47 protein-coding genes (2 of these 47 running past the window's edge) are annotated in these 57,671 nt (G+C 66.6%); 35 read left to right on the top strand and 12 right to left on the bottom strand.

What is annotated here, in order from left to right; genetic code table 11:
• Positions 1 to 80, bottom strand: partial view of a hypothetical protein gene (locus FMZ75_RS00725; RefSeq protein ID WP_244594577.1) — the 5' end (the start) only. Its footprint begins 430 nt before the window's first position; the window shows 80 of its 510 coding nt (coding positions 1–80); it begins with the start codon at positions 78 to 80; its stop codon lies off the left edge, out of view.
• A gap of 504 nt (positions 81 to 584) precedes the next feature.
• Between FMZ75_RS00725 and FMZ75_RS00720 the strand changes: the two genes are divergently transcribed.
• The 5 genes from FMZ75_RS00720 (at position 585) to FMZ75_RS00700 (ending at position 6,479) form a co-directional block, all read left to right on the top strand.
• Entirely contained in the window at positions 585 to 2,432 is a 1,848-nt protein-coding gene (locus FMZ75_RS00720; protein WP_246728699.1) for a bifunctional diguanylate cyclase/phosphodiesterase, read from the top strand.
• A 166-nt stretch (positions 2,433 to 2,598) separates the two neighbouring features.
• Positions 2,599 to 4,695 (top strand): sensor domain-containing diguanylate cyclase, encoded by a 2,097-nt coding sequence (locus FMZ75_RS00715; RefSeq protein WP_166140939.1) that lies wholly within the window; start codon positions 2,599 to 2,601, stop codon positions 4,693 to 4,695.
• 89 nt (positions 4,696 to 4,784) lie between these two features.
• Entirely contained in the window at positions 4,785 to 5,681 is an 897-nt protein-coding gene (locus tag FMZ75_RS00710) for a radical SAM protein (RefSeq protein WP_166140938.1), read from the top strand.
• A 99-nt stretch (positions 5,682 to 5,780) separates the two neighbouring features.
• Positions 5,781 to 5,975: a hypothetical protein gene (locus FMZ75_RS00705; RefSeq protein ID WP_166140937.1), complete on the top strand. Its 195-nt coding sequence runs from the start codon at positions 5,781 to 5,783 to the stop codon at positions 5,973 to 5,975.
• A 63-nt stretch (positions 5,976 to 6,038) separates the two neighbouring features.
• The gene (locus FMZ75_RS00700; RefSeq protein WP_142864519.1) at positions 6,039 to 6,479 is read left to right on the top strand and encodes a VOC family protein; all 441 of its coding nucleotides are present in this window, start codon (positions 6,039 to 6,041) and stop codon (positions 6,477 to 6,479) included.
• Positions 6,480 to 6,516: 37 nt separating this feature from the next.
• Here the strand turns inward: FMZ75_RS00700 and FMZ75_RS00695 are convergent, their stop codons facing one another.
• Positions 6,517 to 6,807 carry a hypothetical protein gene (locus FMZ75_RS00695; RefSeq protein WP_142864518.1) on the bottom strand — a complete coding sequence of 97 codons (291 nt, stop codon included), beginning with the start codon at positions 6,805 to 6,807 and terminating at the stop codon, positions 6,517 to 6,519.
• A gap of 391 nt (positions 6,808 to 7,198) precedes the next feature.
• On the opposite strand from FMZ75_RS00695, the gene FMZ75_RS00690 reads away from it, so the two are divergent.
• Both FMZ75_RS00690 and FMZ75_RS00685 read left to right on the top strand, forming a co-directional pair.
• The gene (locus tag FMZ75_RS00690) at positions 7,199 to 7,630 is read left to right on the top strand and encodes a hypothetical protein (RefSeq protein ID WP_246660005.1); all 432 of its coding nucleotides are present in this window, start codon (positions 7,199 to 7,201) and stop codon (positions 7,628 to 7,630) included.
• A gap of 92 nt (positions 7,631 to 7,722) precedes the next feature.
• The gene (locus FMZ75_RS00685) at positions 7,723 to 8,376 is read left to right on the top strand and encodes a DedA family protein (protein WP_142864517.1); all 654 of its coding nucleotides are present in this window, start codon (positions 7,723 to 7,725) and stop codon (positions 8,374 to 8,376) included.
• A 10-nt stretch (positions 8,377 to 8,386) separates the two neighbouring features.
• On the opposite strand, the gene FMZ75_RS00680 is transcribed toward FMZ75_RS00685, so the two are convergent.
• The 3 genes from FMZ75_RS00680 to FMZ75_RS00670 all read right to left on the bottom strand — a co-directional run bounded on the left by FMZ75_RS00680 (position 8,387) and on the right by FMZ75_RS00670 (position 10,205).
• A complete protein-coding gene (locus FMZ75_RS00680; protein WP_142864516.1) occupies positions 8,387 to 8,698 on the bottom strand; it encodes a DUF1640 domain-containing protein in 312 nt (103 codons plus the stop codon).
• A 63-nt stretch (positions 8,699 to 8,761) separates the two neighbouring features.
• Positions 8,762 to 9,661: a bifunctional helix-turn-helix domain-containing protein/methylated-DNA--[protein]-cysteine S-methyltransferase gene (locus tag FMZ75_RS00675; protein WP_246728698.1), complete on the bottom strand. Its 900-nt coding sequence runs from the start codon at positions 9,659 to 9,661 to the stop codon at positions 8,762 to 8,764.
• A gap of 46 nt (positions 9,662 to 9,707) precedes the next feature.
• Positions 9,708 to 10,205: a DUF2244 domain-containing protein gene (locus tag FMZ75_RS00670; RefSeq protein ID WP_166140935.1), complete on the bottom strand. Its 498-nt coding sequence runs from the start codon at positions 10,203 to 10,205 to the stop codon at positions 9,708 to 9,710.
• Positions 10,206 to 10,249: 44 nt separating this feature from the next.
• On the opposite strand from FMZ75_RS00670, the gene nth reads away from it, so the two are divergent.
• From nth to FMZ75_RS00650, 4 genes are all read left to right on the top strand, one after another.
• The gene (gene nth, locus FMZ75_RS00665) at positions 10,250 to 10,939 is read left to right on the top strand and encodes an endonuclease III (RefSeq protein WP_166140934.1); all 690 of its coding nucleotides are present in this window, start codon (positions 10,250 to 10,252) and stop codon (positions 10,937 to 10,939) included.
• 401 nt (positions 10,940 to 11,340) lie between these two features.
• On the top strand, positions 11,341 to 12,033 hold the full coding sequence (locus tag FMZ75_RS00660; protein ID WP_108916173.1) for a glutathione S-transferase family protein: 693 nt from the start codon (positions 11,341 to 11,343) through the stop codon (positions 12,031 to 12,033).
• On the top strand, positions 12,030 to 13,160 hold the full coding sequence (queG, locus tag FMZ75_RS00655) for a tRNA epoxyqueuosine(34) reductase QueG (RefSeq protein WP_166141020.1): 1,131 nt from the start codon (positions 12,030 to 12,032) through the stop codon (positions 13,158 to 13,160). The genes FMZ75_RS00660 and queG overlap by 4 nt, the downstream gene beginning before the upstream one ends.
• A 119-nt stretch (positions 13,161 to 13,279) precedes the next feature.
• A complete protein-coding gene (locus tag FMZ75_RS00650) occupies positions 13,280 to 14,527 on the top strand; it encodes a hypothetical protein (protein WP_166140933.1) in 1,248 nt (415 codons plus the stop codon).
• Between the two features lies 1 nt (position 14,528).
• Here FMZ75_RS00650 and FMZ75_RS00645 read toward each other — a convergent pair whose 3' ends face one another.
• The 3 genes from FMZ75_RS00645 to FMZ75_RS00635 form a co-directional block, all read right to left on the bottom strand.
• Positions 14,529 to 14,837 carry a hypothetical protein gene (locus tag FMZ75_RS00645; RefSeq protein ID WP_142864511.1) on the bottom strand — a complete coding sequence of 103 codons (309 nt, stop codon included), beginning with the start codon at positions 14,835 to 14,837 and terminating at the stop codon, positions 14,529 to 14,531.
• A gap of 150 nt (positions 14,838 to 14,987) precedes the next feature.
• Positions 14,988 to 15,314: a hypothetical protein gene (locus FMZ75_RS00640; protein ID WP_166140932.1), complete on the bottom strand. Its 327-nt coding sequence runs from the start codon at positions 15,312 to 15,314 to the stop codon at positions 14,988 to 14,990.
• Between the two features lie 154 nt (positions 15,315 to 15,468).
• On the bottom strand, positions 15,469 to 18,171 hold the full coding sequence (locus FMZ75_RS00635) for a sensor histidine kinase KdpD (RefSeq protein WP_142864509.1): 2,703 nt from the start codon (positions 18,169 to 18,171) through the stop codon (positions 15,469 to 15,471).
• 198 nt (positions 18,172 to 18,369) lie between these two features.
• Between FMZ75_RS00635 and FMZ75_RS00630 the strand changes: the two genes are divergently transcribed.
• From FMZ75_RS00630 to FMZ75_RS00590, 9 genes are all read left to right on the top strand, one after another.
• The gene (locus FMZ75_RS00630) at positions 18,370 to 18,564 is read left to right on the top strand and encodes a hypothetical protein (RefSeq protein ID WP_142864508.1); all 195 of its coding nucleotides are present in this window, start codon (positions 18,370 to 18,372) and stop codon (positions 18,562 to 18,564) included.
• Between the two features lie 119 nt (positions 18,565 to 18,683).
• The gene (kdpF, locus tag FMZ75_RS22080; RefSeq protein WP_108916053.1) at positions 18,684 to 18,770 is read left to right on the top strand and encodes a K(+)-transporting ATPase subunit F; all 87 of its coding nucleotides are present in this window, start codon (positions 18,684 to 18,686) and stop codon (positions 18,768 to 18,770) included.
• A 36-nt stretch (positions 18,771 to 18,806) separates the two neighbouring features.
• On the top strand, positions 18,807 to 20,516 hold the full coding sequence (kdpA, locus tag FMZ75_RS00620) for a potassium-transporting ATPase subunit KdpA (RefSeq protein WP_166140931.1): 1,710 nt from the start codon (positions 18,807 to 18,809) through the stop codon (positions 20,514 to 20,516).
• Between the two features lie 14 nt (positions 20,517 to 20,530).
• On the top strand, positions 20,531 to 22,639 hold the full coding sequence (kdpB, locus tag FMZ75_RS00615) for a potassium-transporting ATPase subunit KdpB (RefSeq protein ID WP_166140930.1): 2,109 nt from the start codon (positions 20,531 to 20,533) through the stop codon (positions 22,637 to 22,639).
• A 10-nt stretch (positions 22,640 to 22,649) separates the two neighbouring features.
• Complete coding sequence (gene kdpC / locus FMZ75_RS00610) at positions 22,650 to 23,267, top strand: potassium-transporting ATPase subunit KdpC (protein WP_166140929.1); 618 nt, start codon at positions 22,650 to 22,652, stop codon at positions 23,265 to 23,267.
• A gap of 65 nt (positions 23,268 to 23,332) precedes the next feature.
• Positions 23,333 to 24,607 carry a phosphoribosylamine--glycine ligase gene (purD, locus tag FMZ75_RS00605; RefSeq protein ID WP_166140928.1) on the top strand — a complete coding sequence of 425 codons (1,275 nt, stop codon included), beginning with the start codon at positions 23,333 to 23,335 and terminating at the stop codon, positions 24,605 to 24,607.
• Between the two features lie 28 nt (positions 24,608 to 24,635).
• Entirely contained in the window at positions 24,636 to 25,445 is an 810-nt protein-coding gene (locus FMZ75_RS00600; protein ID WP_108916058.1) for a class I SAM-dependent methyltransferase, read from the top strand.
• Positions 25,446 to 25,471: 26 nt separating this feature from the next.
• Positions 25,472 to 25,885, top strand: a complete 414-nt coding sequence (locus tag FMZ75_RS00595) for a hypothetical protein (RefSeq protein ID WP_142864503.1) — start codon at positions 25,472 to 25,474, stop codon at positions 25,883 to 25,885.
• Positions 25,886 to 25,958: 73 nt separating this feature from the next.
• Positions 25,959 to 28,253 (top strand): TonB-dependent receptor, encoded by a 2,295-nt coding sequence (locus tag FMZ75_RS00590; RefSeq protein WP_246728695.1) that lies wholly within the window; start codon positions 25,959 to 25,961, stop codon positions 28,251 to 28,253.
• A 57-nt stretch (positions 28,254 to 28,310) separates the two neighbouring features.
• Here the strand turns inward: FMZ75_RS00590 and FMZ75_RS00585 are convergent, their stop codons facing one another.
• On the bottom strand, positions 28,311 to 28,808 hold the full coding sequence (locus FMZ75_RS00585) for a PaaI family thioesterase (protein WP_142864502.1): 498 nt from the start codon (positions 28,806 to 28,808) through the stop codon (positions 28,311 to 28,313).
• 86 nt (positions 28,809 to 28,894) lie between these two features.
• Between FMZ75_RS00585 and FMZ75_RS00580 the strand changes: the two genes are divergently transcribed.
• The 6 genes from FMZ75_RS00580 (at position 28,895) to FMZ75_RS00555 (ending at position 36,020) form a co-directional block, all read left to right on the top strand.
• Positions 28,895 to 29,395: a helix-turn-helix domain-containing protein gene (locus tag FMZ75_RS00580; RefSeq protein ID WP_142864501.1), complete on the top strand. Its 501-nt coding sequence runs from the start codon at positions 28,895 to 28,897 to the stop codon at positions 29,393 to 29,395.
• Between the two features lie 282 nt (positions 29,396 to 29,677).
• Positions 29,678 to 30,673 carry a cell envelope integrity protein TolA gene (locus FMZ75_RS00575; RefSeq protein ID WP_142864499.1) on the top strand — a complete coding sequence of 332 codons (996 nt, stop codon included), beginning with the start codon at positions 29,678 to 29,680 and terminating at the stop codon, positions 30,671 to 30,673.
• A gap of 16 nt (positions 30,674 to 30,689) precedes the next feature.
• Positions 30,690 to 31,382, top strand: a complete 693-nt coding sequence (locus FMZ75_RS00570) for an ABC transporter ATP-binding protein (RefSeq protein WP_142864522.1) — start codon at positions 30,690 to 30,692, stop codon at positions 31,380 to 31,382.
• Positions 31,379 to 33,859, top strand: coding sequence for an FtsX-like permease family protein (locus tag FMZ75_RS00565; protein WP_166140927.1), 2,481 nt, complete (start codon positions 31,379 to 31,381; stop codon positions 33,857 to 33,859). Before FMZ75_RS00570 ends, FMZ75_RS00565 begins: the two co-directional genes overlap by 4 nt.
• A complete protein-coding gene (locus tag FMZ75_RS00560; protein ID WP_166140926.1) occupies positions 33,849 to 34,907 on the top strand; it encodes a lipocalin-like domain-containing protein in 1,059 nt (352 codons plus the stop codon). The genes FMZ75_RS00565 and FMZ75_RS00560 overlap by 11 nt, the downstream gene beginning before the upstream one ends.
• 132 nt (positions 34,908 to 35,039) lie before the next feature.
• Positions 35,040 to 36,020, top strand: a complete 981-nt coding sequence (locus FMZ75_RS00555; protein ID WP_166140925.1) for a hypothetical protein — start codon at positions 35,040 to 35,042, stop codon at positions 36,018 to 36,020.
• A 99-nt stretch (positions 36,021 to 36,119) separates the two neighbouring features.
• On the opposite strand, the gene FMZ75_RS00550 is transcribed toward FMZ75_RS00555, so the two are convergent.
• From FMZ75_RS00550 to FMZ75_RS00540, 3 genes are all read right to left on the bottom strand, one after another.
• Positions 36,120 to 38,210, bottom strand: coding sequence for a transglycosylase domain-containing protein (locus FMZ75_RS00550; protein WP_166141018.1), 2,091 nt, complete (start codon positions 38,208 to 38,210; stop codon positions 36,120 to 36,122).
• 248 nt (positions 38,211 to 38,458) lie between these two features.
• Entirely contained in the window at positions 38,459 to 44,338 is a 5,880-nt protein-coding gene (locus FMZ75_RS00545; protein ID WP_166140924.1) for an MG2 domain-containing protein, read from the bottom strand.
• 47 nt (positions 44,339 to 44,385) lie between these two features.
• Entirely contained in the window at positions 44,386 to 49,494 is a 5,109-nt protein-coding gene (locus FMZ75_RS00540) for a hypothetical protein (protein ID WP_166140923.1), read from the bottom strand.
• 316 nt (positions 49,495 to 49,810) lie between these two features.
• Between FMZ75_RS00540 and FMZ75_RS00535 the strand changes: the two genes are divergently transcribed.
• The 9 genes from FMZ75_RS00535 to FMZ75_RS00495 all read left to right on the top strand — a co-directional run.
• A complete protein-coding gene (locus tag FMZ75_RS00535) occupies positions 49,811 to 50,200 on the top strand; it encodes a hypothetical protein (protein WP_108916071.1) in 390 nt (129 codons plus the stop codon).
• Positions 50,201 to 50,446: 246 nt separating this feature from the next.
• Positions 50,447 to 50,917 (top strand): SH3 domain-containing protein, encoded by a 471-nt coding sequence (locus FMZ75_RS00530; protein WP_166140922.1) that lies wholly within the window; start codon positions 50,447 to 50,449, stop codon positions 50,915 to 50,917.
• Between the two features lie 348 nt (positions 50,918 to 51,265).
• Positions 51,266 to 52,924, top strand: a complete 1,659-nt coding sequence (ccoN, locus tag FMZ75_RS00525) for a cytochrome-c oxidase, cbb3-type subunit I (RefSeq protein ID WP_166140921.1) — start codon at positions 51,266 to 51,268, stop codon at positions 52,922 to 52,924.
• 12 nt (positions 52,925 to 52,936) lie between these two features.
• Positions 52,937 to 53,695 carry a cytochrome-c oxidase, cbb3-type subunit II gene (gene ccoO / locus FMZ75_RS00520; RefSeq protein WP_166140920.1) on the top strand — a complete coding sequence of 253 codons (759 nt, stop codon included), beginning with the start codon at positions 52,937 to 52,939 and terminating at the stop codon, positions 53,693 to 53,695.
• Positions 53,696 to 53,698: 3 nt separating this feature from the next.
• Positions 53,699 to 53,851 carry a cbb3-type cytochrome c oxidase subunit 3 gene (locus FMZ75_RS00515; protein ID WP_108916075.1) on the top strand — a complete coding sequence of 51 codons (153 nt, stop codon included), beginning with the start codon at positions 53,699 to 53,701 and terminating at the stop codon, positions 53,849 to 53,851.
• A 5-nt stretch (positions 53,852 to 53,856) separates the two neighbouring features.
• The gene (gene ccoP, locus FMZ75_RS00510; protein ID WP_166140919.1) at positions 53,857 to 54,744 is read left to right on the top strand and encodes a cytochrome-c oxidase, cbb3-type subunit III; all 888 of its coding nucleotides are present in this window, start codon (positions 53,857 to 53,859) and stop codon (positions 54,742 to 54,744) included.
• 11 nt (positions 54,745 to 54,755) lie between these two features.
• A complete protein-coding gene (gene ccoG / locus FMZ75_RS00505; protein WP_142861923.1) occupies positions 54,756 to 56,204 on the top strand; it encodes a cytochrome c oxidase accessory protein CcoG in 1,449 nt (482 codons plus the stop codon).
• A gap of 10 nt (positions 56,205 to 56,214) precedes the next feature.
• On the top strand, positions 56,215 to 56,721 hold the full coding sequence (locus FMZ75_RS00500) for a FixH family protein (RefSeq protein WP_166140918.1): 507 nt from the start codon (positions 56,215 to 56,217) through the stop codon (positions 56,719 to 56,721).
• Between the two features lie 9 nt (positions 56,722 to 56,730).
• Positions 56,731 to 57,671, top strand: the start of a protein-coding gene (locus tag FMZ75_RS00495) for a heavy metal translocating P-type ATPase (RefSeq protein WP_166140917.1). Its footprint extends 1,354 nt past the window's final position; only the first 941 of its 2,295 coding nucleotides appear in the window; it begins with the start codon at positions 56,731 to 56,733; the stop codon falls past the right edge of the window.

Genomic DNA, 57,671 nt, shown 5'->3' with positions numbered 1-57,671 from the left:
ATCTCCACCGCTCGCGCCGGAGCGGCGGCGAAGGGCGCCGAGATCAGGACAGCCAGAGCCAGTGAGGCGAATTTCGACATGTTTCTCTCCCATGCCGGCGGGTCATTGTCTCTCGTGACGGCGCGCCCATCTCCCAGAGGACCGCCGCCGCCCGCGGCTGCTCGAGATTGGGCCAATGACGCGGCCAAGGCAAGCCTCGTTGAGCCTCGTCCATTAGCCTCGCGATCGATGAGCCCTCGCGATTTCGAACGCCGCGCGGCCGACGGCTCGCCCTGCTGCGCTGTTTTTTCGCAGGCTCGACATTCGGAGCGCGAACGGAACAGGAAAGCATCTGCGATGCTCTTGATCCGGCGCTGATATATTGCGCTACAGCTCTGCGCTACACATCAGCGCTCGGACATGCGATAATGCTCTGGGGCTGAAGCGGATGCTCGGCGCGGCGGTCGACTCGGCGACGCCAGCGCGTTATTTTCAGTCTCCCTACCATTGTCGACCGCCAATTTTCCGGGAAGGTCGATTTCATATCTTATCGACACGGTCGAGATACGACAAAAAGAGAATATTTTCTTCCAAGGGCGAGGCAAATGCTCGAACTCGACTGTGACAACTGCTCGAACGCCACAATGCAAGGTCTGCGCGCGCTTCAGCATGATGTGCTCGAGCGGCTGGCGCGCGGCAGGCCGTTGCAAGAGACGATGAACGAGCTTTGTCGCCGCGCCGAGCAGCTCGTCCCCCCTGTCATCTGCTCGGTCCTCACCGTCGACCGCGAGGGCCGACTGCATCCGCTGGCGGGTCCGAGCCTGCCGGAGCATTATTCATTGGCGCTCGACGGCATGAGAATGGGGCCGGACGCCGGCTCCTGCGGCGTCGCCGCCTATTTCGGCGAGCCGATCGAAGCCACCGACATAGAGACCGACCCGCGCTGGGCCGATTTTCGCGCCTTGGCGCTTCCGCTCGGCCTGCGCGCCTGCTGGTCGTCGCCGATTCGCGCCTCCAATGATCGCGTCGTCGGCACTTTCGCTTTCTATTATCCGTCCTGCCGGGGCGCCAGCCCGCTCGACCGCACGATCGTCGAAACTTGCGTGCATCTTTGCGCGATCGCTCTGGAGCAGGAGGAGCGCAAGGAGCGCATCCGTCGGCTCGCCTATTTCGACGCCGTCACCGGAATCGCCAACCGCGCCGCCATGGAGCAGCTCGGCGAAAGCGCGATCGCCGCCGCCGTGGCCAATGGCTTCGGCGCCGCGATCCACTGCGTCGATCTCGACAATTTCAAGGAGATCAACGACACGCTGGGGCACAGAGCCGGCGATATTCTGCTCAAATCCGTCGGCGAGCGCATTGCCGCCATCGTGAAAAAAGGCGACATCGTCGCCCGCATCGGCGGCGACGAATTCGCGGTGGTCCAGTCGCACGCCGCCTCGCCCGCCGATGTCGGCGGCTTCGCCATGCGGCTGATGGAGGCGATGGCCGCCCCTTTCGACCTCGAGGAGGCGATGGCGACGGTCGGAGTCAGCGTCGGCATCGCCCGCGCGCCGGATGACGGCTTCGATCTGCGAACGCTGATGCGCAAGGCGGATTTCGCTCTATACGAGGCCAAATCCAGCGGCCGCGGCCATTTCCGCTTCTTCGATCCCGGCATCGAATCCCGCATCTCCGCCAATCGCCGAATTTGGCAGGATCTCAAGCAGGCCGTCGACGGCAGCGAGTTCGAGCTCCATTTCCAGCCGATCGTCGCGCTCGGCGTCGCCCGCGTCTGCGGCTATGAGGCTCTGCTGCGATGGCGGCATCCGCGCGACGGCCTGCGGACGCCGGAGGATTTCCTTCCCGTCGCCACCAAGGCCGGCCTCCTTTACGAGATCGGCGCCTGGATATTGAACGAGGCCTGCGCCAGCGCCGCCGCCCTGCCCCCGGATGCGCGCGTCAGCGTCAATGTGAGCGAAGTCCAATTGGAGAAGACCGGCTTCGCGCGCGACGTCGCCGCGGCGCTCGCCGGAGCCGACATGGACCCGAGCCGGCTGGAGATCGAGATCGCCGGCCCGCTGCGTCTCGACGACAATGCGGAAATTCTGAGCTGCCTGACCGCGATCCGACAACTCGGCGTCTCCATCGCGCTCGATGATTTCGGCGCCGGCGGCGCGACCCTCGCGCATCTTCGGGCGCTGCCGGTCGACCGCGTAAAGGTCGGCCGCTCGCTGACGCAGGCGGCCGCGACCGACCCGCGGGCGGCGACGATCGTCAAAGCCCTCGTCGTCCTCGCGCATGATCTCGGCGTAGCGACGACGGCGGAGGGCGTCGAGACCGACGCGCAGCTGCGCATGATGCGCCAGTTCGGCTGCGACGAGATTCAAGGCTTTGTCGTCAGCCCGGCGCAACCGCTCTCCGCCTTCCTCGAAGGCGCAGACAGCGCCCGTCCACCCTTGTCCCTCGCTTAGACTCGATCGGACGGCGCCCTTCGCTCCGCGCTCGAGGGCTGCGCTCGCCATCGGGAGCGCTAGATTCCCGGGCGATGAGGCTTTTTCCGCCGCCGGCGGAAAGCCGTCCGCGACAATTCGGGAAAAATCGCGTTTCCTCGGCCCGCGGCGCGTCGGAGATCCAACCATGTATCGCACTGGGCGCGATCTGCTTTCCGAGGAGCTGGAAATCGTCGACGCCGCGGCCCTCGACGCCGCGATCCGGGCCGATCAGGCGCAAATGCTCGCCGACGGAAGGTCCGTCCTCGTCTTCAATGCGGCGAACGCCGCAATCGTCGCTGGCGTTTTCCACGAATTCTACTCCCGCGCGCAGATTGCCGTCTGGCTGCTCGCCTTCGTCCTTTTGGTGGCGGCGCGCCTGATCCACGCCGGCCGCTATCGCGCCGACGCGGCTTCTCCGGAGGAGGTCGACCGCTTCCTCACGCTATGGACGCTCGGCTCGACGCTCACCGGCGGCTTGTGGGGCGCCGCCTCCTCGCTTTTGTGGCTGACGCCGGACACGAGCTATCACGCCTTCGTCGTCTTCGCCGCCGGCGGCATGGCGGCCGGCGCGGTCATCACCAACTCCGCCTATCTGCCGGCGATGCTCGGCTTCATCGCGGTGGATGTGCTTCCCGCCATCGTCGCGCTTTTCGCATGGCGGCAGCCGACCGCAATGGCGATGGGGGCGCTGCTCGCCGCCTTCACCGCCGTGCTGATCATCCTCGGCCTGCGCGCCAATGGCTGGCTGATATCGGTGTCGCGGCGCCGGCTCGTGCAGGAAGCGCTGTCGGCCGCGCTCCATCAGCGCAACGCTTTGCTCCACGCCGTCTCGACCGTGGCGACCGAGCTCGCCACAGCGGCCCCGAGCGCCGCCGCCATTCCCGACCTTCTCGAATCCGTCGGCGGAGCCATCGAGGCCGACCGCATTCTCGTCTTCGAATCCGGCTCGACGCCGACCGCGCCGCCGGCTCTGCTGCATTTCTGGCGGCGGTCCGAATCACCGATCGCGCTGGATGCGACATTCTTCGAGGCCGACGAGGCGCGCGGCGCGTTTTTGTCGGCTCCGCTGCTCGCCGCTCTGACGGAGCGCCGGCCGATGACCGCGGCGACGCGGACGCTCGAATCCGGCCCCGCCAAATCCTTTCTCGAGCAGGCCGGCGTGCGCTCGGTTCTGTTCGCGCCCATCGTCGTCGACGGCGCCGCCTGGGGCTGGATCGAGGTCGAAGACTGCCGCGCCGAGCGCCGATGGACGGCCGCCGAAATCGACGCGCTGCGCATACTCGGCGATCTCATCGCCGGCTCGGTCGCGCGGCGGCGCTATATCGATCGCCTCCGCGACGCCAATGAGGTCGTCGAGCGCAGCCCGACGCTGCTGTTCCGCCTGCGCATGGACAGCCGCCGGCCGCGGCTCGTCTATGTGTCCCACAACATAGCGCTGTTCGGCTACGACCCATGGGAGCTCACCGATCCGGCGAGCAGCCTCGCCGATTGCGTCCATCCCGACGATCTCGACAAGGTCGGCGCCTCGCTGGCGCGGGCGGCCGCGGATGGAAGCCGCGGCGGCATGGTGGAATTCCGCTTTCGGCGGCGCGACGGCGGCTATCGCTGGCTCGACGCCCGCTACGCCGCGCGCGAGCGTCCCGGTCGTTCGCAGCTGATCGAAGGCGTCGCGCTCGACGTCACCGAGCGCAAGGAGGTCGCGGACCAGATCGCGATCCTCGCGCAGACCGACGCTCTGACCGGCCTCGCCAATCGCCGCATCTTCCTCGATGCGCTGCGCCGCGCCTTCGCGAACGCCGAGGCCGGCGGCGAGCGCTTCTCGCTGCTCTATATCGACGTCGACCATTTCAAGGAAGTCAACGACCGGCTCGGCCATGCGAGCGGCGACGCGCTGCTGGAAGCGCTGGCGGCGCGGCTGAAAGGCCATTGTCGCGCCGGCGACGTCGTCGCGCGGCTCGGCGGCGACGAATTCGCGATATTGCAATCCAACTCGCGCGACGCCGCCAGCGCTTCCGTCATGGCGGCGAAAATCTGCGCGCTCTCGGCGGAGCCCTATGCGCTGCCCGGCGGCGATCTGCGCGCCACGGTGAGCGTCGGCGTCGCTCTCTTCGCCTCCGCGCTGGAGGGGCCGGACGCCATGCTGGCGCGCGCCGATCGCGCCCTCTATCGCGCCAAGGAGAACGGCAGAAACCAATATCGCATCTATTCCGAGACGGCGCCGGCGGAGAATGTCTCGACTTGAATTTTCGCGTGGCGGCGCCGTGGATATCGAGGACGCGCGGCTCGCCGCCCCCATTCCCGTCCCCGCCTCCTCGTATTAGACTCGCGCCCATGACCGACGCCCCCATCCGCTATGTCGAGCCCGTCTTTCGCCCGCCGAGTGAGGCGGAGTCGCTGATCCTTCCCGTCACCGACGGCTGCTCCTGGAATCGCTGCAGCTTCTGCGAGATGTACACCGCGCCGCAGAAGCGCTTCCGCCCGAGGGACGAAGCCGAGGTGATGGAGAGCATAAAGCGCTGCGGCGCGCTCTATGGCGCTTCGGTCGCGCGCGTGTTTCTGGCCGATGGCGACGCCATGACATTATCGACGCGCCGTCTCGCCGCCATTCTGGAGGCGATCCGCCGCGAGCTGCCCGGCGTGCGGCGCGTCTCGAGCTATTGCCTGCCGCGCAATGTGAGCCGCAAATCCGTCGCCGAGCTGCGCGATCTCGCCGCGCTCGGCCTCTCGCTCGTCTATGTGGGCGCCGAATCGGGCGATGACGAAGTGCTGGCGAAGGTCGAGAAGGGCGAGACCTTCGCCTCGACGCGCGAGGCGCTGGAAAAGCTCGGCGAGGCCGGGATCAAGCGCTCGGTGATGATTCTCAACGGGCTCGGCGGCGCTGCGCTCAGCCGGGGACACGCCGAAAATTCGGCGGCGCTGATCAACGCCGCGCAGCCGGAGTTTCTGGCGACGCTGGTCGTCAGCTTCCCCAAGGGCGAGGCGCGGTTCCGCGCCGATTTCCCCGATTTCGCGCCGCTCGACGTGCCGGGGCTGCTGCGCGAGATGGAGGTTTTCCTCTCGCGGCTGGAATTGCGGCGAACCGTATTCCGCAGCGACCACGCCTCCAATTGGCTGGTCCTGCGCGGCACGCTCGGCGCCGACAAGCCGCGCTTGCTGGAGCAGCTCCGCGCAGCCATCGCCGCTCCGGAGGCGGCGCCGCTGCGGCCGGCCTGGGCGCGGGGGCTCTGAAGCTTCGCAATATGCGCCGGCGCACAGCGCCGCCCGCCGATCTCGGCCAGGATGCGGCCGGGTCGAAGAGCGGCCATTCGTCGAGAGAAAGATGCGCGCATGATCAAGATCGAGCTCGAGCCGCAGATCGCCAAGGAGCTCCTGATCGTCCTGGAGCGGCGACTGCTGGTTATTCACGAGGTCGAGCAGCGGCTGAAATCCGCGAAGACCGGAACCATCGAGCAGGAGAAGGAGGCGATCATTCCGATGATTATCGCGCTCGAGGGCGCGCTGAAGATACCGCCGCATCAATAGGCGGTGCGTCGGAGAGGCGGGACGGCTATGCTGGCCGCCTCCCTCCGACGAAAGGCGGCAACTATGCAATTCCTCCACACCATGATCCGCGTCGGCGATCTCGACGGCTCGCTGGATTTTTTCTGCGGCAAGCTCGGCCTCGTCGAGGTGCGCCGCACCGAGAACGAGAAGGGCCGCTTCACGCTCGTCTATCTCGCCGCGCCGGACGATCTCCCGCAGGCGAAGAGCGTCGCCGCGCCGCTCGTCGAGCTCACCTATAATTGGGACGAGCATGATTATGCGGGCGGCCGCAATTTCGGCCATCTCGCCTTCGCCGTCGACGATATCTATGCGGTCTGCGCGCGTCTGCAGGCGGCGGGCGTCACCATCAACCGCCCGCCCCGCGATGGCTATATGGCCTTCATCCGCTCGCCCGATCACATTTCGATCGAGCTGTTGCAGAAGGGCGCGCCGCTGCCGCCGGCCGAGCCCTGGAGCTCCATGCCGAATATCGGCGCCTGGTGAGGGCGCGCCGATATTATTACTGAACGCTCGCGAGCGTTCAGTAATAATAATAGTAGCGGCGCCGGCGGCGGAAGCGCGGCCGGTAGTGCCGCCGCCAATAGCGGCGGCGCCAGCGCGGCCGCCACACGCGGCGGCGGTAATACCAATAGGTTTTTTCGACCTGCGCCCGGTCGATATCCTCCTGCGTCGCCACGGCGGCCTCGGGAGCCGGCGCCGGCGCGAGGGGCGCATCGAGCGGCGCGACCGAGGTGAGCGCCAGAGAGGGGCCGGCGGCGAGGGCCGCCGCCGCGCCGACGACGAAAAATTTCATGAAAGAGCGGCGTTCCATCGACATTCCTCCATAAAGCCGCGGCGATCCGCGACGGCTCTCCAGCAGAAATCGCGCGGCTCGGGCGGCCGGCAAGGCCTTCGCCGCGCAGACTGCGGAGCCTCGTGAAACCTTTTCACTTCGACGACGTTTTGCTTACGCGGCCCGGGCGGGGCGCCGGTACGATCGAATAGATTCAAATCAAGTCGAGATTCGTGACGATATGACGGCCAATGACGGGGGAAAAGCTTTGAATGAACTGGTTCGGCGCTTGCGTATCTGGTCCGGCTTTTGCGTATGCGTTTTTGCCCGCGACTTCGTTCCGGCGGCGGAGCGCCGCCTCGAACGGAAGCGGACAATAGCCGGCGCAGGGACGGCGCAGCGCCGCATGAAGACGATGGGAATTTCAAAAATGCGTTCCGACGGGGCCGCAGAGTTTCGTTCGCAGGACGGAGAAAAGGTCATGCTCGTCACCGATCTGATCCATTCATGCTCGAACGACAAGGTCGCGCAGGCGGCGACCTTCTGCATCGGAGGCGTTTTCGCGGAGAGAGTCCTCGCCGTCGCGCAGGAGAATGGGGTCAGCGCCGGGCGTTTCGTGGCCGTGGTGGTGCGCGATTTCGCGCTCCGGGCCGGCGAGACGGAGCGCGCCCAGCTGGCGCGCGAGATGGCCGGCTGCGATCAGCCGATCCTCAGCGGACTGCGCCGAGTGGTCGAGAAAGCGCTGGAGGGCGGCGCGCAATTCGCCGACGATGTGAAGGGCTTCGGAATGCCTTTCGTGCGTCGCGACGGCGGCCTCTCCTTCGATGCGGCGGCCGAGCTGCGCCGCGCCGCCGCACGCTGACCCGCGATCGCGCGTGACCATTGCGCGCCCTTGTTCTGGGCCGCCGCGCCGGCGACAATGCCGGTCGACAGCCGGATCGACGAGGGCGACGCATGTCGGGACTGATCGACGAAGCTCAGATCGTCTCCATTCTGACGACCTATGGCTATTGGGCGATATTCTTCATCGTGGCGCTAGAGAGCGCCGGCATTCCGCTGCCCGGCGAGACGACTCTGGTCGGCGCGGCGATCTACGCCGGCCACTCCGGCAATATGGACATCGGGCTGGTCATAGCCGCCGCGGCGGCGGGCGCGATCCTCGGCGACAATATCGGCTATTGGGTAGGACGCGAATTCGGCGTCCGGCTGCTGATGCGCTACGGCTCCCATGTCGGCGTCGGACCGCCGCAATTGCGGCTGGGGCAATATCTCTTCATGCGCTGGGGCGGCGCCATCGTCTTCTTCGGCCGCTTCATCGCGCTATTGCGCATATTGGCGGCCGTGCTCGCCGGCGCCAATCGTTTCGATCCTTTGAAATTCCTTTTCTACAACGCCGCCGGCGGCATATGCTGGTCGCTGGTCTTCGGCCTCGGCGGCTATATCTTCGGCGCCGCCATACAGCGCCTCGCCGGCCCGTTCGGCTGGCTCGGCTTCGCCGTGGCCGCCATCGGCGCTTTCGTCCTATGGCGCTATTGGAAAATCCACGAGGAGCGGCTGACGAAAGAGGCCGAGGCGCATTTCGAGCGCATCGATTATCGCCGGCCGTGACGCGCGGGCGTCAGCTGTGCGTGAGCCCGAGCGCCAAAACGGCGCCGAGAATGACGAGCGTCTGAAAGCCGATCGTTCCGAACAGCCATTTGATGATCTCGGCTTTCGTGGCCTCGATCTTCGCCTCGAGCCGCAGCTCGGCTTTTTCGATCTTCGTCTCCAGGTCCGTCTTTACGGCGGCGAGATCGGCCTTGGTCGCCAGTTCCTGGCTCGTCGCCTCGGCGAAAGCTTCGGCGGTCGCCTTGGCCTGAGCGTGCGGAATGCCGGCGGCCTCGAGCTTCTCCACGAATTTCACCGTATCGAAGGCGACCGCGGCGCTCATTTCTGGTCCTCGTGAGGTGAGCCATCAATATGATGCGGCTCGGCCTTCGCGTCCAGAGCCGCCTCACGCCTCGCTTTCGGCCGGCAGAGGCGCCAGTCGTCCCGCCTCCCAGCCGATGATCGCCTGCTTTCGCGTCAGCCCCCAATGATAGCCGGTGAGCGCGCCGCTCGCCCCGAGCACGCGATGGCACGGCACGATGAAGGAAACGGGGTTGCGTCCGACGGATGCGCCCACCGCCCGCGCGGCTCCGGGCTTGCCGAGCCGCCGGGCGATCGCTCCGTAAGTCGTCGCCCGCCCCATATCGATGTCGAGCAGCGCCTCCCAGACCGAAACATCGAATTCCGAGCCGATCAGCACGAGGCGCAAGGGCTGGTCCGGCCGCCATTCCGCCGGATCGAAGGCCCGTCGCGCGTAAGCCGCGGTCGCCGGGCCGTCGAGCGAGAATCGCGCCTTCGGCCAGCGGCGGCGAAGATCGTCGAGGGCCTCCGCGCGCGCGCCGTCGACGAAGCCGAGCCCGGCGAGACCGCGCTCCGTCGCGACCAATATCGCCTCGCCGAAGGGCGAAGAATGGAAGCCGTAGCGCATCTCCAACCCCTCGCCGCCGCGCTTATATTCGCCCGGCGTCAGCGCCTCATGGGTGATGAAGAGATCATGCAGGCGCGAGGGGCCGGAAAGGCCGAGCGAGAGAGAGGCGTCGAGCAGGCTCGCCTCGCCGCCGAGCAGCGCGCGCGCATGGCGCAAAGTCAGCGCCTCGAGCAAGGCCTTGGGCGAGAGCCCCGCCCAGCGGCGGAACAAGGCGCGCAAATGCGCTTCGGAAAGGCCCGCCGCCGCCGCCATCTCCTCGACCGAGGGCTGCCGGCGCCAGTTCTCGCCGATGAAGCGGATCGTCTCGGCGACCTTCTCATAATCCTCCTGCGGCCGCGTTTTAGCGAGAGGAGGGATCGTATCGGAGCGCAGGGTCATGCGGCGCATCATGGCGCGGGCGGGCGGGCGCCGCCACCCGAAAACGTCACGAATAATACGGCCCGCGCTTGGCCTCCGCGAGCGCGCGGGAAAGCTCCTCGGCGAGCGCCGCCTTTTGCTCCGGCGCGAGAAAGCCGCCGATCTCGATCCGCTCTCCGCGTGAGACGAGCAGCACGCGCTGCATTCCGAACTCTTCGTCTTCCTCCGTCTCGAGCCGCAGCCAATAAGTGTCGAAACGCCGCTCCCGCCGCAGGCCATAGGCGCTCTTCTGGACGATCGCCAGCTCGAAGGGGGTAAGGCTGAGTGTTTCGAAGGCCTTGGCCGAGCGGAAGCTGACGCGGAGCGCGACATAGAGCGCCAGAACGTCGAGCCCCATGAAGCCGACCACCGGCCAGGCGCCGAGAATATAGAACGGCACGGACAAGACGCATGTGCCCGCGCCGAACAGCAGGATGAACACATGCGCCTGCCGCAGCGTCATCGAGCGATGCGGGATCAGCCGCGTCTGATAAATGGCTTCCGCAGAAGGAGCGCTCGCCGTCACGCCGCCGCCTTTCGTTCTCCAGAACGCCGAGTTATAACGCCTTTATGCCGAACGAAAAGAGCTCGCTCGCCAAGGCGCGGCGCCCTGCATCGCCGCGCAGCCGCGAAGCTGCGCGCATCGATGAGATTTTCGCGCGTCTCGAGGCGGCCGATCCGCATCCCAAAGGCGAGCTCGAGCATGTGAATGTCTTCACCCTGCTCGTCGCCGTCGTGCTATCCGCCCAGGCGACCGACGTCGGCGTCAACAAGGCGACGCGCGCTCTTTTCGCGATCGCCGACACGCCGCAGAAAATGCTCGCGCTCGGCGTCGAAGGGCTCTGCGGCTATATCAAGACGATCGGCCTCTATCCGACCAAGGCGAAGAATGTCATCGCCCTCTGCGCGCAGCTGATCGAGAAGCACGGCGGCGAAGTGCCGTGTGATCGCGAGGCTCTGCAGGCGCTGCCGGGCGTCGGCCGCAAGACCGCCAATGTCGTGCTCAACATCGCCTTTCATGTGCCGGTGATCGCGGTGGACACGCATATTTTCCGCGTCTCCAACCGGTTGCCGCTCGCCAAGGGCAAGACAGTCGATCAGGTGGAGGCGGGCCTCGAGAAAATCGTGCCCGTGCGCTTCAAGCTCCATGCGCATCACTGGCTGATCCTGCACGGCCGCTATGTGTGCAAGGCGCGACGGCCGGAGTGCGAGCGCTGCATCATCGCCGATCTCTGCCGCTTCGAGGGCAAGACGATCTGATCGGCGCGATTCTTCTCTCGCGCTTCCCGCCGGCATGTGCGCCGGCGCACCAACGCGCGCCCGCTCCATCGCTAGACCAGAGCCATAGAGCGTCCGGATCGAAGAGGAGGCGGCGATGCGTTTCGAATTTTCCGCCTCTCGCGCCGAGCGCGCGCCGGCCGACGCGAATCAGAAACGAATCATTAACGCAGCCCGTAAAAAAGGCGCACGGCGGGCATTTTCGCAGGCGCCCGCTCGAGCCGGCAGGAACAGAAATATTTTCAACGAATTGGAACAAAATTTTAGCCGTGCGGCGCCCGATCTCCGCGCTTGTCGCGCCGCCCGCGCCGACTTATACGGACTTCTCCGCTTTCGCGCGGACAGTCCCAGTTTCCGGCGCTTCGCCGTCACATCACGGCTCCATGCCCACTCTCTATCATCATCCGCTCTGCCCCCATTCCCGCTTCGTGCGGCTGATTCTCGCCGAATACGGGATCGAGACGACGCTGGTCGAGGAGCGGGCGGCCGAGCGGCGGCGGGAGTTTTTGACGCTGGACCCGGCCGGCAAGACGCCGGTGCTCGTCGACGACGACGGCACTGTGGTTCCGGGCGCGAGCGTCATCGTCGAATATCTCGAGGATTGCCTGCCGCCGGACTTCCGCGGCCTGCGGCTCATGCCGCTCGGACTCCACGAGCGCATAGAGACGCGCCGGCTGATCGAGTGGTTCAATGTCAAATTCTTCGACGAGGTGACGAATTATCTGGTCATGGAGAAAGTCTACAAGCGCTTTCTCGCGCCGGAGATCGGCGGCGGCGCGCCGGACATGGACCTGCTGCGGGTCGCGCGCGCCAATCTGCGTCCCCATATCCGCTACATCGGCTATCTGACCGAGGCGCGGCGGTGGCTGGCGGGCGAATCCTTGACCTATGCGGATTTCGCCGCGGCCGCCCATCTCTCCTGCGTCGACTATCTGGGCGACGTGCCATGGGACGAAGACGAGACGGTCAAGCATTGGTATCAGCGGATCAAATCGCGTCCGGCCTTCCGTCCGCTGCTGGCCGATCGCACGCCGGGCATGACGCCGGGGCCGGTCTACGCCGAGCTGGACTTCTGAGCCTCGAGCAGGCGCTGCGCCGCCGGGCCGCCGAGCTCGGCTTCGATCTCTGCGCCATCACGAGCGCTGACGCTCCCGCCGAGGCCGGCGAGCGTCTCGCCCAATGGCTCGCCGCCGGCGCCCAGGGCGATATGGAGTGGATGGCGGAGACCGCCGAGCGCCGCGCCGCGCCGCGAGCGCTGTGGCCGCAAGCCCGCTCGGTGATAATGGTGGGGATCGATTATGGCGCGCCCGGCGATCCGCTGGCGATTCTTTCCAGGCCCGATCGCGGCGCGATCTCGCTCTACGCCCGCCGGCGCGATTATCATGAGGTAATCAAGGGAAGGCTGAAGCAGCTCGCCGGATTTCTGCTGGCGCAGACCGGCGGCGGCGAAGTGAAGGTCTTCGTCGACACGGCGCCGGTGATGGAGAAGCCGCTGGCGCAGGCTGCCGGGCTCGGCTGGCAGGGCAAGCACACCAATCTCGTCTCGCGGCGCTTCGGCTCCTGGCTGCTGCTCGGCGCGATCTTCACCGATCTTTCGCTCACGCCCGATGCGCCCGAGGAGGACCATTGCGGCTCCTGCCGCGCCTGTCTCGACGCCTGCCCGACCAAGGCCTTTCCGGCGCCCTACCAGCTCGATGCGCGGCGCTGCGTCGCCTATCTCACCATAGAGCACAAGGGCCAGATTCCGCGCGAGTTTCGCGAAGCCGTCGGCAATCGGATCTTCGGCTGCGACGATTGTCTTTCCGTCTGCCCCTGGAACAAATTCGCGCAGGCGACGCGGGACGCCAAGCTCGCCCTGCGCGAGGACCTCGCCGAGCTTCCTCTCGCCGATCTCGCCGCGCTGAACGACGCCGGCTTTCGCGCGCTCTTCGCCGGAACGCCGGTCAAGCGGCTCGGCCATGCGCGCTTTCGGCGTAATGTCGCCATAGCGATCGGCAATTCGAAACGTCCCGCTCTCGCCTTCGCGGTCGAGCCGCTGCTCGGCGATTCGTCGCCGCTGGCGCGCGGCGCGGCGGTATGGGCGCTGGCGCGGCTGCTGCCTATGGGAGATTTTTCCATGCTCGCCGGGAAGGCCCTACCGGAGGAAGACGACGGCTCCGTACGCGAGGAGTGGGCAAAAGAGACACACCCAACGAAAAAGTGACGTCGCGACACAGATTGCCGCGGCGCAACGCCGGCGCGTCCATGGATTCGCCGCAGCACAAACAGTAGAGTTCTCCGCGCCGCCCTCGGGGCGCGCGCCCCACGCCGAACGCCGCCGCCATGTCCAATGTTTCGCGACGCACAATAGATGATCCAGCCGCCGAGGCGGCGCGCCTTTTGGCGCGCCTCAGCATCATGCTGCTGTTCATCATCTCGCAGCTGGCGCCGATCGTGACGCGGCAGACCATCTATATTCTGCTGCCCATCGGCGCCGCTCTGCTGCTGCTCTCGGCGAGCCTCGCGCCACAGACGCGGCGCCTGCGGGAGATCGCCGCGCTGGCGCTGACGCCGACGGCGCTGGCCGCATTCTTCTTCGTCGGCTGGACCGGATTGTCGCTCGCCTGGACGCCTTTCGGCGCCGGCCCGGCCGAGCGCTACGCCAAGAGCGCCGCGACTCTGGCGCTGGTCGCCGCCGCCTGCGCGCTGCTGCCGACGCGGACCAAGACCTCCAATCTCAATCTTCTGCCGATCGGCACCGGCGCCGCAGCGGCGGCGCTCGCCGCCGTCGCCTTTCTCTCGGCGAGCGGCGGCGATCAGCCCGCCGATCTCGACAGCAACGCCCTGCAGCGCGCCGGCCTCGGACTGGCGCTGGCGATCTGGCCGGCGCTCGGCGCGCTGGCGCTACGCGGCCGCTGGGTTTCGGCCGCGATCGTCGCCCTCGTCAGCGTCGCCGCCTGCCTGCTGGCGCGCGCGCCCAATGTCTTGCCGGCGCTCCTCGTCGGCGCGCTCGTGCTGGCGCTGTCCTTCGGCAAGGCGCGGCGCGCCGGCTCGCTGCTGGCGATCGTCTCGGCGGCTCTGATCCTGCTCGCGCCGCTGGCGCCGATTCTCCTGCATTTCGCAGCGCCCGAGCGTCTGCCCGCCTTCGCTGCGCCGCTGGAGAATTGGGGACTCGAAACCTGGGGCCGAATCATCGCCAATGACGGGCCGCGGCTTCTCATCGGCCATGGCTTCGGCGCGGCGGTGTTCGGCGTCGCCGGTCATTATCTCTATCCCGACACGCCGCGCAGCCTGCTGTTCCAGGTGTGGTTCGATCTCGGCATTCTCGGCGCGCTCGGCCTCGCCGCCGTCGTCGCGCGCGCCTTCTATGTCATCGGACGGACGCGGCCGGTGCTCGCGCCTTTCCTGCTCGGCGGATTGGCGACCGGGCTGACGATCTGCGTGCTGGGACCGGCGGCCGAGCAGCTCTGGTGGCTGACGCTCGCCGGCCTCGACGCCATCGCCTTCGCGCTGGTGCTGAAAGGTCAGTTCCGCACGCGCCGTCCGCGCGTCGAGCCCAATTGGGGCATGGGCCGAATCGGCGCCCGCTGAGTCACTGCGAACAGGCGATTCCCCGCGTCACGCTCACCTGGCCGTCCGAGCCTTCGACGCGGGTGACGGCGAGCACACAATCCTCGTCATCGCCGCCATAGACGCGGCCGATCAATATGGCCGGTCCGTCGCCGAAGGGACGCAGTGCCGTCGCGCTGTCGCCGAGCGTCGCTTTCACGATCGGGAGCGGGGCGAGCGCCGGCTGGAACCGCGCACCGAGCGAGGGCGTGGCGGCGATGGATGCGCCGAGGCTCGCGGCGACGGTCACGGCGGCGAGGACGGAAAGCTTACGCGCAGAAAGCTCAGGCATGGAACGACGCTCCCGGCGAAGGGCCGACGGGAGCGATCAATTCTCCCCGAAGCGTCGGCCGCGCCTCTCATGGGCTGTAACGCGGCGACGTCCGGGAGGGTTGCAAGCACAGTAGAAACCGAAAGGCGAGGCCAAAGCCTCGCCCTCTCGTTACTCGCAGACGCGGGTGGGGCGATAGCCGATGACGACGCCATATTCGTCGAACACCGGCCGGCGCTCGCGCCAGCAGCGATAGGGCGGCGGCGCTTCATAGACGGGCGCCGGATAATAGGCCGGCGCGCCGTAATAGGGCGGCGGCGGCGGAGCCGGACGCGCCGAGCTGCCGGCGAGCGCGCCGAGCGCGAAACCGCCGATGCCCGCCGCAATGGCCGCGCCCGGATCGCCCGCGGCCGCTGGCGCGGCGGTGACGATCGGCGCGACGCCGAGGGCGAGCGCGACGAAGACGCCCGCGATTTTCCGTCCCGAAATCTCCTTCATGACTCTCTCCATTACCCCTCGAGGCGTCGCTCGCACGGCCTGTCCCCGAGCAGCCCACTCGCCGAGCGCGGTCGATGAAAACGAGAAAACGTAAATGAACGGCGAAAACGTGGCCGCTATGCTCACGCCGCGCGATTTTCGCGCGGCGATGCATTCACGCCACAGCGCCGCGACGCGGTTGCGGCGGAATGGGAAAGCGCAGCACGATGCGCGTGCCCTTGCGGCGAATCGCCGGGCTCTGCGCCACGACCGTCCCGCCCATCGCCTCGACGAGGCCCCGGCAAATGGAGAGGCCGAGGCCGGCGCCGGCCTTGCGCCCGTCGACGCGGCCGCCGCGATAGAATTTCTCGAATATGCGCTCGAGATCGGCCGGCTTCACGCCCAGCCCTTCGTCGGTCACGGTGAGCAGCAGATCGTCGCCATCGCGCCGCGCATAGACGGAGGCCTGTCCGCCGCCATATTTATGCGCATTGTCGAGCAGGTTGAACACGATCTGCCCGAGCAGGCCGGCGTCGCCGCGAATCGCCGGCAAATCCGGCGCGAGGCTCGCCGAGACCTTCAAATCGGGAAACTCCTTCCGGCTGCGCTCCATCGCCGAACGCACGGCGTCGCCGACATCGACCAATTCGCGCCGCGGCGCCAGCGCGCCCGATTCGATGCGCGACATATCGAGCAGATTGACGATGAAGCGCGACAGGCGCGCCGCCTCCTCCTCTATGGAGGCGAGGAGATCGAGCCGATCCGTATCGGCGAGCCGATCGCCGAGCTGACGCAGGCTGGTGACGGCGCCGGTGATGGAGGCGAGCGGCGTGCGCAAATCGTGAGAGAGCGAGGCGAGCAACGTCGTGCGCAGCTTCTCACTCTCCTCGAGCGCGGCGACGCGCACCGATTCCCCGGCGAGCAGTGAACGATCGATCGCGATAGCCGTCTGCTCGAGAATGGCGGTCAGCATACGCTCGCTCTGCGCGGAGGGCGTCTCCGGCGCGGCTTTCGGCTCGAGGCCGATTACGGCCATGACGCCGCGCGACGTCGTCAGCGGACGAAATTCGAAGCGAATATTCGGCAGAGTGCCGCTGCGCAGACCGGCCGGCTCGCCGCGCTCATAGGCCCAGCGCGCCGCCGCCTCCTCTTTGGCGTCCAAGCGGTCGATCGGCGGCCAGGCGGCGGAAATCGTCAGCTCGCCCTCCTTCGGCACGAGCAGCGCGACGCATTTGGCGTCCAGCGCTTTCTGCGCATGGACGGCGGCCGCCCACAGCACCTCGTCGAGCGAGGCGGCGCTCGACAATTCGCGTGAGAATTCGAACAGAGATTGCGCCGCCTCCGCCCGCGCGCGCATGGCGCGCGACTGCTCACGCACGCGGCCGGCGAGCGAGCCCGTCACTATGGCGACGAATGTGTAGACCAGCAGCGACAAAAATTCATGCGCCTGCGAAATGCTGAATTGATAGCGCGGTTCGACGAAAAAGAAATCGAAAGCGAAGAAGGAGAGAATGGAGGCCGCGACCGCCGACCAGACGCCCGCCGCGAGCGCGCAGAACACGACGGAAGCGAGGAAGATCATCCCGAGATTGGGAAGACGCAGCCACACATCGAGCGGCCAGGCGACGAGAATGGCGAAGGCGACGGAGGCGAGCGTCGCGCCGAGGCCGCGCCAGAACTCGCCATGAGCCGATCGCGCCCTGCGCGGCCGCGCCCCTTCCGCGACGTTCGCGCGGCTTTCCGTGATCACCTGCACGGCGATATCGTCAGATCGCCGCACGATCTCGTCGGTCAGCGATCGGCGCCGCAAGCGCGCGAGAAGCCCCGCATGGCTGCGGCCGACGACGATTTGCGTAATATTCTCGCGCCGTGCGAATCTCAGCGTCTCGCCGGCGAGATCATGGCCGACGACGCGCTCCACATCGGCGCCGAGACGCTCGGCGAGACGCAACGCATCGTCGACCCGCCGCAAGCGTTCCGCGTCCTGCTCCTCTTCTCCCGCGCGCTCGACATGCAGCGCGATCCAGGGCGCATTCAATCCGGTGGCGAGACGCGCGCCGGCGCGCACGACATATTCCGACAGATCGTCGCCGCCGACGCAGACGAGCAAGCGCTCCGACGTCGCCCATGGTCCCTCTATCGCGCTCTGGCGCAAGTAGTCGACCATCTGATCGTCGACGCGCTCGGCCGTGCGGCGCAGCGCCAATTCGCGCAGAGCGGTGAGATTGCGCGCCGTGAAGAAATGCTGCACGGCGCGCCGCGCCATATCGGGCACATAGACCTTGCCCTCGTTCAACCGCTGCAGCAGCTCGTCCGGCGTCACATCGACGAGCACGACCTCGGCCGCATCCTGCAGCACGCGATCGGGCACGGTCTCGCGCACGGCGACGCCGGTGATGCGCGCGACGACGTCGGCCAAGCTCTCGAGATGCTGAATATTGAGCGCGGTCCAGACGTCGACGCCGCTGTCGAGCAGCTCCTCGACATCTTGCCAACGCTTCGGGTGACGGCTCTCCGGCGCATTGCTGTGCGCGAGCTCGTCGACGAGGATGAGCGCCGGATGTCGCGCGAGCGCCGCGTCTATGTCGAATTCCTCGAGCGTGCGGCCGCGATAATCGATTTTTCGCCGCGGCAAGGTCTCGAGCCCTTCCGCCAAGGCTTCCGTCTCGCCGCGGCCATGCGTCTCGACGAGGCCGATGACGAGATCGACGCCGTCGGCCGCGAGCGCGCGGGCGCGCGCCAGCATCGCATAAGTCTTGCCGACGCCGGGCGCGGCGCCGAGAAAGACGCGCAGCTTGCCGCGCTTCTCCCGATCCGCCAGCGCGAGCAGCGCATCGGGATCGGGCCGGCGCTCGAACTCGTTTCCCGCCTCCGCCATTTTCCTCTCTCGCGACGCTCGTGCTTCGACGACAGAAAATGCTCGCGGCGCGCCGCGCGCGCAAGCGCTGCGGCCACCAAAATCGCCGCATCCGCCCGATCTTTATGAAGCCCTTATACGATCGGTCGAATCGCGAATGGCTCCCTTACGGCTCTTCTGCGCATGTTTCGCGCCGTCGACCCTTCAGGAGAGGCGAAAATGTTCCAAATCATCGGCGCGGCGATCGCCGCCATGGCGCTCGTCGCGGCCTATGCCGCGGCTTGGCGCATCTATCGAACGGCATGGGTGCGAAAGGCCACGGACCCGCTCGATGTGACGGGCGCGCTCACGCGCTTTCTCCGCGCCCGCCATCGCCGCCGCCTGAAGGCGCGCTTCGCCAGCGCGCGCAGATAAAAATTCAAACAAGGAGCCGATCCATGCTCGACCTCGTCTATCTTTGCCTCAGCGCCATCTTCTTTGCGCTGATGGGAGCCTATGCGCGTTTCTGCGGAAGATTGTGAAAGGACCAGCTCATGTTCGAACCCGCGCTCGGCCTGAGCGTCGCCGTCCTGCTCGGCGCCTATCTTCTCTACACGCTTCTTCATCCTGAAAAGTTCTGACGCAATTCGTCCGGCCTTTTTGCAAAGGACTCCGAAATGAACGCCATAGGTCTGGCGCAAATCGCGATCGTGCTCGCGGCCGTGATGGCCGCGGCCGTTCCGCTCGGCGCCCATGTCGCGCGCGTGCTCACCGGCCAGCGCAATCTCCTCTCGCCGATCCTCTCGCCCATCGAAAGGCTTTTCTACAAATTGTCGGGCGTCGATCCCGCGCGCGAGCAGAGCTGGCTCTCCTATACGATCGCCATGCTCGTCTTCAGCGTCGCCGGCTTCGGCTCGCTCTACGCGTTGCAACGATTCCAGCATCTTCTGCCGCTCGATCCGCAAGGCTTCGATCCCGTCCCGGCCGATCTCGCCTTCAACACCGCGATCAGCTTCGTCACCAATACGAATTGGCAGAATTACGCCGGCGAAACGACGATGAGTCATCTCACGCAAATGCTCGGGCTCACCGTGCATAATTTTCTCTCCGCCGCGACCGGCCTCGCAATGGCCTTCGCGCTCGCCCGCGGCTTCGCCCGCGCAGAATCGCCGACGGTCGGCAATTTCTGGGTCGATCTCACACGCTCCACCCTCTATCTGCTGTTGCCGCTCGCGATCGTCTTCGCGCTCGTTCTCGTCGCGCTCGGCGTTCCGCAGACGCTCCTCGGCTCGGTCGAAGCGACGACATTGGAGGGCGCGAAGCAGATCATCGCCATCGGCCCGGTGGCGAGCCAGGAGGCGATCAAGGAGCTCGGAACCAATGGCGGCGGCTTCTTCAACGCCAATTCCGCGCATCCTTTCGAGAGTCCCGACGCGATCACCAATTCGCTCGAGATCTTCGCGCTGCTCGTCATCCCCTTCTCGCTCGCTTTCGCCTTCGGCCGCATCGTCGGCGATATTCGCCAGGGCCGCGCGATCGCGATCACGATGATGATCGTGCTCATCGTCGGCGTTCTCGTCGCCTATTGGGCGGAGGCCGGCGGCAATCCGCTGCTCACCGAAATCGGCGTCGATGCCGCGCCCGGCAATATGGAGGGCAAGGAAGTGCGTTTCGGCGTCGCCACCAGCGCGCTCTTCGCCGCCGCGACGACCGGCACCAGCACGGGCGCCGTGAATTCCATGCATGATTCCTTCATGCCGCTCGGTGGGCTCGTGCCTTTGTTCAACATGCTGATGGGCTCGATCGCGCCCGGCGGCGTCGGCGCGGGACTCTATGGCTTCCTCGTTCTCGTCGTCATAGCGGTCTTCGTCGCCGGCCTGATGGTCGGCCGCACGCCGGAATATCTCGGCAAGAAGATCGAGACGCGCGAGATGAAGCTCGCCATGCTCGCCGTGCTCGTCTATCCGCTCTGCGTGCTCGGCTTCTCCGCCGCCTCCGTCATGCTGAAGACGGCGCTCGACAGTCTCAACAACGCCGGACCGCACGGTCTCTCGGAAATCCTCTACGCCTTCGCCTCGACGACCGACAATAATGGCTCGGCCTTCGCCGGACTCTCCGGCAACACGCTCTGGTACAATACGACGCTGGGCCTCGCCATGGCCTTCGGCCGCTTCGCCTATGTGATTCCGGTACTCGCCATCGCCGGCGCGCTCGCCGAGAAGATACGGGCGCCGGCGTCGAGCGGAACCTTCCCGACGCATGGCCCGCTCTTCGTCGGCCTGCTGATCGGCGTCATCGTCATCCTCTATCTGCTGCAATATTTCCCTGCGCTCGCGCTCGGCCCCATCGTCGAGCATCTGCTGCTGCAGTCCGGCAAGCTCTTCTGAACGGAGTTCGCGCAATGTCTTCGAAAGTTTCGGCTCCCGGCCTCTTCGACGGGACCATTCTGCGCCGCGCGGCGATCGACGCTTTCTACAAGCTCGATCCGCGCAGGCTGGCGCGCAATCCGGTGATTTTCGTCACCGAAATCGTCTCCGCAGTGGTGACGATTCTCTTCATCCGCGATCTCGTCGCCAAGGACGGCGACGCGCTCTTCTCGGGCCAGATCGCGGCCTGGCTGTGGTTCACGGTGCTCTTCGCCAATTTCGCGGAAGCGGTGGCGGAGGGACGCGGCAAGGCGCAGGCCGACGCGCTGCGCCGCACGCGCAGCGACGCCGAGGCGAAGCGCGTCAGAGGCGGCGCGACCGAGACCATTTCGGCGCTCGATCTGAAGATCGGCGACGTCGTCCTGGTCGAGGCCGGCGATCTCGTCCCCGGCGACGGCGAAGTGATCGAAGGCGTCGCCTCGGTCAATGAATCGGCCATCACCGGCGAATCCGCGCCGGTCATTCGCGAGGCCGGCGGCGATCGTTCCGCCGTCACCGGCGGCACGAGCGTTCTCTCCGATTGGATCAAGGTGAAGATCACCGCCGCGCCGGGCTCCACCTTCATCGATCGCATGATCGCGCTCGTCGAAGGCGCCGAACGGCAGAAGACGCCGAACGAGCTCGCTCTGTCGATACTTCTCTCCGGGCTGACGATCATCTTCCTCATCGTCTGCGTGACGCTGTGGCCGCTCGCCGATTATTCGGGGACCCGGCTGTCGCTCACCGTGCTGGCGGCGCTGCTCGTCTGCCTCATTCCGACGACGATCGGCGGCCTGTTGTCGGCGATCGGCATCGCCGGGATGGACCGGCTCATCCGCTTCAATGTCATCGCCACATCCGGCCGCGCGGTGGAAGCGGCGGGCGATGTCGACACTCTGCTGCTCGACAAGACCGGCACCATCACTTTCGGCAATCGCATGGCGGATGAATTCATCGGCGTCGGCGGCGTCGGCGAGCATGAGCTCGCCGAGGCGACGCTGCTCGCCTCGCTCGCCGACGAGACGCCGGAAGGCCGCTCCATCGTCGCTCTGGCGCTGCGCCGCTATGGCCTCACGGCGCCGGATGTCGGCAGCGACATTCGCGTCGTCCCCTTCACCGCGCATACGCGCATGTCCGGCGTCGATCTGCCGGGCCGCGCGCTGCGCAAGGGCGCCGTCGACGCGATTCTCGCGCAGAGCGAAACGTGTAGCCTGCGCGAAGCGCCTGCAGATGCGCGCATGAGCGGCCGCGCGGAAATTCTCGAGCGCGCCGGACATGCGAGGCTCGCCGCGCCGGAGGATTTTTCCCGCGCGGTGGAGCGCATCTCGCGCGCCGGCGGCACGCCGCTCGCCGTCAGCGAGAATGGGCGTCTGCTCGGAGTCGTGCATTTGAAGGACATCGTCAAGCCCGACATAAAGGCGCGCTTCGCAGCGCTGCGCGCCATGGGCATAAAGACGGTGATGGTGACCGGCGACAATCCGATCACTGCGGCCGCCATCGCCTCGGAGGCCGGCGTCGACGACTTCATCGCGCAGGCGACGCCCGAGGACAAGCTCACCTATATTCGCCGCGAGCAGCAGGGCGGGCGCCTCATCGCAATGTGCGGCGACGGCACCAATGACGCGCCGGCGCTGGCGCAAGCCGATGTCGGCGTCGCCATGCAGACCGGCACGCAAGCGGCGCGCGAGGCCGGCAATATGGTCGATCTCGACAGCGATCCGACCAAGCTCATCGAGATCGTCGCCATCGGCAAACAATTGCTGATGACGCGCGGCTCGCTGACGACATTCTCGATCGCCAATGACGTCGCCAAATATTTCGCCATCATTCCGGCGCTGTTCGTGATCGCCTATCCAGAGCTCGGCGCGCTCAATGTGATGAATCTCGCCTCGCCGCAATCGGCGATATTGTCGGCGGTGGTGTTCAACGCGCTCATCATCATCGCGCTCATCCCGCTCGCGCTGAAGGGCGTCGCCTATCGGCCCGTCGGCGCGGCGGCGCTGCTGCGGCGCAATCTGCTGATCTATGGTCTCGGCGGCGTCGTCATTCCCTTCATCGGCATAAAGATCATCGATCTCATCGTCACCGCTCTGCATCTCGTGTGAGGAAGCGCCCATGATCTCGCATCTTCGACCGGCGATCGTGATGATCGTCCTCTTCACCCTTCTCACCGGCCTCGCCTATCCGCTGGCGATCACCGGCATTGCGCAGCTCGCTTTTCCCGAGCGCGCCAATGGCAGCCTGATCGAGCGCGAGGGAATCGTCGTCGGCTCCTCGCTGATCGGCCAGAATTTCGCGTCCGAGCGCTATTTCCACGGCCGACCTTCGGCGACCACGGCGCCGGACCCGAATGATTCGAGCAAGACCATCGACGCGCCCTTTAACGCCGCCAATTCGGGCGGCTCCAATCTCGGCCCGACCTCGAAAAAGCTCGTCGATCGCGTCAACGCCGCGATAGAGGCGGAATTTTCGGCGGGACGCATAGACGTCGTCGCGGCCGACGCCGTCACCACCTCCGCCTCCGGTCTCGATCCGCATATTTCGCCGCGCTTCGCTCTGGCTCAGGCGGCGGCGGTGGCGGCGGCGCGCGGAATGCCGGAGGCGCAGGTGCGCGCCCTCGTCGAGACAAAAGTCGAACCGCGGCTCGCGGGCGTCATCGGCGAGCCGCGCGTGAATGTGCTGGCGCTCAATCTGGCGCTGGACGCGCTGGCGCGAGCGCAGGCGGCGCGGTGAGCCCTCTTCCGTCCGGAGGCGCGAAGCCCTATTGAAGGGAGGACTCACTCAAGCCGGATCGAAGAATGAATGTTCTGCTCATCGGCTCGGGCGGCCGCGAACATGCGATCGCCCGAGCGCTTTCCAAAAGCGCTCTGCTCTCGCGGCTCTACGCCGCGCCCGGCAATCCCGGCGTCGCCGAGGTCGCGGAGCTGGCGCGGCTCGATGTTTCCGATCACGCCGCCGTGGCGGGCTTTTGCGCGGAAAATAACATAGAGTTCGTCGTGGTGGGGCCGGAGCAGCCGCTGGTCGAGGGCCTCGCCGATTCGCTGCGCGCGAAGGGCGTCGCGGTTTTCGGCCCTTCGAAAGCGGCCGCACGACTCGAGGGCTCGAAGGGTTTCGTCAAGGATATCTGCCGGGCGAATGCGATTCCGACCGCCGATTACGAGCGCTTCGCCAATGAGGAGAAGGCGCTCGCCTATCTGCGCGAGAAGGGCGCGCCCATTGTGGTGAAGGCCGACGGCCTCGCCGCCGGCAAGGGGGTGGTCGTCGCCGAGACGCTCGAAGAGGCGGAGCAGGCGGTCGCCGACATATTCGCCGGCGCCTTCGGCAAATCCGGCGCGGAAGTCGTCATCGAAGAAAAGCTCGAGGGCGAGGAGGCCTCCTTTTTCGTGCTCTGCGACGGGACCCATGCGCTGCCCTTCGCTTCGGCGCAGGATCACAAGCGCGTCGGCGACGGCGACAGAGGGCCGAACACGGGCGGAATGGGCGCCTATTCGCCGGCGCCTTGCTTCACGCCGGAAATCGAAGCGCGCGTGATGCGCGAGATCGTGGCGCCGACATTGCGCGCCATGCGCGAGATGGGCGCGCCGTTTCAGGGCGTGCTCTTCGTCGGGCTGATGCTGACGAAAGACGGGCCGAAGCTCATCGAGTTCAATGTGCGCTTCGGCGATCCCGAAACGCAGGTCTTGCTGCCGCGGCTCGAGGACGATCTGCTCGAGCTGATGCTCGCCTGCGCGCGCGGCGCGCTGCCCGAGCGAAAGATCCGCTTTTCGCCGCAGACCGCGCTCGCGGTCGTTCTAGCCGCGAAAAACTATCCGGGAACGCCGCTGACCGGCACGGAAATAAAGGGCCTCGAGCGCGCCGGCGAAATCGCGGGCGTCATCGTCACCCATGCCGGCACGCGGCGGGAGGGCGACAAGCTCGTCGCCGCCGGCGGGCGCGCGCTCAATGTCGCCGCTCTCGGCGCGACTGTGCGCGACGCGCAGGCGCTGGCCTATCGAGGCGTCGATGCGATAGACTGGCCGGACGGATTTTGTCGCCGCGACATAGGCTGGCGCGCGATCGAACGGGAAAGATAGAACGAGAACCTGTTTGCGGGGAGGCCACATGGACAAGATCGCGCCCAATCTCACCGGCGTGCCGGAGACCATGTTGTGGACGCTGCACAATCGCGCCGGCGAGGCGCTGCGCGAAGACGGCCTGCTAAGTGACGAGAAGCTCGTCGAAATCTATCGCGCGCTCGATTATGATTATGAGGCGAGCTTCGGCGCGGCGCAGCCCTCGCACGCCAATCGCGCTCTCGTCTTCGACAATGCGCTGCGCGCCTTTTTGGCGGCGTATCCAGACGGTGTGATCGTCAATCTCGGCGAAGGATTGGAGACGCACAGATTTCGCATCGCCGACACGGGCGAAGCGCTGTGGATCACCGTCGATCTGCCGGAATCGATCGCCATTCGCGAGCGCTTCATAGAGCCCGACGCGCGCCATCGCCATGTGTCGCTGAGCGCGCTCGATCGCCGCTGGTTCGACGAGGTCCCGCCGGGCCGACCCGTCTTCATCGCGGCGCAGGGGCTGTTCATGTATCTTCCGCCGGAGGAGACCGCAGAGCTGATACGCGAAATGGCGCGCCGCTTTCCGAAGGCGAGCCTGCTATTCGACCATGTTCCGCGCTGGCTCTCCAAAGCGACGCTGAAAGGTCATGCGCTCACGCCGAATTTCACCATACCGCCCATGCCCTGGGGAATAGATCGCAGCGAGATCGAGCCGACATTGCGAAGCTGGGCGGCGATCGAAACGGTTGAGATTTTCGATTACCGCGTCTATCGCGGGTGGCGCGGGCGCCTTTTCGGATGGCTGTCGCGCCTCGCCTTCATTCGCGAGCGCGTCCCGGCGATCACGCGCGTGACCTTCGCCTGACGAGCGGCGCGCCGAAGACTTGACAGTTGCCGGCCGCTGCCGATTATGCCGCCATGATGATGCGGCGGAGACGATTCAGCAAAGAGCCATTCGGCGCGCTCTCGCGCATCGTCGCGATCTTGTCGGTGCTTCTGGGACTGACGATGAACGCCGGGCCCGCGCACACGGTCCCGGCCGACGAGGCTTCGCTCACCGCGACGACGCAGAACATCTGCGCGACTCATCGCGGCGGCCATGAGCGCGAAAGCTCCGGCTGCTGCTGCCTGCAGGCGACGGCTCGGCGCGATGCGACGGTCTTTGTCGCGATACTGCTCGGCGTCGTCCATTTCGCATGTCCCGAAGCGCCGTCTTTCGCCGCGCGATCCACGACAGCGAGCCGCGCAGGCGTCGCTCTGCCGACGACACCCTGGCTGTCGCGAGCGCCGCCCCTTTTCTCCTGATCGGCCCGATGCGGCTTTCCCGCTCCGTTCTTTGATCTGCGCGCGCGATCCTGCCGCGCCAGGAGAAACTCTCATGATTCGCACTGCTCTTTCGCGCGGCGTCTCCGCCGGCGCGCTCCTCGTCGCGTCTCTTTCCTCCGCCATGGCGCAAGAGGCGCTTCCCTCCATCGACATCGCCGCCGAAGGCGCGCCCTCCGCGCGGGACAAAAATATCTCGGCGCCGGGATTTTCTCCCGAGAAGAAAGCGCTGCCCGTCTATCGCGATCCGACCGGCCAGACGTTCACGACGGTGAAGCGCGAGGACTTCAAGACCTCGCCGCTCGTCACCATCGGCGATCTCGTCCAATACAGCCCCGGCGTCTCCTTCAAGCAGGGCAATGGGCCGCGCGACATGACTCTGTCGATTCGCGGCTCCGGCGCGCGCATCGGCGGGGCGATGCGCAATATCGTCCTGCTCGAGGACGGCTTCACCATGACGCAGCCGGACGGATTCTCGCGCACCGATTCGACCGATCCGCACGCCTATGCGGGCGTCGACGTCTATCGCGGCCCCTCCTCCGCCCTGTTCGGCAATTGGGCCAATGGCGGCGCCATCAATTTCCGCACCCGCACGGGCGCCGAGATCGACGGCGTGGAGACGGGCCATGAAGCCGGCAGCTTCGGCTATCTCACCAATTATACGACGATCGGCAAGAAATACGGCGATTTCGACATCGCCCTCTTCGCCAGCGACGCACGCGGCGAAGGCTCGACGACGCATACGGAATTCAACACGCAGACGGTGAATCTGAAGGCGAGCTACGAGGCGACCCCGACCGATCGCTTCACCTTCAAATGGGTCCACAATCAGCTCTACGGCAATGTGCCGGCGCGCATGTCGCTCAACCAATTCTATTTCAACCCCTATCAGCGCGGCTGTTACGGGCTGCCGACGCCCTCCACCGCCTTCAGCCGCAGCCTCTGCGGACAGACGGCGGTGTTCCTCAACGGAACCAATGGCGCGACGGCGCAAGTCTCGGCGCTGCAATCGGGCTGGCATCGCAACGACCGGCGCGACATGCTGGGCCTGCGCTGGGAGCACGACATCGACGCGCAGACGGTGCTACGCACGCAGTTCATCTATGACGACAAGGATTTCTATCAGCCGATCGACACGCCTGTCACTTATGGCGACGCGCCCTCGATCAATATTTCCACCGACCTCACCCATCACGGCGCGCTGCAGGGCCGTGAGCTGACCAGCAATTTCGCCGCCTGGTACAATCACACGCGCTTCACCACCTACTCGCAGAATCTGCTCGGCTGGGGCAATGGCGATCTCGGGCCATTGCTCACCAACAAGCAGGAGATCATGCATTCCAATCTCGGCGGCCGTTTCCGCGAGGAGCTCGAGCTCGCGCCGGATGTGACGGGCGTGATCGCTCTCGCCACGGAAATGAGCAAGGTCGCGGCGCTGTCCTCTTCCGTCTCCTATCCCTCCGGCGCGCTGACCACCGTGCCGGCCAATCGCACCTTCTGGAATTTCGCGCCGGAAGCCTCGGTGACCTGGCGGCCCGATCGCGAGTGGAAATTCTATGCGCGCGCCTCGAGCGGCTATGGAACGCCGCAATATGGCTTCCTCTTCGTCAATCAGCAGGGGCTCGACGGCAATAACACAAATCTCAAATCGCAGCGCAATTCGGGCTTCGACGCCGGCTTCGACTGGACGCCGACGGAGACGCTGAAAGTCACGCTCAACGGCTTTTACGAATGGTATCAGAACGAGATGCTGACGCAGTCGCCGGGCAATGGCCTCAAGAACTACACCTATAATGCGCCGGGCTCTGTCCATCGCGGCGCGGAGTTCCTGCTCGACTGGCGGCCGATCGACGGCTGGCGACTGCTCGCCAATTACTCCTACAATAATCAGATCTTCACGAGCTTCGTCGAGCAGCGTGGGCCGAACTCGTTTTTCGACCGCGCGGGCTATAAGATTCCCGGCGTCGCTCCGCATGAGCTGACGACGCGCATCGGCTACGACATTCCGCAGGGCGACTTCAAAGGCGTCGGCGCCTATCTCGAATATGTGCTGAAGAGCTCCTATTTCATCGACAATGGCAATCAGCTCACCATACCGGGCTATGGCCTCGTCAATCTCAACCTGCATTACGATCGCGACGTATCGATCGGCTTCCTGAAGAACATCTCCGCCTTCGTCGAGGTGCGCAATGTGTTCGACAGGACTTACGTCGCCTCGGCGACGGTGATCGCCAATTCGCTCACCTCGGGATTTCAAAATCCCGGCTTCGTGCTCGCGCAAAATTCGACCGGCTCGATTTATTCCGGCCAGCCGCGTGCGATACAGGGCGGCGTGAAGTTCAAATTCTGAGGCGAGGATCGCCGCTATTCTCCCCCGCCGAAGGCGCGGGAGAATAGCGCGACGTCGTCAGCCGTTCGGCTCGCGGTCGGCGGCGAAGATCATGCAGCTCGTCGTCGCATGAGCGAGCAGGCGCCGCCGCGCGTCATAGAGCCGCGCTTCCGCCGTCGCGACGCTGCGGCCTCTGTGCAGCACATTTCCCTCGGCGTGAATGTCGACGCCGGCCGTGATCGTGCGGGTGAAGTTCACCTTGAACTCCAGCGTCGTATAGAGCTGGCCCGGCGGCAGCGTCGTATGCACGGCGCAGCCCATCGTCGAATCCAGCAGCGCGGCGATATAGCCTCCATGAACCGTTCCGAGCGGATTGTAGTGGCGCTCGTCCGGCGTCGCCGCGAAGACCACCCGCCCATCCTCTATCTCCACGGGGCGGAAGCCGAAAAAGAGCAATATGGGCGGAACCGGCAGGGCGGCTTCGCCCATGGCCCGGACGACGTCCAGCCCGCTCATCGAGCGCAGGCGCTCCAGCGGCAAGGCGCCGCCGACATGAATCCTCGTTTGATCCGACATGAGGCGCTCTCCCCTCTATAGTCGCGCGTGAAACTGCGTCTTATATTTAGTTTCGTCAAGAGACCAAATAGAGCCCGAGCGAGACGATGCGAAACGAGCAATTCCCGGATCAGGCCTGTTCCGTGGCGCGGGCGCTGGAGATCGTCGGCGAATGGTGGACGCTGCTCCTCATCCGCGAGGCTTTTCTCGGAACGCGACGCTTCGGCGAGTTCGAGCGCAATCTCGGCGTCGCCAAAAATGTGCTGAGCGAGCGGCTGTCCAAGCTCGTCGCCTGTGGCGTGCTCGAACGCGTCGACGTTCCGGGGCGCGGCAATCCGCGCGATTACCGTCTGACCGAGAAGGGCCGCGACCTGTTTCCGGTTCTGGTGGCGCTGATGCAATGGGGCGACCGCTGGGCGGCGCCGGCGGGGCCTCCGCTGCGGCTGCTGGAGCGGTCGACGGGCGAGGAGATCGCGGCGCTGTGCGTGAGGGGCGCCAGCGGCGCGGCGCTCGCCCCGCAGGAGGTGAGAATCGCCCCCGGTCCCGGCGCGGATGAGAAAATCCGCCGGCGCCTGGCCGACGCGGCTTCGGAAATACTCCCGAGATGACGGCGGCTCCGGCCACCGCTATCCTCGCCATGGCGCCGTCGATGCACCGGGCGGGCGGGCCGAGACGAACGAGGGTTGAACCCTCGGCCGGTTTCGTGTGAATGCTCTCCACTCTCACCTGGATCGCCGGCTCGATGATGCGCAGCTTTTTCAATGTCGCGCCCGGCGCCGCCGGAACATCTCGCGGAACGGAAGCGGGCGGCGCATCCGTTCGGTCGGGACGAAAAGCGACGCTCGCGCCGTCCTTTTTCCGCAATGCGGCGTTCGAATGTCGCTTCTGACATGAGCTTGAGAGCAGACCCGGCCGAACGTCTGATAACGCAGCCCGAGAGCGAGGGACCTGCGAAGCCTTCGCTCGCGCCCATTATTCTTTCGGCGCTGGTCCATATTTTCGTCCTGGCCGTCTTTCTGCTCGAGCAAATGCTGGTGTCGATCGATATTCCGACGATGGAACAGGAAATTCCGCTCGAAGTGGTCGCCGAGGCGCCGCAGCCGCCACAGGAACAGCCGCAACCAGAGCCGGAGCCCGAGAAAGAGCAGCCCAAGCCCGAGGAGAAGGAGAAGCAGAAGCCTCCGCCGCCGCAAAAGCTCGTCGACGACGAGAAGCCCGCCTTCGACGCGCCGCGCGCGCCGAATCAGGAGAAGCTCGACCGCGAGGCGCCGGATCAGGAGACCAAATCCGCTCGTCGCGAGCCGCCCAATGAGCAGCGCGCCGCCAAGCCTGCGCAGGAAAAATCCGCCGATCCGCAACAGCAGCAGGCGGCCAGAGCCGAGCCCGCGCCGGCGACGCCCAAGGCGGAGGAGGACAAGCCCGACGCCGAGATCGTCGAGCAGGGGCAGCCGCAGCTCGAGGCGCGGCTCGACGACAGGCGGGGCGATGTCGAGATCAAGGCCTCGCCCGAGCCCAAGCCGAAATCCATCGCCGATCAGCTCGCCTCGCTGGAGCCGCTGCCGGATTTCAAGCTTTCCGGCTCCTCCAGGCCGGCGCCGGTCAGCGGCGGCACGGCGAAGACCACTTATCTCTCCGTCCTCTACGGGCTGATAATACCGCATTTGCATGTGCCGCCGCCCTTGCGCAACAAGACGACGCCAAATCATGGCGTCGTCGTGTTCTTCATCGACGAGGGCGGGCATCTCACGCATCAGGCGGTCTATCGCTCGAGCGGCTTTCCGGAGCTCGACAACGCCGCCCTGGCCGCCGTGCGCCGCGCCGCGCCTTTCCCCGCGCCGCCCTATGGCCATCCGCGCGGCATCCAATTCCACTTCGATCCGAAATGAGGGCGTTTTGAGCGTGATGTCGGCGGCGCGTGATGCGGCCGTAAATGGCGCATTATTGCGCGTGACGGGCCTTTCCAAATCCTATCGCGGGCCGCAGGGGCCGCTGCCCGTTCTGCGCGGCGTCGACCTCGCGCTCGCCGCCGGGACGAGCCTCGCGCTGATGGGCGAGTCGGGCAGCGGCAAGAGCACGCTGCTGCATCTCGTCGCCGGGCTCGACCATGCCGATAGCGGCGCCATTCGCATCGACGATGTGGAAGTGACGAAGCTCGACGACGACGGCCGCGCGGCGCTGCGCCGCAAGACGCTCGGCGTCGTGTTCCAACAGTTCAATCTCGTGCCCAGCCTCACCGTCGGCGACAATCTCGCTCTGCAAGCGCGGCTCGCCGGCCATTACGATCGCGATTGGCGCGACGCGCTCGCCGAGCGCCTCGGCCTTTCGGCGCTGCTCGATCGCTATCCCGAACAATTGTCGGGCGGGCAGCAGCAGCGCGTCGCCGTCGGCCGCGCGCTGGCGCCGCGCCCGCGGCTGCTGCTCGCCGACGAGCCGACCGGCAATCTCGATGAAGCGACCGGCGACGCCGTGCTCGATCTTCTGCTCGAGCTCTCCGCCACAGCGGGCGCCGCGGTGCTGATGGTCACGCATAGCGCGCGGCTCGCCGCGAGGCTCGACCGCCGCGTCACGCTCGCCAGCGGAAGGCTCGCTCTATGAGGCAATTTCTCTATGCGCTGGCGACTCTCGCGAGCCATTGGCGGCGGCGGCCCGGCCAATTCGCCGCGCTCTTCGTCGGCCTCGCCATAGCGACTGCGCTGTGGAGCGGCGTCGCGGCGCTCAACGATCAAGCGCGCCGTAGCTATGACCATGCGGCCGGCGCGCTCGGCCTCGGCGCCTCGCCGAGCCTCGTTGCGACGAGCGGCGGATTTTTCGCGCAGGATATTTTCGTCGCTCTGCGGCGCGCCGGCTGGAAGGTCTCGCCGATCCTCGAGGGGACGATCCGCCTCGGCGACAAATCCTATCGTCTCGTCGGCGTCGAGCCGCTGACTCTGCCCAAAATCTCCAGCGCCAAAATGCCGACGGGCGAGGCGCTGAATGATTTCCTCGGCCCGCCCGGCCGTGCGCTGGCCGCGCCGCAAACTCTGCGCGCGCTCGGCCTCGCCATGGGCGCGACGCCGAGGATCGGCGACGCGGATAGGCTGCCGCCGCTCGCCATCGCCGAAGACCTCTCGCCGGGAATGATCGTCGTCGACATCGGCGTCGCGCAACGCCTGCTGCATCGGCCGGCGCGTTTGTCGCGCCTGCTCATCGCCGAGGAGCCCGCGCCGGATGCGCCCGCGCTCGCAGCCGTCATCGGCGAGGCTCTACGCCGCGTCGAGGCGGATGAGGCGCCGGAACTCGCCAAGCTCACCGACAGCTTTCATCTCAACCTCACCGCCTTCGGCCTTCTGGCCTATGTGGTCGGGCTGTTCATCGCTCATGCGTCTTTCGGCCTCGCCTTCGAGCAGCGCCTGCCCCTTATCCGCACGCTGCGCGCGATCGGCGCCTCCTTGCGCGCGCTCGCCTTCGCGCTGATCGCGGAGCTGATGCTGCTCGCGCTTCTCGCCGGCGCGGCGGGAATGGTCGGCGGCTATCTCATCGCCGCCGCTCTGCTGCCCGATATGGCCGCGAGCCTCGAAGGACTCTATGGCGCCGAGCTCGACGGCGCGCTCGGCCTCGCGCCCTCCTGGTGGATATCCGGAATCGGCATGGCGCTGATCGGCGCCGCGATCGCCGCGGCGAGCGGTCTCGTCAAGACTCTGCGCCTGCCCGTGCTCGCCATAGCGCAGCCCTTCGCCTGGCGCGAGGCGCAGCGGCGTTGGCTGCGCCGCCAAGCGGCGCTCGCCGCTCTCGCGCTCATGGGCGCGGCGGCGGCGCTGCTCTTGGGCGAAGGGCTCGAGGCCGGCTTCGTCTCCATGGCGGGATTGCTGCTCGGCGCGGCGCTCGCTCTGCCGCTGCCGCTCGCCGCAATGCTGCGACTCGGCGAGCGACGCGCGCGCGGACCGCTCACAAAGTGGTTCTTCGCCGATGCGCTGCAGCAGCTTCCCGGCCTCTCGCTGGCGCTGATGGCGCTGCTGCTCGCGCTCTCGACCAACATAGGCGTCGGCTCGATGGTGGAGGGCTTCCGTCGCACATTCGCGCAATGGCTCGATCAGCGCCTCGTCGCGGAAATCTATTTCGAAGCCGCGAGCGAGACGGACGCGCATCGGATCGAGACCTGGCTCGCGAGCCGCGAGGACGTCGCCGCCATTCTGCCGCTGTGCAAGGCGAAGACGACTCTGCGCGCCTCGGCTATCGAAACCGCTTGGCCCGTCGAGATCGTCGGCGCGCCGCCGCATGAGACATTCAGCGCGCATTTTCCATTGCTCGAAACGCGCGCCGACGCTTGGGGCTCCGTCGCGCGCGGCGAGGCCGCCCTCGTCAGCGAGCAGCTCGCGCGGCGTCTTCGTCTGGAGCTCGGCTCTCATTTGGACATACCGACGCCGACAGGCGATTGGCGCGTCGAGATCGTCGGACTCTATCCCGATTACGGCGCCGCCAAGGGCCAGCTGCGCGTCGATCGCGATGCGCTCGTATCGCGCTGGCCGGACGCGCGCAAGCTCGACTATATGCTGCGCGCCAAGGCCGAATCCGCGCCCGATGTGATGCTCGCGCTGCAATCGGAATTCGGAGCCGGCGTCGCGCGCATCATCGATCAGGCGGCGCTGAAGCAGCGCTCGATGACCATATTCGAGCGCACTTTCGCCGTCACCGCCGCGCTCGACACGCTGACGCTCGTGGTCTCGGCCATTGCGCTATTCGCCAGCCTCACCACGCTCGCCGCCGCGCGCACGCCGCAGATCGCGCCGCTCTGGGCGGCGGGCGTCTCGCGGCGCAGCCTCTCTCTGCTCGAATTCGTGCGCGTCACGCTGTTCGCGGCGGCGACGGCGCTCGTCTCCGTGCCGCTCGGCCTCGCGCTCGCTTATGATCTCGTCGCCATCGTCAATGTCCGCGCCTTCGGCTGGCGCCTGCCCTTTCATGTGTTTCCATCGCAATGGCTCGAAGTCTTCGCTCTGGCGCTGCTCACCGCCGCGCTCGCCGCGCTATTGCCCATTCGCCGTCTCGCGCGCATCGCGCCGGCCTCGCTGCTCGCGGTCTTCGCCAATGAACGCTGACGCGATGCGCGGCCTCTTCCTCTCGCTGGCGCTGTGCGCCGCCTCTTTCGCCCACGCAGAGGGTTTCGCCGGCCTCGGCGATGAGGCTCGAGGCTTCGCCGAGCCGCAGCCCGGCCATAGGCTCGTCTTTCCGCGCGATCATGGCGCGCATCCGCAATTTCGCATCGAGTGGTGGTATCTCACCGCCAATCTGAAAGACGAGTCCGGCAAATCCTATGGCGCGCAATGGACCTTGTTCCGTCACGCCCGCGCGCCGCAGGACGGCGAAGGCTGGGACAGTCCGCAAGCCTTTGTCGCGCACGCGGCCGTCACGACGGACACGCTGCATCTCTTCACCGAGACCCGCGCGCGCGGCGGCGTCGGACAGGCGGGCGTCGAGGCGGCGCCATTCCGCGCCTTTATCGATAATTGGTCCTTTTCCGCGACAGAATCCAATCTCTCCGGCGCGAGCATAGCCGCCGTCACGCCGCGCTTTCGCTACACGCTCGCGCTCGCCGCCGACGAGCCGCTCGCGCTGCATGGCGAAGCCGGCTTCAGCCGCAAATCGGAGAGCGGACAGGCCTCTTATTATTACAGCCAGCCTTTTTTCCGCGTCGAAGGCGCGCTCGCCATAGACGGCGCCGAGCGCAAGGTCACGGGCCGCGCCTGGATGGACCATGAGTGGAGCAGCCGCCCGCTCGCCGCGGATCAGAAAGGCTGGGACTGGTTCTCGCTGCATCTCGACGGCGGCGCAGCGCTGATGCTGTTTCGCTTACGCAGCGACAAGACGCTCCCCTTCGTCTCGGGAAGCTTCATCTCCGCCGATGGCGCGGCGCGCGCGCTCGCGCGCGACGATATTTTTCTCGAGCCGCTGGAGCAGAGCCTCGTCTCCGGCCGCCTGCTGCCCATACGCTGGCGTGTGCGCGTCGCGAGCCTTCGCCTCGACATAGAGGCGAAGCCGCTCAATTCGCAGAGCTTCATGGGAACTGGCCTCGGCTATTTCGAAGGGCCCATCGCCGTCTTCGGCTCACATCGCGGCGAGGGCTACCTCGAGATGACGGGATACTGAAGCGCCGGCTTCGATTCTCCGCCGAAGCTTGATCCAAATGTCATCGGCTCTATCCATACTGGGACGCTTTCTTCTGACGCAGCGCTCTCGCCGGACGCGTTTCCGGCGGCGTATCGCCAAGGGATTTCTCACATGTATCTGTCGCCGACCTTTTTCCTCGATCTCGGCCTGCGCACATTCACGAACAATCCCTTCTTCAGCCGCGATCGTCCTATTCTCGCCGCGGGCGAGAGCGACTTTCGCCTGCTCGAGGGACAAGAGGGGCTCGTCGTCACTCTGGGGCCGAACACGGCGTTTTTCGATCGTCCCAATCGCTCCGTCTGCCGCTGGCCGGGCGTCAAGACGATCCCGCGCCAGAGCCCGCACGCGATTCCGCAGCGCTCCTTCTTCGCCAATGAGAGCAACGCTTTTCTGCAGATATTCTGCGGCGGCGGCGACGTTCGGCTGAACCGCGTCGCCACGCTCGGCGATCAGCGGCAGATTCTCCTCTCCGCCGGCGCCGGCAATGTCGTCGAGAAAATCGATCTCGCCGAGCTCGCGCGCGAAGGCGCGCCGGCGCTTAAGTTTCTTCAGCCCTCCTATCTCTGCTCCTCGGCCGAGGTGGCGATACATTCGACTCCCTGCGACGCCGCCACCATGAGCTGGGCGCGCGCGCCTTATGTCTATCGCGCGGAAGAATTGGAGAGTGCGGGGAGACAAGCGATTCTCTGCCTTTCCGGCCGCACAATGGTCTGGTGCGAACGGCTCGCGCCGGGCGAGAGCCGCGATTTCGCGCTCGGCAATGTCATCGCCGCGACCGAGAATATCGATTCGAAGCTGCGCCCGACGAGCCAATGCCATCCAGACGACGAAGACCACGCGCCGGTCTCGATCGTCGCAAAGCCAGTGCGGACGCGCCTGCGCGAATTCATCGAAGCGACAGGCATTTTATTCGAATCGATGCGGGCGCGCGAAGGCTTCCTCGTCTGCGAATTGACCAATCGCTCCGAGCGCCCGGCCTATGTCTATGTGCAGCTCAACAAGGACAGCTTCTATGGAGGCTCGGGCTTCGTCGGCGTCATGGTGAAGCTCGTCTCGGCGTTCTTGCGCATGTCGCATCTGCCGCTACGCTGAGCCGCCGCCTGTCGATCGCGCGCGACCCGGCTGCTTCAAGGAAAAAGACGGCCCTGGTAAACATCTGAGGGCGAGACGAAAAAAGCCGCGGCCCGGCTCTCACTCGATCGTCACCTCCACGACGCGCGAGCCGCCCGGCCGCAGCGGCAGACGCGCTTGAAATCGATGCGTTCCGGGCTGCATGGGCCAAAACGCCGGCTTGTCCGCATCGGCGAGCTGAAACGGCCTGCCGTCCACCATCCAGAGAATTTGCTCCACCGAGGCGGGGGCCGAGACGCGCAGGGCGAGGCGATCGAGCGCCGCCGGCTGCTCGGGATTGCGCCAAATATGGGTTCGATTCTCGGGCGTCGCGATCGCGAGCTCGAGATTTTCGTCGAGCGGCGCAGGCCGCGACGCGCTGCTCGCGCCGACGGGCAGGGACTGCGCTCTCTCCGGCTTCACCCATTCCACCAGCGTTTCGCCGCAGCTTCCGTCGCTGCGTCCGCCGGCGAGGCACATTTCCATCGGCGCGCGGCCCCGCGGCGGTGGAAAGGTCCCCGCCTCCGTCTCGCCGGGCCTTGCGCCCTGAATGAGAGTCAGCGCCGCATGAGCGAGCCGCGCGCTCGAGGAAGCGCCGCTCAGCCTGTTCATCGCGCCGGCGTCGCCGCGGCCGACCCATACGCCGACGACGGCCTTGCGCGAGAATGCGATGGTCCAAGCGTCGCGATAGGCCTGCGACGTGCCGGTCTTCACCGCCACGGCGAAAGGATATTCGAGCGGCCCATAGCGCGGGAAGCTCGGCAGACGCGCGAGCGGATCGGCCAGCATGGAGGTGACGAGCCGCGCCGTGTCGCTCGACATAACGCGAATGGAGCGGCGGCGCGTCTGCTCCTTCGCGAAGACGAGATCGGACAGCAGGCCGTCCTCGGCGAGCGCGCCATAAGCGCGCATCAAATGCTCGAGCCGCGTCGGCAGCGCGCCGATCGCCATGGAGAGGCCGAAGGATTCCGCCGGGGCCTCGAGATCATGCAGGCCGAGATCGTGCAGAAATTGGAAATTGGCCTCGAGCCCGACCCGGCGCATGAGATTGGTCGCGGGCACATTGCGCGAATTGGCGAGCGCCTGCCGCGGCAGCATCGGCCCGAGAAAGGCGCCATCGGCATTGTTGACGCCGGCTGCGCCCTCTGGAACATCGGCGAGGAGATCGGTGGGCTCGAGCGCGCCGCGCTCGAATGCGAGCGCATAGACGAAAGGCTTCAGCGTCGAGCCGGGCGAACGCAGAGCGCGAGTGAAATCGATCGCGCCGTCGCGCCAGTCGCGATAATCGGAGGAGCCGATATCGGCGAGCACCGCGCCCGTGCCGCGCTCCACGACCATGAGCGCGACCTGCTGCGCGCCCGCCGAGCGCCACAGCGAGAGATAACGACGCGCGACATGCGCGAGCTTCTCTTGCAATGAGAGATCGATCGTCGCGCCGATGCGCGGATCATGAGCCGAGGCCGGCGCTATGAGGCCCTCGCGTACGAGCCTCTCATAGCGCAATGCGAGATGCAGCGCCTCCGGCCGCCGCGCGGCGCCGATCGGGCGCAGAGTCGCGAGCTGCCGCTCCGCGAGCGCGATTTGCGCCGGCTCGACGCGATTTTCGCGCGCGAGATAAGTCAAAGCGCGCGCCGCCCGCGCGCGCGCGAGGGCGAGCCCGCTCTCGCGAAAGAGATTCATGCGGCCGGGCGATTGCGGAACGGAGGCGAGCAGCGCGATCTCGGCGAGCGAGAGATCCGCGACCGGCTTGTCGAAATAAAAGCGCGCGGCATGGGCTATTCCATGGCTGCCATTGCCATAGGGCGCGAGACGCAGATAATGCGCGAGCACGGCGTCATGACCCTTGCGCGCGACGAGCGCGAGCGCCGTCGCCGCTTCCACGATCTTGGCGGAGACGCTGCGCGGCGCGGGATTTTGCATCCGCGCGACCTGCATGGCGATGGTGGAGGCGCCCTCGCGGCGCTTGCCCCCGACGAGATTGCGCCATGCCGCGCGCAATAATGCGCGCGCATCGACGCCCCCATGCGAGGCGAAGCGGCGATCCTCGAGCGCGAGCGTCGTGAGCGCGACCCGCTGTGGAATGTCACGCAATGGCCAATAGCCATAGTCGATCCGCGCAGCATCACGCGCGCCGATCTGCGTGAGAAAAGCGCCGTTGCGGTCATAGACCATCGGCGTCGGCCGCGGCGCGACGAGAACGGCGCGGGAAAGGGCGGTATGGGCGAGGAGGGCGGTCGGAAGAAGCGCGATGATAAAGAATAGCAACAAGAGCGCGGGCCCCCTCCTTCTCCCACTCGTGGGAGAAGGTGTCGCGCGAATGCGCGACGGATGAGGGTCCGGGGGGCCGCGAGAGCCCTCATCCGGCTCACTGCGTTCGCCACCTTCTCCCGCAAGCGGGAGAAGGAAACCGCGAAGCGACTTCATTTCGTGATTTCCACGCGCTTGCCGGCGCTCTGCGCTTGCAGCCCTTTCTTATACATCGTCTCGACGACGCCCGGCGGCTCGGTGAAGGCGCCCGCCGTCTGCGCCTTGGCGCGGAAGGCGAAGCGATAGCTTCCCTTCGGCAGCTGATCGTAAGCATAGAACACGCGATCGTCGCCGAAGGAGACGCTGGTCGGCGCCAGCGTCGGCGCGCTCGACGGCTGCGCCTCGGCGGGCGCCGTCGCGAGATTGGGGTTCAGTGGCTCGAAGCCGGCCGGCAGCGGCAGCGAGATCGCCACATGGGTGCGAGCCTGCGGATTGACGAGCTCCGCTGTTTCCTCGATCACATCGCCGATGGCTAGCTTCACGACGCCATTCTCCGCCGCGATTTTTTCCAATGGCGCATCCGCTTTGCCGACGCGCAGAATATCGCGCGTCAGCGCGAAGCCTTCGCTCACCGGCAAAGCCTTCGCGCCGCTCTCTTGCGGCTCGTATCGCGTCTCGACCAGCGCCACGATCGGCGCGGTTCCACGATTGACGATCGTCAGCGCCGCAGGAGCCGTGCTCGTCTCGCGCAGGATGGGATTATTGGCGTCCAGCGTCAGCGTCCGCGGCGGCGCGCCGTCCTGCGAGAGCGCGAATTGCAGCGGCGTTTGCGGACGACGCCAAATCTCGGCGAGCGCATCGATCGCGGCGGCAGTGGCGTTGGTCGAGCCCCAGCCGTCGCCCTCGCCCAATCGCAGCAGCGCGTCGCGCAATAGCCCCGCGCGCGGATCGGACGGCGAGGCGACGGTGACGGCGCGCAGCATCTCCGCGAGCGAGCGCGTCTCGGATGGAAGGATGACCGCATTGCCGCCGTCCGCCGCCTGGCCTGCGTAATATTGCGCGCCATTGCGTGAGAGAATCTTCACGCGGCTCCACAGCGAATCGAGCAAGGAATCGACGATGCGCCGATCGCCAGATTGCGCGCGCGCGGCGGCGCGCGTCAGCTCCGCCACGCTGGCGCCCGCCATGAAATCGGCATGGCGCGACAGCTCGGCCACATAGGATTCGTCGAGCTTGCCGCCCTCGGCGAGCGCGATCAGCGCCTCGACGCGCTCGCGCAATTCCTCGCCGGAGAGCAGACGCGGATAATCCGAGCGCAGCGACAGCTTCAACACATTGGCGAGACGATCGGCGAGCGGCTTGTCGAACGGCTCGCCCGCGCGTTCTGCGCCGACGAGGAAAGAATAGGCCCAGGCGGTGAGCGACACATTTCCGCGCGCGCGCGGCCAGAAGGCGACGAGCCCATCGGCGTCGACCGCCTGATCGATCGCGTGGATCGTGTTGCGCACATCGCTCGAAAGACGGCTCTCGAGCCCCGCGGCCGAGAGAATCGGCGTGAAATTTTTGAGCGCCAGCGCCGAGCGCGCGAGCGAGAGGCGTTGCTCTGTGCAGCCATAAGGATATTCCACGAGCGCGTTCAATCCCGCGACGAGCCGCACCAGAGCGGGATCGCCGGCGAGCGTCACATCACGGCGGAAGGAGCCGGGCCGCGCGGCGTCGGTCGCGGCCGCGAGGGTCTTGCTCTCGCCAGGCGCGATCTCGACGATCTCATAGCGCCGCACAGGCAGGCGATCGGGCCTGATCGGCAAGTCGATCTCCACCGCATCGCGCGCATGGTCGGCTTCGCGCTCCACGCGAAAATTCAGCTTCACGCTCTCCTTGCCGGACGCGGGCTCCGGTACGCTCGCGCGAACGTCTATGCGCGCGGGCTTGTTCGCGATCCAGCTGAAAGCCTGCGACGCATTGCTCGCCAGCGTCAGCCCCTCTGCGGCGACGGAGGCTCTGCCGCCGCCGCCGGGCCCCTCGACGATGCGCGCGAGAACGGACACATCGAGCGAATCGCCCGGCCGCAGGAAGCGCGGCAACACAGGCTGCGCGACGAGCTCCTGACGAATGAGCATCTCGCCCGTCGCATAGCCGAAACGATCGGCGCCGCTCACCGCCTTGGCGCGCAGCTTGAACATTGTAAGCGAGTCGGGCAGCTTCACCTTGATCTTTGCGACGCCGTCGGCGCCGACTTTCACGCTCGGCAGATAGATCGGCACGGGCGTGAAATTCTTGCGCACGCTGACATTGGTTTCCGCACCCCATTCGTCGAGGCCGGCGTCGCCGCCAGGAATCTCCTCCAGCGGAATCTTGCCGAAGGCGAGATTGCGCGTGTCGCGCGCGGCGAGCCTCGTCTCGCGCTCGACGATGAAATCCGGCAGCGGATCGAGCGGCCGCTCCTTGGCGAGCGACAGCACCGCCTGATCGACCATCCAGAATGTCGCTTCTCCGGCGAGCGGCTTGCCGAGATCATCGGAAAGACGCAAGCTGACCTCCACCTCCTGCCCCGGCCGCGCCTTCGTCGGATAATCGAGCTTTGCGGTCACGATATTCTTGACCGGCGTCACCTCGATCCATTTGGTGGCGGCGATCGTCACCGGCTTGCCCTGGTCGATATTGGAGGCCGCCGCCGGCGCGCTGTCCTTCAAGCGTCCACGCATAACGAGGAAATGCACGGCGAGCTTCGGCGTCTGCTCCTTGCGCAGCGTGAGCGTGTAGCGCCCGAAGCCATTGGCGATGTCGATGAGCTGATAATCGAACACGCCATTGGGCTGCTCGACGATGGCGAGCGCCTTGGCGCTTTGGAACGGCGATTGGACGATGAGCGTCGCCGTCTCGCCCGGCGCATAGGATTGCTTGTCGGTCGTGATCGTCGCGGTGGAAGCCGGCGGATGCTGGAAGGTCACAGGCGTATTGCCGCCGACGAAGAAATCGACGCTCACCTGCTGACGACGGCCGATGCGATCATAGGCCTCGAGCTGCACGACATAGACGCCGGCCTCGCGCGCCTCCAGCTCTATTTTCTGCGCCTCTTTCGCGCTCGTCAGCCTGCGCTCGAGGAGCGTCTCCTCCATCACCTGCGTCACATATTTCGCCGCGCCCTGCGCGAAATCGGAAGCCTGCAGCGTCGACACCCAATTGCGCTTGATGAAGCGCATGGTGACGGGAAGTCCTTCCACGGCCTCGCCTTTGCCGTCGAGTGCGAGAAACTCCGGCGTCACCGCGCCGGGCCGCTCGACATAGCGCGACAGCTTCACGCCGAGCGCGAAAGGCGGAACGGCGATGACATTCTGCACATTGCGCACCTCTATTCCGTCGTCGCCGGTGACGGTCGCCTCGATCGAATAGCGCCGCGGCTGCGCGGTCGGCTCTATCGTCGTATCGAAGGTCATGCGCGAGGCGCCGCCGGCGTCGGTGCGCGCGTCGCGCTCCAGCACCGGCGAGGATTTGAACTTGCCCTCGCCGGAGAAGCGCGCGTCGCTCGAGAACAAAAAGCCCTCGCGTCCGGGCGGCTGAAACACATGCGGAAATTGCACGGCGCGCCATTTCACCGGCCGTTCCGAAACCAGCCCGCCGGCGAAATAACGCGCGATGAGATCGACATTGAACTCGCCGTCGAGCGGAACGATCTGCGGCGCATTGAGCACCACCTCGAATGTCGGCAGACGATAGGCCTCTTTCTTGAACGGAAACTGTCCGCAAGAGGCGGTCTGCGGCGCGTCGCCCTCGGCCTCTGCGCTTTCGCTCGGCTCGGCCTCATCGCCTTTCGTGTCGCTCTTCTTCGGCTTTGCGCCATCGGGCTCGAAGCGCAGCGAATAATCGCCGGTCGCCGGCGTCTGCGCGTCGAATTTGTGATAGAAGCTCCCGGCGGCGTCGAGCTTCACCGGAATGCGCCATTCCTGATTGCCGGGACCGGAGACGACCAGCGTTCCACCAGCTTTCGCAATGGCCAGAGCGCCATCGCGATAGGCGCGCACGAAGCCCTTTATATGCACCGGCTCCTCGGGCCGATAGATCGGCCGCTCGGCGAACACATGGCAGAGCGTGCGCGGTTCCTCCTTGCGCGGCTCCTGCGGATTCGCGGTCCAGGCGAGCCAGGCGCCATCCGGCTTCGTCCAATTCTCGCGCGCATATTCGGAGGGGCCGTCATTGGCGTCCAACACGAGCGTGTCGAGGCCTTTGGTCACGACGATGCGGCGCACATCGGCTTCCGCGCGCTTGCCGGGATCGAAAGCGAAGAAGCCGGAATTGTCGGTGGTCCCGCGCGCGAGCGTGACGAATTTGTCGCCCTTCACACCTTCGAGCCGCACTTCCGCGCCGGAGATGGGCTGCGCGGTGGCGAGCGAGGTGACGACGAAGCGCACGCGCGCGCGCTCCTCTATCGCGCTCAGCGACAGATCGGTCACTTGCGCGCGCAGCCAATGGCGTTTCTTCTCATCCACGGCGCGCAGGCCGATGAGATAGGTTCCCGGCTGTCCAGCGCCGGCGATCTTGGCAAATTCGCTCAAGAGATCGAGGCCGAATTTGGCGTCGGCGCCATTGCGGCGGATCGGCAGATCGAGCAGCGCCGAAACGGCGGGCGAGCCCAGCGCCTTTATGCGCGCGGCGATCGCCTCGGCCTCCGGCGCATCGGTCTGGCCCCAATGCGCGGGCTCATTGCCGGGCAACGGCGGCGCGGCGCTGTCCTCCGTCTCGACGCCGCTCTTGGGGAAAGGCCAGAAGTCGCGCGCGAGCGGATCGATCGCATGAATGCGAATATCGGCGCGGTCATAGCCGCGTCCGCGCAGCGGCAGCAATTGCGGGCCGAAACGTTCGACGAGCCCTTGCGCGGCGTCCCATGCGAGCGCCGGCCGGTCGCGATCGAAAGCGAAGCGAAGCGCGAAACGCGAGGCGAGCGCGCGCTTTCTGACATCGCGCAGAGCGCCCGGCGCGAGCGCCAGCTCATAGACGCGATCGGAGAGAAACTTGCCATAGACGTTGAGGCGCTTGTGGTCGATCTCGACGGAGAGATCGTCGACCGGCGGCGAGATGCGCAGCGCCTCGCGCGCGCGCAGAATGTCGATCTCGTCCGGCTGCTCGGTGAAGCTCAATGTCAGCCGGCGCCGATTGGCGGGCTGGTAATTGGAGACGGGCGCGGAGTCTTCCTCGCCCTCCGATGAAGCCGACGCCGGCGCGACGGCATAGCCGAAGGCGCAGCGCAGCACGCCGTCCTGCTTGTCGTCGCTCCAGCCGCGGCCGCAGCTCGCCTCGCTGACGGCGAAAGGCGCAGCGGAGCGTGCGCGCAATTCGAAAATCTCATCGTCGAGGCCCGGCTCGTCGGCGAGCTTCAAGCGCAGAATCGCGACCCGTCCGTCGTGAATCGAGTCGCGCAAGCGAATGGCGACGCTCTGCGCGGCGTTGCGATCGGCGCGCTCCAGCGGACGAATGTCATAATCCTTCGGCGTCAGCAGCTGGCCGCCGAGTGGAGAAATTCCCGGCGCAGGACGCAATTCGATCGTCAGCAGCCGCGCCAGCGCGGCGATGTCCACGGGCTCTGGAAAAGTGAGCGTGATCTGCTCGAGATCGGCGATCGGATCGGCGCTCTCGGTCGGATTGGTGGAAGAGGGCGTCGGCAGCAGCGCGACGAGCCGCGTCGCCGCGGCGCCCGCCTCTATATCGACGCGCTGCAGCGGCTTCCACGGCTCGGCGGGACGAAATTGCAGCGCGCGCGCGCCGATCCAGCGCCATTCGCCGGCGGGCTCGCCGGAGAGCTTGGCGAATTTCTCATGCGCGTCTTCCGGTCCGCCGGCCTTGGGGCCGATGTCGCGATCGAAGAAGATGGTGATGGGATCATAGCTGCGCAGAAATTTGTCCGGCACGATGCGCGCGCCATCGGCGCGGCGCAATTGATCGAAGGACGCCGGCTCGGCCCGCAGCGGCGCGGAGACGCAGAGACAAGCGAGAATGAGGAGCGCCATCGACGCGGCGACGATGGAGAAATGGATCGAGAAGCAAGCTATGCGTTTCATCGCCGAGCCTCGAATGGGACTGAGGGCGTTTGTCGAATGAGGAAAGCTCATCTGCCGGTCTTCCTTCCGGCCTTTTCCAAAAACTCCGCCGCCACTTCCTGCGGCGGGCCGGAGGGCGGCGGCGCGAGGCCGCGCAGAGCGAGGCGCAATGTCGTCGCGGGCGCGTCAGCGGGCGCGCGCGCCTCCACGAAATAGCGGCCGGGCTCGAGGCGCAGAATCTGCGCGGCGCCCTCTCGAAGAGTCTTGCCGGCGACATCGAGAAGACGCAGCGTGGCGCGATCCGGCTTGGCGCGCAGGCCGAGGCCGATCTCGCCGACCTTCGCCACCTCGAAGGTGAAGAGCGCCGTGCCGGCGGGGCCGAGAGCGATCGGATCAATGACGCCATCCGTCACCGGAACGACCGGCGTCGTCGCAATGCTCAGCGCGCCGGAGAGCGCGCCGTCATGCGGCGAAAAAATCTCGATGAGCGCGCGGCCGGGCGCAGCGTAGCGATGCAGCTCCACGCCGGCGGGAAATGTCTCCACCTCGCGCGCGCCATTCTGCGTGAAGGCGACAATGGCCGGCGCGCTCGTGCGAACATCGACGACGACGGGCGCGCGCAGATCGAGCGCGAAAGCCTGCGCCTCGCCATTCAGCGTCGCGGCGAAAGGCGCCGTCACATCGCGCGGCGCGGCTGCGGGCCAGGGCGATTTGCCGGCGCGCTCGATCCATGCGGCGACGAGGCCCGGCGCATGGGCGATCGTCACTTCGCCCGGCCCGGCGAGCGTGAGCGAGCGGCCGCGCTGCACGCGCCCGTCGGCGCCGACGAACACCGCTTCGCCGCCGGTCACGACGAGCCGGTCGCCCGGCTGCGCCTCGACGAGATGCGCGGTCTCGCCGGCGGCGCCGTAGAAGCGCTTGATCGCTCCGCCCGCCGTGAGCGGCTCATAGCGCTCGGCGGACGAAGCTACGCGCGCCGGCGCCGGGCGATCGGTGAGATTGACGAGCCAGAGCGCTCTCGCGCCCTCGAAACGGCGCGAGAGCGGCGCGCCATCGGCGAAAGCCGCGAAGCGGCGCGCCTCCTCCGGCGCGGAGAAAGCGGCGAGGCCGCTCGCGAGGTCGAGCGCCAGAGCGCCGGCGCCGTCGAAGACGACAGGCTGCGCCGTGAAGGGCGGGACGACGCCGGAAAACAATGCGCCGGCCTGCAATGGCGCCGCGAGGGCGACGTCGATCGCCTGCGCGGCGAGGCGCAAAGGCTCGACGCCGGCGGCGTTCCACAGGCGCGGCGGCTCCTTGCCGGCGAGCGCGAGCGCCGCGCCCGGCGCGACGGCGAACCCGCCTCCCGCCGAGACGCCCGGCTGGCCGAAGGCCGAGCGCGCCAGCCACAGCCGCGCCTTGCCGGACGGCGGCGCGGCGGCGGGCAGAATTGCGCGCTCGCTCTCGCCGAGCGTGAGCGGAATTTCGGCGCCGCTCGGCGTGAAGGCGGAGACGCGCGCCTTGGCGGCGCAATCCTCGCGCGAGAGCAGCCACAGGCTCTCCTCTTGCGGAGCCAGCGCTCCCGCCGAGGTCGGCGCGAGCAGACGTCCGCGGGCCGAGCCGGTGGCCAGCGACGACGGCGCCGCGCCTATGGCGACGAGGGCGGAGGCGGGCGCGGCGACGCGGCCGACGCAGATATTGCTGGCGAGCCCTTCGATCGGCGCCGGCTCCAGCGCAATGTCGCCGAAGCCGGCCGGCCGGCGCGTGAGGCTGCGCGCGGCGAGGGTGACGGGCGCATCGGCGCCGCCGATGGTCCAGACGCTCACGCGCCACTCGCCGCCCTCCGCCGGCCAGGCGGCGACCGGCGCAAGGCCGCGCTCACGCCCGATGACGCGCCAACGTCCATCGGCCTCGCGCTTCTCGATCGACAGCGCCGTCTCGCGCGTCGATTGCGCGGCGACCAGCATCAGCGCTCCCTCCGGCGCCGCCGGCAGGGCCAGCTCATGCGCGCCGGCGCCGGAAATCGTCTTCACGCCGGAGAATGCCAGCGGCTCGGCGGGCGCCGAAGCCGGCAGGGCGAGGCGAATCTCGACGCCTTTCGGCTCCTCGGCTTCCTGCCCGGCGGCGCTTTCGCCCTCGCCTTCGGGGCTCTGCTCCTCCGCCTCGCGCGCGGGCTGCGGCGCGCCTTGCAGCGCATCGAGCCGCAGACGATAGGCGCCCGCGGGCAGACGGCGCGAGAGAGAGATATTCCAATCCTCCGCGCGCCCCTCGAGCCGCTCGACCACGGCGCCATTCTCGTCCTCGAGCGCGCCGATCAGCTCCTTGTCGCCGAAGCTCGCAATATCGACCACGCCATCGCGCGCGATGGAGAAGGGCAGAGTCGCGGGAAGCGCGACGAAGCGCGGCGCGCCCGGCTGCAATTGCGTCGAGGCGAGCGCGATTCGGTAATCCAGCCGATCGTCATGAGCGAGGCTGCGCGCCTCGATGCGATAGGCGCCGGCGGCGAGCCGGCCCGAAAATTTGCGGCCTGCGGAGAATTTGCCGACGCTCTCGCGCGCCTCGTCGAAAATCTCCGCCACCATGCCGTCGCCTATGTCGAGCGCGACATCGGAGGGGCCGGCGAGCGCGAAGCTCCACACATCGGGATCGCGCGGCGCGCCTTTGGCGAGCGGCTCGCGCCATTGCAGCTTCTGCGGCGCGTCGAAGGGCAGCGCATGAGGACCATGGCCCTCGAGCGGCGCGGGCGTCACGATTTTGCGCAGACGCGCGACGAAACGGCCCTCGACATCCTCCGGCAGAACGACGAGGCGATAGCTTCCCTTTTCGAACCGCCGCGTGAGCTGGGCGAGCGGGCCCGGCGCGGCGAGCGGCCAGCCGTCCGCCTCCTCGAGCCGGGCGCGCCATTGCTTGCCGAGCCCCTGGAGCTCGAGCCGATAGAGTCCGTCCTCGGCGATCTCGATCGGCGCGACGGCGCCGCGGCCCCCGTCGAGCGCAGCGCGCGCCGCGCCTTCGCCGACGATGGGCGCAGTCGTCGTCATCGCCACGCTCTTCACCGAAAGGCCGAGATGGCCCGCCGATTCTCGCGCGGCGATGGCAACGCGATAGGCGCCGGCGCGCAAATAGCTCGTCACCAGCCCATTATGGCCGGGACCATTGTTCTCGCCTTCGCCGAGATGCGGAGCGAGAGCCGCGCCGAGCGAAAGGCGCGTCCGCAACCGCCCCAAAGTCTCGACGCGATAGAGCCCGCCCTCTGGAATATCGAAGCGAAACTCCCGCGTCTCGTCGCGGGCGAGATCGAACCAGACGGGCTTGGCGGAAGAAATCGCCGCCGCGGGACGCTCCTTCGCGGCCTCCGACGCCGCCGGCTCGACAGCGCGCGCATAAACGAGCGCGAGCGCTTCCGCCTCGGCGCGCGCCGGCAGACGGATGGTCGCGAAGCGATTGTCGTTTTCGATTTTCTCTTCGACGATCTCGGCCGGCGCGCGCGCCCCTCTGTCGTCGACGACGAGAATCCTGCCGCCGCGCGGGGTGCGGACGGGCAGAAGATATTCCGTCGCAGCCGGCAGCCACAAAGGCGCGGCGCCTTTTTCGAGATCGGCCGGCAACGCGATGACGCGCGGGCCTGTCAGCAGGCCCGGCGCAGAATTGGCGAGGATGAAATGCGATGCGTTCCGGTCGAGCTTCTGCTCGCCGAAGGAAACGACCGCACGAGCCGGCGGTCGCGGGAGAAGCTCCGGCGCGACGCCAGGCGGGCCGAGCGTCAGATCGACACTGCCGACCGCCCCCTCGAGCGGCGTGAGCGAGAGGACATAAAAGCCCGCCTGAAGATCATAGCGGCTCGGCAGGCGCCCATCGGCGCGGGGCGCGGCGGCGCCGAAGGCGGGCTCGATGAGCGCGCGCAGCCGCGACCCTTCGACATTGATCGCCACCGGGCCGCTGTCGGTCGCCTCGAACAGCAATGTGGTCGGCCCGCGCAGATTGAACCTGCCCCGATAGGCGCGCCCGCCCCCGATTCTCGGAAGATCGGCGGCGAGAGCGCGCGTCTTGCCGTTTTCCGTGCGCGCCAGCAGGGCGGTGGCGGGAACTTCGTCGGCGCCCTCGCCGGTCACGTCCAAGGCGACGAGATTGGGCCCGGCCGTCTCGATCGGCGCGCGGCTCGCCCGGCGCAGCGCCCGCAAGGAGAACGCCTGTCCCTCGAGGCCGAAGATTTCGACGACGCCCGGCGTCTTGCCATCGCCGCCGAGCGAGACGACGGCGACCGGCTCCCGATTGCTCTTGTCCAGCACGGCGGAAGCGGACGCGCCCTCGCCACGGCGCGCCTCTATGCGCGCGGCGACGGGCTCGGGCAGCTCCAGGCGGAACGCGTCATAGCTCGCCGGCGCCTCGAAACGCGCCGAGCCGAATGGGCCGATAACGCCATTGGCGACGCCAGCGGCCAGCGAAGCCGGCTCGAGCCGGCGCAAGAGAAAGGGCTGCGCCGCGCCGCCCTCCGGCCAGACGATCGTCTCCCCGCCATAGGCGGTCGCGACATAGCGGCCGGGCTCGACCGCGCCTTCCAGCCGCAGCCGCGTCATCGGGCGGCTGGGCTTCGTTTCGATCGTCGCGCGCGTCGGCGACAGATCGACGAGTTCGCCGCTCGCCTTCCACAATCGCAGATCGCGCAAACCGCGGCCGAGCGCCTCCACGGCGACGCGGCCCAAAGAGCCGACCTCGAGCGAATAGCTCCTCTGCGCGAGATCGCCGAGCTCGGCGGACATTGTCGCGCCCGGCGCCAGCGCCTCGCGCGCGCCCTGCTCCTGAAACGCCTCCGCGGCGAGCCGCGCCTTGCCGACCGCGCCCTTCGCGCCGAAGACGCGCAATTTGTAGACGCCTGCGTCGAGCAGGAGATCGAGACGCCCATCGCGCCGGCCGGCGACGCCGGACGTCTCGCCGGGACCCGAAATCATATCGACGAGCGCAATGGCCACGCCCGAGGCGCTATGCGCGGAAATGGCGTAGCGGCCGGGAGCCGGAATGGTCAACAGTGTGAAGCCGTCGCGATCGGCCGGCGGCTCGCTCACCGAAAATCGGCCGGGAGCCGCGCGCGGCTCGCTGCGCGCTTTGGCTGAGGGCTCGGAAGCCGCAGAGGAAACGAAAGCGCCCAGCGCCAGGCAGGAAATGGCGAAAGCCGTCGACACTTTCACGAGCAAGGCCCCGATCATGCGCAACACCCTCCGCCGCCGCGCGCGAAAGCGTCGCGCTCGAGCTTACGCCGCCGCATCTCTTCGAGTCGAGCCGGACTCTTTTCGCGCCGCGCATCCTAGGGCGGAAAAAAGCGCGCTTTTTCGTGGCGCCGCCGTGCGCGAGCGCACATTGCGACCGGAATGCGACGTTTCGCTAAGAGATCGCGCGCACCGGCATTAACCTCGAGGGAAAGTGAATTTGCGCTGCGCCCCTGTCGCCGGCCCGCCGCGCGCTACTTGCGCCGACGTGAGGCATCATGATTGCCGAATGGGATGCCTATTACGGAGGTCTTGAATGAAATCGAAAATCGCATCCGTCCTCGCCGCCGCCGCGCTGCTCGGCTCGGTCGGTTCCGCCGCCGCCTTCCCGCGCGTCGTCACCGATCTCGCCGCCTTCCGCTCGGGCCCCGGCCTCGACTTCCTGCCCATCCTCGCCGTTCCCCCGCAGGCGGTGGTCGATGTGCAGGGCCATATCGGCGGCTGGTCGCGCGTCGCCTACGCGGGCAAGATCGGCTTCATCGCCAGCTCGCTGCTCGCGCGGCCGATCATCGTCAAGCCGGTCGTGACCTCGGTCGTCGTCGCCCCCGCTCCGGCGGTCGCCGTGACCCCGGTGGTCGCCGTCGCGCCCGCGCCGGCCCCGGCTCCGGTCGGCCTGATCACGGCCCCGCTGCGCATCTTCGAGTGATCGAGAGGCGACGCGACAAACAAGGAGACGCGCGGAATTCTTCCGCGCGTCGCCGCATTCTCGACATGCGCCGGCGGCCTGCGTCGAATGATTCGACGTGTCTCGAGAAACGAGCCTGAAGCAAGGCTCGCGCTCGCTCTTTTAAAACCATTCCGTTCCGATGAAGCAGACCACTAGGCGGCGCCGACGGCTCGATGATAAGCTCGCCGCATCGAATCTCTTTTTGAAAATTCGTTTCGAGGCGCCATGCCCCCTCTCGCGATTTTCCCCTTCTGCGCCTTCGCTCTCATTCTCGCCGCGCAAGCACAGGCCAAGCCGGCCAAGGTCGCCGAGATCGTCAATTTGCGTTCCGGCCCGGGCCTCGATTTCGCGCCCGTGCTCGCCATTCCCGCCGATGCGGTCGTCGATGTCGCTCACTGCCGCTCGGCCTGGTGCCGCGTCACTTACGCGGGCTCCGGCGGCTATGTGGCGCAGCCTGCGCTCGCCGCCGTTCCCGCGCGTCCTGTCGAGACGCCGATCCTGCCGCCGCTCGGCGCCAATGTATGGCGGCGCGACATTCCCCCGCTCTACGATCCTTATGTTTCCGCCGGCCCATGGTACACCGGCCCATGGGCATATGAAGGAGCCGCCGCCGTGCAATGGCGTTACGGCTTTCCCGGCGGATATGTGCCCTGGCATCGCAACGCCACATGGCGGCCGGGCTTCGGCTGGTTCTGACGGCGCGACGCACATCGCCGCCATTGCGCGCGAAGCGCTCGTCGAAGGCCCGCGCGCAAATGCGCTTCGCATTGCGACAAAAAAGCGCGCGTCTCGTCTTATGACGCTTGCGCGCTGCGGCGGCGTCGTATGAAAGTCCAACAATTCCAGGGGAAATAACGCCTCGATTTCATTCGCCTGTGACATTTGTGCGCAGCGCGGCGCGCGCGCCGCTTTTCTTGATCGAAATCAAATCGCCATTTGGCGCGAGCGTTAGACTCTTCACTGTCATCAAAGACGAAAGAGGCGAAAGGCGTCGCATCGGCGGCGCATCCGCCCTCTTCCCGCCTGTCTGCGAGGATTGCTTCCATGGCGCCGACCGACGCTCCCGCAACCAAATCCGTAACTGTTTCCGAAGCCGCAACGACGCTTCTCTTCATCGCGCTCGCCACATTGGCCGGCTTCATCGCCTCGCGCGCGCATACGCCGGCCTATGCGTTCCACGCCGCTCTCTTCGCGCTCGGCTCGATCATCGCAGTGTTCGCATTGCTGAAACGCTATGAGCTGCGCGACGTGGAGGCGCCTGCGCAATTCATCGACGGACGCCCCAATTACAACTACGGGCCGATCCGCTTTTGCGCGCTCGCCGCATTGTTCTGGGGCGTCGCCGGCTTCGCCGTCGGCCTCTATATCGCGCTGGAGCTCGCCTTCCCGGCCTTCAATCTCGATCTGCCCTGGATCAACTTCGGGCGCCTGCGGCCCTTGCACACATCGGCGGTGATCTTCGCCTTCGGCGGCAATGTGCTGCTCGCCACCTCCTTCTATGTCGTGCAGCGCACCTGCCGCACGCGGCTCGCCGGCGAGATCGCGCCCTGGTTCGTCGTGCTCGGCTATAATTTCTTCATCCTCATCGCCGGCACCGGCTATCTGCTCGGCGTCACGCGCGGGCACGAATACGCCGAGCCGGAATGGTATGCGATACTCTGGCTCGTCGTGGTGTGGGTCGTCTATCTCATCGTCTTCCTCGCCACATTGGCCAAGCGCGAGGAGCCGCATATCTATGTCGCCAACTGGTTCTATCTCGCCTTCATCGTCACGGTCGCGGTTCTCGTGCTCGGCAACAACGCCGAGATTCCGATCTCCGTCTTCTCGCCGAGATCGGTGATCGTCTGGGCCGGCGTGCAGGATGCGATGATCCAATGGTGGTATGGCCATAACGCCGTCGGCTTCTTCCTCACCGCGGGCTTTCTCGGCATAATGTATTATTTCGTGCCCAAGCGCGCGGAGAGGCCGATCTATTCCTACCGCCTCTCCATCGTGCATTTCTGGGCGCTGATCTTCCTCTACATCTGGGCCGGTCCGCATCATCTGCACTACACCGCTCTGCCCGATTGGGCGCAGACGCTCGGCATGACCTTCTCCATCATGCTGTGGATGCCCTCCTGGGGCGGCATGATCAACGGCCTCATGACTCTCTCCGGCGCCTGGGACCGCCTGCGCACCGATCCCGTGCTGCGGATGCTCGTCGTCTCCGTCGCCTTCTACGGAATGTCGACATTCGAAGGACCGCTGATGTCGGTGAAAACGGTGAATGCGCTGTCGCATTACACCGATTGGGGCATAGGCCATGTGCATTCGGGAAGCCTCGGCTGGGTCGGCTTCGTCTCCTTCGGCGCGCTCTACTGCCTCATTCCCTGGGTCTTCGGCCGCAAGCTCTATTCGCTGAAGCTCGTCGACTGGCACTTCTGGATCGCGACCATCGGCATCGTCTTCTACATATCGGCGATGTGGGTCGCGGGCATCATGCAAGGGCTGATGTGGCGCGCCTACACGCCGCAGGGATTCTTGGAATATTCCTTCATCGAGACCACCGACGCTCTGCATCCCGAATATGTGATCCGCGCGGCGGGCGGCGGCCTCTTCCTCATCGGCGCGCTCATCATGGTCTACAATATCTACAAGACGCTGCGCGCGCCTTCGGCGGCGAGCGCCACCGAATTCTCGCCCCTTCCCGCTCCCGCGCAATAAGAGGAGAGAGACATGTCCGACATTGCGCGCAACACTCCGACGGGCGGCCTGCAGAAGCGGCTCGAGACCAATTCGATCCTGCTTCTGCTGGCGATCCTGCTGCTCGTCTCGATCGGCGGAATCATCGAGATCACGCCGCTCTTCTATCTTCACAACACGATCGAGAAAGTGGAGGGCGTGCGGCCCTATTCGCCGCTCGAGCTTTCCGGCTACAATATCTATGTGCGTGAAGGCTGCTACACCTGCCATTCGCAGATGATCCGCCCCTTGCGCGACGAAGTCGAGCGCTACGGCCATTATTCGCTCGCCGCCGAGAGCATGTACGACCATCCGTTCCAATGGGGCTCCAAACGCAACGGGCCGGATCTGGCGCGCGTCGGCGGACGCTATTCCAATGATTGGCATCGCGACCATTTGCGCGATCCGCGCTCCGTCGTCCCGACGTCGATCATGCCGGGCTATCCTTTCCTCGCGCAGACGCCGCTCGACGCCGCGCATATCGTGGAGCAGATGAAGACGCTGCGCATCGTCGGCGTGCCCTACACGGATGCGCAGATCGACAACGCCGCGGCCGATCTTTCCGCGCAGAGCGCGCCGGACGATCCGGGCGCCGAAGCGATGCGCCGCCGCTATCCCAACGCCGTCGTCTACGACCAGGCGGGCAAGAACGGGATCACCGAGGAGGATGCGCTCATCGCCTATCTGCAGCATCTCGGCGTCTCGGTGAATTTCAAGCTCTATGACGACAAAGCCGCCGTGAATGTGAGGTGAGCCATGACCGCTTATGAATCATGGCGCGAATTCGCGGCGAATTCGGGCCTTTTCTTCTTCATTCTGCTGTTCGCCGGAGCCACGGCCTATGCGCTGTGGCCGTCCAATCGCGAGAAATTCCGACGCGCCGCCGAGACGCCGTTGCGGGAGGACTGAAAGACATGTCGACGCGAGAAGCTCACAGCGAGGCGGTCCGCATCGATCCGCACACCAAGACCACGACGACCGGCCATGAATGGGACGGCATAGAGGAGCTCGACACGCCGCTGCCGCGTTGGTGGGTCGTCACCTTCTATGCGACGATCCTCTGGTCGATCGGCTATTTTCTCGCTTATCCGGCGCTGCCGACGCTCGAAGGCGGCACGCAGGGCCTCATCGGCTGGCATTCGCGCGCTTCCGTCGCGCGCGACATGGAGCAGCTGAACGAGATTCGCGGGCCCGTGCTCGAGCGGCTCGCCAACGCCCCTCTGGAGGAGATAGAGGCGCGGCCGCAATTGCTGAGCGCCGTGCGCGCATTGGGCGCGGCGGCCTTCGCCAATAATTGCGCCGGCTGCCACGGCGCCGGCGCGCAGGGCGCGAAGGGCTATCCCAATCTCAACGACGATGATTGGCTGTGGGGCGGCAAGCTCGCCGATATTCGCCGCACCATAGAGCATGGCGTGCGCTGGGACGTCGATAAGGAGACGCGCAGCGAGACCATGCCCGCCTTCGGCCGCGACGGACTGCTCGACGCAAAGCAAATCTCCCTCGTCGCCGATCAGCTCCGCGCGATGGCGAAGCTACCCGGCGGCATGGCGACGGCGCAGGGCGCCAAGCTCTTCGACGACAATTGCTCCGTCTGTCATGGCGTCGACGGCAAAGGCAATCGCGACATGGGCGCGCCCAATCTCACCGATGCGCTGTGGCTGTTCGGATCGGACAAGGAGACGATCGCGAGCCGCATCGCCAATGGCGGCGGCGGCGTGATGCCGGCCTGGAAGGATCGCCTCGACGAGCCGACGATCAAGGCGCTCGCCATCTATGTGCACACGCTCGGCGGCGGCGAGTGAAGGAGCGAAAAATGACGAGCGCCGATATGGGCAAGGCCAAGAGCGGCTCGCTCTATGCGCCGCGCAAAGCCATCTATCCGAAAGAGGTCGACGGAAAGTTCCGCCGCATCAAATGGGGGCTGCTGGCCTTCACTCTGGCGGTCTACTATCTGCTGCCTTTCGTGCGATGGGATCGCGGCCCCGATGCGCCATCCCAAGCCGTGCTCGTCGATTTTCCGCATCGGCGTTTCTATTTCTTCTTCATCGAGATATGGCCGCAGGAGGTCTATTATCTCACCGGCCTCCTGATCCTCGCCGCGCTGATCCTCTTCCTGATGAATGCGCTCGCCGGGCGCATATGGTGCGGCTATCTCTGCCCTCAAACCGTGTGGACCGATCTCTATCTCTCCGCCGAGCGTTGGATAGAGGGCGATGCGCGCGAGCGCGCCCGCAAGGACGCCGGCCCGCGCAGCGCGAAGATATGGCGCGAGAAGATCGCCAAACATGCGCTATGGCTATTGATCGCCTGGTGGACCGGCGGCGCCTGGGTGCTCTATTTCGCCGATGCGCCGACGCTCGTCTATGAGCTCGCGACCTTCCAGCCGGGAATTTCGGAAGCCTATATTTGGATCGGCATTCTCACCTTCACCACTTACATGCTCGCCGGCCATATGCGCGAGCAGGTGTGCCTCTATATGTGTCCCTGGCCGCGCATACAGGCCGCGCTCACCGACGAATATGCGCTGAATGTCGCCTATCGCTATGATCGCGGCGAGCCGCGCATGTCGCTGAAGCAGGCGACTGCGCTGCGCGCCGCTGGCGCGCCGGTCGGCGATTGCGTCGATTGCGGCCAATGCGTCGCCGTCTGCCCGACCGGCGTCGACATTCGCAAAGGCGCTTCGCTCGGCTGCGTGCAATGCGGATTGTGCATAGACGCCTGCGACAGCGTGATGGCGAAGATCGGCCGCTCCCAGAGCCTCATCGCCTATGACACGCAGATGAATTGCGAGCGCCGCCGCAAGGGCGAGGCGCCTCTCTACAAGCCCCTGCGCGCCCGCACGCTCATCTATGCGGCGCTCATCGTCGCGATCGGCGCGCTCATGTCCGTGAAGCTGGCGACGCGCGACGATTCGCGCCTTTCCGTGCTGCATGATCGCAATCCGCTCGCCGTGACGCTGAAAGACGGCGCCGTTCGCAACGCCTATACGATCCGCTTCGCCAATATGAGCGCCGAGCCGCGCCGCTTTCTGCTGGAGACGAGCGGCGTCGAAGGCGCCGAGGTGGAGATCGTCGGCGTCGAGCCCGACGCCGAAGGCCGCATGATCGTCGGCGTCGGCGCCGATCAGACACGCGAGACGCGCGTGCTCGTCACATGGCGCGGCGCGCGCAAGACAAAGGGACAGACGCCGATCCTCTTCATCTCGAAAGATGTGGAGAGCGACGCCGCGGTCTCCATTCGAGACGTGTTCGTGACCCCGTGAGGAGAAAGCCATGTCGCAGACCAATCTGATGCGCGCGGCGCCGCAGCGCCGCCTCGGCGGTCGGCAAGTTCTCTTGCTGCTCGTTTCGTTTTTCGGCGTCGTCGCCGCAGTCGACGCCGCGATGATCTACTTCGCCGTCTCCACCTTCCGCGGCGAGGAGACCAGCCGAGCCTATGAGAAAGGCCTCACCTATAATCTCGACATCGCCGGCGCACATGCGCAGAGCGCGCGCGGCTGGAAAGTGGAGGCGACGATCCTGCGTCGCGGCGCATGGGAGAATCTCGTTTCCGTCACGCTGCGCGACGACAATGGCGCGCTGACCGGGCTGAAGCTCGCCGCGGAGATTCGCGCGCCCGTCGATGGCCGCAAGGATGTCGCCGTCGATCTCGCCGAGGCCGCGCCCGGGCGCTATGAGGCGCCGATCGTCATCGAATCGGGCTGGCGCGATCTCGTGCTGATCGCGACGCGCGAGGGCCGTGAAATGTTCCGCTCCAAGAGCCGCATCCGCATCGATTGAGCTCGCGCCATGACGATGGACGTCGATTTCTCCGCTCTCGCGACGCATGGCCCGGATGGCGCGCGCCGGCTGGAGCTGGCGCTGGACGGCATGACCTGCGCCGCCTGCATTTTCGAGATCGAAGCGGCGCTGAAGGCCATTCCCGATCTCACCGCGGCGCGCGTGAATTACGCCGATCGCCGCCTCTCGCTGGAATGGGCGGCGCCGAATTTCGACTTCGCCGCCGTGTCGGAAAGGCTGCGCCGCATGGGCTATCGCGCGCGGCCCTTCGAGCGCGAGAGCGGCGAGCGCGCCGAGCGCGAGACCTCGCGGCGCCTGCTGCGCTGCCTCGCCGTCGCCGCTTTCGCCTCGGTGAATGTGATGATGCTGTCGGAAGCCGTCTGGCTCGGCGGCGATATGGATGCGACGACGCGCGATTTCTTCCATGGCGTCTCCGCGCTCATCGCTCTGCCGGCGGCGGCCTTCGCTGGCCAGCCATTCTTCGCGAGCGCCTTCGCCGCGCTGCGCGCGCATCGTCTGAATATAGATGTTCCCATCTCGCTCGGCGTGCTGCTGTCGCTCGCAATGTCGGTCTATGAGACGCTCACCCACGCGCCGCACGCCTATTTCGATTCGGCGACAATGCTGCTCGCTTTTCTGCTGCTGGCGCGTTATCTCGATTGCGCGATGCGCCGCAAGACCCGCGCCGTGGCCGCCAATCTCGCGGCTCTGCGCGCGCCGGCCGCTTGCCGCCTCGGCGCGGATGGCGCGCAATCCTATGTTCCGCTCGCGGCGCTGGCGCCGGGCGATCACGCGCTCGTCCGCCCCGGCGAGCGCATTCCCGCCGATGGCGTCGTCTTATCGGGGGACTCCCGTCTCGACGAGAGCCTCGTCACCGGAGAGACGCGACGCCGTTCGGTCGGCGCCGGCGACACGGTCTATGCGGGAGCGATGAATTTCGACGGGGCGCT

This window comes from Methylosinus sp. RM1, from assembly GCF_011378635.1.
Taxonomy (GTDB): domain Bacteria; phylum Pseudomonadota; class Alphaproteobacteria; order Rhizobiales; family Beijerinckiaceae; genus Methylosinus; species Methylosinus sporium.
The sequence above is the reverse complement of the archived record's forward strand: the minus strand, read 5'-3'. Positions and strand labels throughout refer to the sequence as shown.

Coding starts and splice junctions, on each gene's coding strand:
- FMZ75_RS00650 (WP_166140933.1), top strand. CDS start 13,280: ATGTCCAATGTTTCGCGACGCACAATAGATGATCCAGCCGCCGAGGCG.
- FMZ75_RS00560 (WP_166140926.1), top strand. CDS start 33,849: ATGAACGCTGACGCGATGCGCGGCCTCTTCCTCTCGCTGGCGCTGTGC.
- kdpA (WP_166140931.1), top strand. CDS start 18,807: ATGAACGCCATAGGTCTGGCGCAAATCGCGATCGTGCTCGCGGCCGTG.
- FMZ75_RS00630 (WP_142864508.1), top strand. CDS start 18,370: ATGTTCCAAATCATCGGCGCGGCGATCGCCGCCATGGCGCTCGTCGCG.
- FMZ75_RS00580 (WP_142864501.1), top strand. CDS start 28,895: ATGCGAAACGAGCAATTCCCGGATCAGGCCTGTTCCGTGGCGCGGGCG.
- FMZ75_RS00575 (WP_142864499.1), top strand. CDS start 29,678: ATGAGCTTGAGAGCAGACCCGGCCGAACGTCTGATAACGCAGCCCGAG.
- ccoN (WP_166140921.1), top strand. CDS start 51,266: ATGGCGCCGACCGACGCTCCCGCAACCAAATCCGTAACTGTTTCCGAA.
- FMZ75_RS00635 (WP_142864509.1), bottom strand. CDS start 18,171: ATGGCGGAGGCGGGAAACGAGTTCGAGCGCCGGCCCGATCCCGATGCG.
- ccoG (WP_142861923.1), top strand. CDS start 54,756: ATGACGAGCGCCGATATGGGCAAGGCCAAGAGCGGCTCGCTCTATGCG.
- FMZ75_RS00675 (WP_246728698.1), bottom strand. CDS start 9,661: ATGACCCTGCGCTCCGATACGATCCCTCCTCTCGCTAAAACGCGGCCG.
- FMZ75_RS00700 (WP_142864519.1), top strand. CDS start 6,039: ATGCAATTCCTCCACACCATGATCCGCGTCGGCGATCTCGACGGCTCG.
- FMZ75_RS00690 (WP_246660005.1), top strand. CDS start 7,199: ATGCGTTCCGACGGGGCCGCAGAGTTTCGTTCGCAGGACGGAGAAAAG.
- nth (WP_166140934.1), top strand. CDS start 10,250: ATGCCGAACGAAAAGAGCTCGCTCGCCAAGGCGCGGCGCCCTGCATCG.
- FMZ75_RS00710 (WP_166140938.1), top strand. CDS start 4,785: ATGACCGACGCCCCCATCCGCTATGTCGAGCCCGTCTTTCGCCCGCCG.
- purD (WP_166140928.1), top strand. CDS start 23,333: ATGAATGTTCTGCTCATCGGCTCGGGCGGCCGCGAACATGCGATCGCC.
- FMZ75_RS00680 (WP_142864516.1), bottom strand. CDS start 8,698: ATGAGCGCCGCGGTCGCCTTCGATACGGTGAAATTCGTGGAGAAGCTC.
- FMZ75_RS00540 (WP_166140923.1), bottom strand. CDS start 49,494: ATGATCGGGGCCTTGCTCGTGAAAGTGTCGACGGCTTTCGCCATTTCC.
- FMZ75_RS00550 (WP_166141018.1), bottom strand. CDS start 38,210: ATGGTCTATGACCGCAACGGCGCTTTTCTCACGCAGATCGGCGCGCGT.
- FMZ75_RS00515 (WP_108916075.1), top strand. CDS start 53,699: ATGACCGCTTATGAATCATGGCGCGAATTCGCGGCGAATTCGGGCCTT.
- FMZ75_RS00600 (WP_108916058.1), top strand. CDS start 24,636: ATGGACAAGATCGCGCCCAATCTCACCGGCGTGCCGGAGACCATGTTG.
- ccoO (WP_166140920.1), top strand. CDS start 52,937: ATGTCCGACATTGCGCGCAACACTCCGACGGGCGGCCTGCAGAAGCGG.
- FMZ75_RS00590 (WP_246728695.1), top strand. CDS start 25,959: ATGATTCGCACTGCTCTTTCGCGCGGCGTCTCCGCCGGCGCGCTCCTC.
- FMZ75_RS00585 (WP_142864502.1), bottom strand. CDS start 28,808: ATGTCGGATCAAACGAGGATTCATGTCGGCGGCGCCTTGCCGCTGGAG.
- kdpF (WP_108916053.1), top strand. CDS start 18,684: ATGTTCGAACCCGCGCTCGGCCTGAGCGTCGCCGTCCTGCTCGGCGCC.
- FMZ75_RS00640 (WP_166140932.1), bottom strand. CDS start 15,314: ATGAAGGAGATTTCGGGACGGAAAATCGCGGGCGTCTTCGTCGCGCTC.
- FMZ75_RS00500 (WP_166140918.1), top strand. CDS start 56,215: ATGTCGCAGACCAATCTGATGCGCGCGGCGCCGCAGCGCCGCCTCGGC.
- ccoP (WP_166140919.1), top strand. CDS start 53,857: ATGTCGACGCGAGAAGCTCACAGCGAGGCGGTCCGCATCGATCCGCAC.
- kdpB (WP_166140930.1), top strand. CDS start 20,531: ATGTCTTCGAAAGTTTCGGCTCCCGGCCTCTTCGACGGGACCATTCTG.
- FMZ75_RS00685 (WP_142864517.1), top strand. CDS start 7,723: ATGTCGGGACTGATCGACGAAGCTCAGATCGTCTCCATTCTGACGACC.
- FMZ75_RS00695 (WP_142864518.1), bottom strand. CDS start 6,807: ATGGAACGCCGCTCTTTCATGAAATTTTTCGTCGTCGGCGCGGCGGCG.
- FMZ75_RS00715 (WP_166140939.1), top strand. CDS start 2,599: ATGTATCGCACTGGGCGCGATCTGCTTTCCGAGGAGCTGGAAATCGTC.
- FMZ75_RS00565 (WP_166140927.1), top strand. CDS start 31,379: ATGAGGCAATTTCTCTATGCGCTGGCGACTCTCGCGAGCCATTGGCGG.
- FMZ75_RS00545 (WP_166140924.1), bottom strand. CDS start 44,338: ATGAAACGCATAGCTTGCTTCTCGATCCATTTCTCCATCGTCGCCGCG.
- FMZ75_RS00555 (WP_166140925.1), top strand. CDS start 35,040: ATGTATCTGTCGCCGACCTTTTTCCTCGATCTCGGCCTGCGCACATTC.
- FMZ75_RS00645 (WP_142864511.1), bottom strand. CDS start 14,837: ATGCCTGAGCTTTCTGCGCGTAAGCTTTCCGTCCTCGCCGCCGTGACC.
- FMZ75_RS00720 (WP_246728699.1), top strand. CDS start 585: ATGCTCGAACTCGACTGTGACAACTGCTCGAACGCCACAATGCAAGGT.
- FMZ75_RS00570 (WP_142864522.1), top strand. CDS start 30,690: ATGTCGGCGGCGCGTGATGCGGCCGTAAATGGCGCATTATTGCGCGTG.
- FMZ75_RS00530 (WP_166140922.1), top strand. CDS start 50,447: ATGCCCCCTCTCGCGATTTTCCCCTTCTGCGCCTTCGCTCTCATTCTC.
- FMZ75_RS00535 (WP_108916071.1), top strand. CDS start 49,811: ATGAAATCGAAAATCGCATCCGTCCTCGCCGCCGCCGCGCTGCTCGGC.
- FMZ75_RS00660 (WP_108916173.1), top strand. CDS start 11,341: ATGCCCACTCTCTATCATCATCCGCTCTGCCCCCATTCCCGCTTCGTG.
- kdpC (WP_166140929.1), top strand. CDS start 22,650: ATGATCTCGCATCTTCGACCGGCGATCGTGATGATCGTCCTCTTCACC.
- FMZ75_RS00705 (WP_166140937.1), top strand. CDS start 5,781: ATGATCAAGATCGAGCTCGAGCCGCAGATCGCCAAGGAGCTCCTGATC.